Source organism: Noviherbaspirillum agri (assembly GCF_054780595.1).
Window position 1 is genome coordinate 1 of sequence record NZ_BAAGWA010000011.1, and the last position, 57,545, is coordinate 57,545.

Consider the following 57,545-nt stretch of genomic DNA (forward strand, 5'->3'; position numbering starts at 1 on the left):
CGCCAGCTTGACCGCGACCGCCTTGTTCTCCGCTCCGCCGGCACATTCCAGAACGATGCGCGAACGCAGGGCCAGCGCTTGCGCAGTCTTGCGCCGTCGCGCCCACCCATGCAATTGTTCTTGTTCCGTTGCGCTCAATACCAACTCGGCTTTCGGTCTGCCTGCCATGCCGTCCTCGCTATGAAAACCAATATGCATCGGACAACTGACACGCAGAATAATTCAATGAACTTCTAACTCGGGACACTAGGTGCCCTCCTTTGTCGTCTGCATGGCGGAATGCTTTTCCTCCCTGTCGATATCCAGCGCGAATGCAAGCGCCGTATCCATCGTGGACAAGTGAAAGGCGAACCATTGCGGCAACAGCACAACCGCCTCGCGTCCGAGCGCGATGTCCCCCTCCATCACGCGCGATGCCACCTGGTGCAAGGTGCCGAGGATGCGAGCGTGCTGCTCTTGATGGCCGGCGATTCCCGGATAATCAAGTTCTTCCATCAGGTCCTCTTCCTCACGGAAGTCGTGCTCCATGCGCGCAACCTGGGCCAGGAATGCAGGCCCGAACTGTTCGTCGGAGACGGTCAGCAATGTCGCCAACTTTTCGAGGAAGTCCTTGTGTGCCTGATCCATTTCGGGCACGCCAAGGGACATGTCCTGTGACCAATTACTCGTTTGCATGAACACGCTCCAAATAATCTAGCGAAACACCATGACCGGTATCGTCGAATTGGCCAATACCTTCTGCGTCTCGCTGCCTACAAATAACTTGCTCAGGCCCTTGCGCCCGTGCGACGCCATGAAAATCGCATCGCAGTTGTGCTCCCGGGCTGCAGTGATGATGTCTTCAAAGGGACTGAACGATTGGGTGACCACCGCTTCGCAGGGTACGTTCATCGCATTGGCTGCGGCCTGCACTTTTTGCACGTGCTGTTCGGCCACCTCGCGCGCCTTGTCCTCATAGACACGGCGCTCATCGGTAAAGGCGACTTCAGATAGCGGGGAGAAAGGATATGGTTCTGCGACCGACAGGACGACGATTCTGGCCTCCTGCGATTTCGCGAACTCCATTGCAGCATTGACGGCCTTGTCGGACAAGGGTGAACCGTCGGTCGGTACCAGGATGCACTTGAACATTTTTCGCCTCACCTTCTATGCGCCTCGCCGGCACATTTCAGATACGTTTTGCCTAGGCTTCAGGGCCGTGTCGGGCATGCAGCGCCCGGCGAAAACCTTGTCAACCACAAAATCATTGTAGGTAAAACCAATAACCGATCAAGCCTGTCCCGGCCATGGTGGTCGCATCGCGATGCGAACCGATTGACCTGAATCAATGAATCAGGAAATGAGCCGAAAGGCGCTGACAAGGCTGGATGCGAGCGACCTGCGGCCCCGACGATTTCATTGGATATACTTGGCCGATTCGCCCGGGGAAACCAGCGAAAACCCAGGCTGTACATCAAGATCAGGATCACACCAAGAAGAGCACCGGCTCCGGTAAATCATTGCGAGAGGAAATACCCATGTTCAAGAAAATACTAGTGGCAACAGACGGCTCCGCCCATTCCGAAAAGGCCGCGCAGGCAGCGGTGGAACTTGCAGGGCAGACAGGCGGCAAGCTCGTCGCCATCTCTGTCTCGGAGCCCTATCCCTTTCCTCCGATCTCGGAGAGCCCGTACAGCGGCGGTTCGGTGGCATACGAACGCCATTCGCTCGCACTCGCAGAAGAGCATGCGGAAAAGGTTGCCGCGCTTGCGGCTGCAGCCAACATACCGTGCGAAACCGCCGTCGTCAGCGGCATCAATCCGCATGACGAGATCCTCGGCGCATGCGAGCGCCTGCAATGCGACAGCATCGTGATGGCCACGCATGGCCGCAAGGGACTGAACAAGCTGTTTGCCGGCAGCGAGACGCAAAAGGTGATTGCAAGCTCGCACGTGCCGGTGCTGGTGATCCGATAGGAATCCAGGAGAGAATCCGATATCTGCGCTGCGGTCAGGGAGTGTGATCGAAATCCCTTATCCGGCGCGCAATGGATGCTGCCGACTCGTCATAACGCACCTTTTCCGTATCAACGGGAATTACCCGCACCAGTTCTTCATGCGCCAGCGGATCGTGATTCCCGAGCTGCCGCAACAAGACATCCATTCCGGCATCCGACGCGTCATGCTCCAGCTGCTGCCGCCGCGCAATACGCTCACGTAGTGTCGGTTCGCTCGCTTGCACGTCGATGATGAACAACGGCACCCCGAGTTCGTATGCCAGCTGCCGGAAATGTGCGCGTTCGTCGGCTTTCAGGAAGGTTGCGTCGACGATTACAGTCCACCCGGCCCGCACGATCTCCCCTGCCAGATCATGCAGCCGATGATAGGTGTCGCTGATCGCCGAAGCCGCGTACAGGCCGGTGTCGGCTGACGGATGTTCGGTAGCGGCGATGCCGCGCATACGCTTGCGTTCCACATCGGAGCGAATCCGTACCGCGTCGAGCGTTTCGGCCAGATGCGCGGACAGGCTCGATTTTCCGCACCCGGAGAACCCGTGCATCAACAATATCGAAGGACGGCTCCGTTGCGCGCGCCGTTGCGCAAAGTCGAGATAGGCATGCGCCTGCTGCCTGCATCGTTGTGCTTCGCCCCCTTGTTCCTGCTCCGCGCGCAGCAGTGCAACCTTGCAACGGATCAGCGCACGATGCACCTCGTAGTAATGCAGCACCTGCAGGCCCGCATAGTCGCCGGATGACTCAAGGTAATGGTTCAGGAACCGCGCTGCAAGTTCGGGGCGCTGCAGGAAGCGCAGATCCATGCAGGCAAAGGCGATGTCGTTCATCACATCGATCCAGCGCAAATTGTCATTGAACTCGATGCAATCGAAAGCTTCCACCTTGCCGTCGATGGTCAGGATATTGCCGCTATGCAGATCGCCATGGCATTCGCGGATCGCACCGCTTGCCTTGCGTTGCGCAAATACTGCGGCGAGCCTGCCCCGCTGTGCCGCCTCCCAGGCCTGCAGCGCCGCTGCCATCCGTCTGTCTTCTTCGCTGCGCGAGAGCGATGCAACCACGTTCATTGTTTCATCGGCGATGTCCTGAAGTGCGGACAGTGTGCACCAGGGACTGTCGGCAAAAGCAATCGCGGTCGTGCGATGAAAGCCTGCGATGGCATCTGCCAGTCGATCCACTTCGACCGGCTCCAGCAGCCCGTGCGCGAGGCGATACGACCACAGCGCCTGCTGCCTGAAGGAGCGCATCTTCACCGCGTATTCGATTGGCGCGCCTGTGCCTTCGAGAGTCGGCCCGTCGGGCGGGCCATAGAGCCCAACGACACCAAGATAGATGTCAGGCGCAAGCCGGCCATTGAGCCGCATTTCCTCCTCGCAGTAATGGCGACGTGCATCCAGTGTGGAGAAATCGACGAAGTCGAAATGCACCGGCTTCTTGAACTTGTACGCGTAGGCCTCGGCGACCACCACGCAAGAGATATGCGTCTCGAAGACCTGTACCGGCTGGCCATCGAGCGTGGCCGCAAAGGCATCGATGAGGCTGCGCTGCCGCAGAAGGAGGCGTTCCTGGTCCGCCATGACTGAGCTCATTGTCTTGACGCTATTCCAGCGCCGCGTACACGAGGTTGCGGAACAACTGGCGGTAATGGCTGCGCTGCTCCGGCGCCTGCATCAGGAAGATGCCTGCTAGATTCTCCTTCGGATCGATCCAGAAATAGGTGCCGGCCAGCCCGCTCCAGGTAAAGTCGCCCACCGAACCGGGCATCGGCGCGGCGCCTTCATCGGTGCGCACCGCGAATCCAAGGCCGAAGCCGTACCCGGGGCCCGGCAGGTAGCTCTGGCCGTCCCTGGCGTAGGGCATTCCGGCAAGGTGATCGCTCGTCATGAAACGCAGGGTCTTGCGGCCGAGGATGCGCACGCCGTCCAGCTCGCCCTCATTGGCCAGCATCTGCACGAAGCGCAGGTAGTCGTGCGCGGTGGACATGAGCCCGCTGCCGCCACCGAGGAAAGTCGGACGCCGGCGCGGCTGCAGCAGCTTTACTTCCGTTCCGGTGACTGGATCGACCGGATATGGCTCGGCGATGCGGTGCTGGTTCTGCGGTTCTACCCAGAACCCGGTCTCGTGCATGCCGAGCGGACGCAGGATGCGCTCCGCGAGGAATTCGTCGAGTGCCATGCCGGACAGCCGCTCCAGCAAGACGCCGAGCACGTCGGTTGACATGCCGTACTCCCATACCGTCCCCGGCTGATACATCAAGGGCAGCTGCGCCAATGTGCGGATGAACTCGTCGCTGCTGGCGCGATAGTTTCCCACGCCCGCCTTGCGGTATTCGGCCTTGACCAGCGAATCACCAAACAGGCCGTAGGTAAACCCGGAGGTGTGACGCAGCAAATCCTGCACCGTGATCGGCCGTTCTGTGTCCTCCAGTTCCAGCACATGGTCGCCACCCGATCCGACCGTTTCCACGCCCACCTTCAGGTGTCGCAACTCGGGAAAGAATTTCGACACCGGATCGCTCAGCAACAAACGGCCCTGCTCGACCAGCATCATGACGCCAACCGATACGACGGGCTTGGTCATCGAGTAGATGCGGAAAATGCTGTCCATTGCCATCGGCGCGCCGGTCGCCGGATCCTGCGCGCCGACCGCGCTTTCATAGGCAATCTTGCCCTCACGTGCGATGAGCATGACTGCGCCGGGAATCAGCCGGGCATCAGCATCCATCTGTATCCGCCGCGTCAGCGCCTGCAGCCGGTCGGCGGAAAATCCCTGTCCTGTCGTATGTCTGGTCATTGTTTGTGCACTCGTAGGTAATGTTGTCTCCGCCGGCAAGCTTACCCGATAAACACCAGCCGCGACGGTGACTCGCGCGTCCTTCAGCGGCGCGCGCGCATGAAATAAAGCTTCACCGCCTCAAACCAGAGTATTGCCATCCCCACCGCGAGTGCAACCGCCCCCAGGCTCCCGGCATGGACAGGCGCGAAGTGAAACATGTCCTGCAATATCGGCATGTACAGCACCGCCGCCAGTGCCGCCACGGCGCCGGCGAGCACCCACCACTGCGCGCGATTCGGAATGAGCAGCAGCTGGACGATGGCATGCCGGGCAGAACGGTTGGAGACAATCAGCACGAGGTTGCCGAGTACAACGCAGGCGAAGGCCGCCGCACGCGCCTCGGGCGCGGACAATCCGCCCCGCAGACCCAGGAAGAACACCGCCGCAACAGCAGCGAGCAAACCTGTTCCCTCGAGTAGTGCAAGCGCGACGCTGCGGGCGCCGAATAGCCGCTCATCCAACGCGCGTGGCGGGCGATGCATCACGTCATCCTCTGCCCGCTCCATCTCGAACACGATGGAGCATGCCGGGTTGATGATCATTTCCAGGAAGACGATGTGCACCGGCGCAAACGCCAGCGGCGTGCCGAAGAACAGCGGCAGGATCGTCATCCCTGCGATCGGCACGTGCACCGCCACCACGTAGGTCAGCGCCTTGCGCAGGTTGTCGTAGATGCGGCGGCCGAGGCGGATCGCCTGCACGATGGCGCTGAAATCGTCATTGAGCAGCACCAGCGAGGACGCTTCGCGCGCCACGTCGGTGCCGCGTTCTCCCATGCTGATGCCGATGTGCGCAGCCTTCAGTGCAGGCGCATCGTTGACGCCGTCGCCGGTCATCGCGACGATCTCGCCGTTGTCCTTCAGTGCATTCACCAGCCGCAGCTTCTGCTCGGGCCGGATGCGCGCAAACACGCGCAGGTCGCGCAGCGTTTCACGCAAGGCCGCGTCATTCAGGGCATCGAGTTCCGCACCGGTCATTACCTTGTCTGCACGCAGCCCTGCCTCACGGGCAATCGCCTGAGCCGTGGCCGGATAATCCCCGGTAATCATGATGACCTTCACGCCGGCATCGCGGCATTCGCGCACCGCCTGCGGCACCGCAGGCCGAATCGGATCGGCAAGGCCAACCAATCCCAGCCAGGTAAAGCCGAGTGCATGCGGCTCCGCCGGCCACGCGCCGGAATTCTCGGCACGGGCCACGGCCAGCACCCGCAACCCCTGCTCCGCCATGTGCTGCACACGACACAGCTCCGCAGCCATTTCCGCTGCAGACAGGCGGCACAGGCGCGCGATCGCTTCCGGCGCACCTTTGGTGGCGACAATCTTTGCGCCGTCCGGCGAGCACCATCCGTGCGTCATCGCCATCAGCGCGTCGCTGAGCGGATACTCCTGCACCAGTGACCAGTCGCGATACAGCGCTTCCTCTTCCGGCACGCGCTCGGCGAAGGCACGATGGAAGGCCTTGTCCATCGGGTCGAAGGGATTGATCTCGCTTGCCAGCACGGCATACTGCAGGATCTCCACGATGTCCTGCGGCAGCAAGGCGTTTCTTTCGTCAAAGAGATAGGGAGCACCGCCTGTATCGCTCGCGCAGGCGGCGCCGGCGATCACCGCTTTTACAGACATTCTGTTTTGCGTCAGCGTACCGGTCTTGTCCACGCACAGCACGGTCGCCGAGCCGAGTGTTTCGATGACGGGCGTGCGCCGCGTCAGCACCTGGCAGCGGGAAATGCGCCATGCACCGAGCGCCATGAAAATCGCGAGGATCAGGGTGAACTCCTCCGGCAGCACCGACATCGCAAGGCTGATGCCAACCAGAAGGCCCCGAAGCCATTCGCCGCGGGTCAGCCCGTGCAGTGCGACGACAAAGAGTGACATCGCTGCGCCAATGATGGAAAAGCGCGTCACCAGCTTCCCGATCTCGCGCTGCAGCGGGCTCCTCTCGCTCTCCAGCTCCTGCAGGGATTTCCCGATCTTGCCGAGTTCGGTTGCGGTGCCGGTCTGCGTCACCCGGGCCAGTCCGCCGCCCTGCACCACCATGGAGCCGGAAAAGACACGTTGCAGCTCCGGTTCGACATTCTTTTGACCGTCTGCTTTCGCCACCGGGGCCGATTCGCCGGTCAGCAGCGACTCGTCGACGAGAAGGTCATGGCATTCAAGCAGTACGCCATCTGCGGGAATCCGGTCGCCTTCCTCCAGCACAAGCAGGTCGCCGACGACGACTTCGCGTCCCGGGATGCGATCATGCTCGCCACCACGGATGACAAGTGCACGCGGACTCGACAGGTCCCGCAGCGCTTCCAGCACCCGCTCGGTCTTGCGTTCCTGATAGATGGTGATCGACATCGCCAGCAACACGAAGGCCAGCAGGAGCATTGCGTCGGTGTCGGAACCGAGAATGAAATACACGAGTCCGGCGGCAAGCAGCAGCAGGAACATCGGCTCGCGCACAACTTCCAGCACGATATGTCCGAGCGTTCGGCGCGGCCCGGACGGGAGCTCGTTGTAGCCGTCACGGCGCAGGCGCTCCGCTGCCTGTGCGGGAGACAAGCCTGCCGGAGACTGCCCCGAAGAAGCAAGCTGTGAAGCGTCGGACTTCATGTTCTGAACAGTATCTCGCTGGATACCCGCGAAGAGGACCGTACGGAAAATTGATGTGCGCGCATGAAGTCCATTTATTGTTGTTGGACGAATTTGGAACTAGGCCATGATATGGTACCCCGCGTCAATGTATTCCACATTCCCGGTCAGGGTGCGTGCGCCGTCACTTGCCAGGAAAACGGCGACGTTGCCGACATCTTCGATGCTGGCCAGCATTCGTTTCGGCGCTCGTTCGCGCGCCCGATCGAGCAATTCATCGAAACGGTCGATACCGGACGCGGCACGCGTTTTCAGCGGTCCCGGCGACAAGGCATGCACGCGTATGCCCTTCTCCCCCAGTTCCGCCGCCATGTAGCGCACGGTCGATTCCAGCGCCGCCTTTACCGGCCCCATCATGTTGTAGTGCTCGACCACCCGTTCCGAGCCATAAAACGTCACTGTCTGCAGGCAGCCGCCCTCCTTCATCAGCGGCTCGGCCAGGCGTGCCATCCGGATGAAGGAATGGCAGGACACATCCATCGCCATCGCGAAGCCTTCGCGCGAGCAATCGACAACACGGCCCTGCAGGTCCTCCTTCGGCGCAAAGGCGATCGAATGCAGCACAAAATCCAGTCGTCCCCACTCGTTTGCGATGCGCTCGAACACCGCCTCCAGCTGCCCCGCTTCGCGCACGTCGCAGGGGACGATGATCGGGCTGTCGACCGACTCTGCAAGCGGCCGCACATGCGGCTCGGCCTTGGCATTCAGGTAGGTGACAGCGAGCTCGGCACCGGCCGCATGGAAGGCTCGCGCACAGCCGTACGCAATGCTGTTGTCATTGGCAATACCGACAACCAGCCCTTTCTTATTTTGCAACATCATTAATTGATTCCTCCAGGACAAAGCAGCCGCCATGACGGCGGCTGCGGACAGATTTGCCTGCCGCATGGCGTGACGCGGTGCACATGCGGCGCGAGACAGTACGTCCTTTGACAGGATTTGGTTTGCATTGACCAGCCATCGGGGCTTCCTTTGATGCACAACAAACCATGCCTGACTTGTCGGAGAACACTCGTCCTGCAGAAGGCTGCGCGAAGCTGCAGAATCCGCGGAGAAGTGTGTCAAATTGGAACAATTCCGGCCCAGCCCCGGTGGTACACTGGCCTGCAGAATTCCTTACAAGACCACGGCAGCGTGGCCCCCACAGTACAGTCCGCAACGAGCGGCGGTGGAGACGACATGAACCGGTTTGCAGACGAACAGCGGCTGCAGGCGCAACGCACACCTGTGTTCGTTGCAACGCCAGGCTTGCCGCATAAGCAAGACTCACTGGATGGCACGGATCCTGCCTTGCGGGCTTCAGCGATGATTGAAAAATCGCACCAGCGTTCCGCCGCTTACGGTCTCGCAAGGAGCGAGACACCGGACTTCAGCAGGATCGCCCGCGCGGACATGGCACAACTCGTGGAACAGAACCGCGCGCTCTACACCCATGCGCTGCCGGTCATGGAAACGCTGTACGAGCAGATCGTCAACACACACAACATGGTGATCCTGACGGACGCCAGCGGCCTGATCGTGCACTCCGTCGGCGACGCCGACTTCCTCGAGAAAGCCGACCAGGTCGCACTGCAGCCCGGCGTCGCATGGTCCGAGCAAAGCAAGGGCACCAACGCCATCGGCACCGCCATCGCCGAGCGTGCGCCGGCACTGGTGCACGCGGACCAGCATTTCCTCGCCGCCAACCATTTCCTCACCTGCTCCGCCGCGCCGATCTTCGACCACGACGGCAAGGTGATCGGCGTGCTCGATGTCAGCGGCGACCGGCACAGCTTCCACAAGCATACGATGGCGCTGGTGCGCATGTCGGCGCAGATGATCGAGAACCAGCTCTTTGCCGCCGCCTTCCAGGATGCGATCACCCTGCATTTCCACAGCCGGCCGGAATTCATCGGCACGCTGATGGAAGGCATCGCCTCCTTCACCCCCGGCGGCCGATTTCTCTCGGCCAACCGCAGCGGCCTGTTCCAGCTCGGCGTGCCGCTGGCCGCCCTGAAGGCGCATACCTTCAGCTCGCTGTTCGGCCTGCCGGTGTCCGCATTGTTCGACCACTACCGCACCGCTGCGCCCGGCCTGCTCAACATGTGCCTGCACAGCGGCGTGCGCGTTTATGCCCGTGCCGAACTGCGCCTGTCCAACCGGGTATTCCAGAGCGCGGCCGAGACGCTGCAATCCGCGTCGGACGGCGCCCGTCCGCATACGCGCCGTGCAACCGACCAGCCGCCCGCGCGTCGGCTGTCCAGCCTGCGTTACCTGAACACTGGCGACCCGCAGATCGCCTCCGTCATCGACAAGGTCGGCAAGGTGATCGGCCGCGATATCCCCATCCTCATCATGGGAGAAACCGGCACCGGCAAAGAGCTGCTCGCGCAAGCCATCCACAACGACTCGCCGCGTGCCGCCGGTCCTTTCGTCGCCGTCAACTGCGCGTCGATTCCGGAGACGCTGATCGAATCAGAACTGTTCGGCTACGAAGACGGCGCCTTCACCGGCGCGCGCCGAAAAGGCAGCATCGGCAAGATCCTGCAGGCCAACGGCGGCTCGCTCTTCCTCGACGAGATCGGCGACATGCCGCTCAGCCTGCAGGCACGCCTGCTGCGCGTGCTGCAGGAACGCATGGTCACGCCGCTCGGCAGCACCAAGTCCATTCCTGTCAACGTCGCTCTGATCTGCGCCACCAACCGCAACCTGCGCGACATGATCGCCAAAGGCGCATTCCGCGAAGACCTCTACTACCGCCTCAACGGCCTCGTCATCAAACTGCCGCCGCTGCGCGACCGCACCGACCTCGAAGTCGTCATCCACAAGCTGCTTGCCGTGGAATCGCACGGAGAACAGTTCACCGTCGCACCCGACGTGATGGAACTCTTCACCCGCCATAACTGGCCGGGCAACTTCCGCCAACTCACCAACCTGCTGCGCACGGCCATCGTGATGGCCGGCGATGACAGGGAGATCCGGCTCGAGCACATGCCGGATGATTTTATGGACGATGTAGCGGAGATGCCTGCCGCTTCAACGGCAGAATCCCGTCACAGTTCTGCCGAACGCACACGCCTGGCCGATATGGAAGCTTCTGCGATCCGCAAGGCGCTGGAGCAGCATGGCGGCAACGTGTCCGCCGCAGCCCGGGTGCTTGGCGTGTCGCGCAATACGATTTATCGCAAGCTCAATCTCCGGCCAAGGGCTTGAAACAATCGCAGGCAAATGACTGCCAGCCTTGTTACGGTATCGAGTGGTCTGTGTTGAATGGCACGCTATCGCATATTGCAACAGCGTTTGCATTGCAATATGGACAAAAATAATGCCGATCAATACACTGCTCCGCTGAAAAACCGCATCAGTCAAAGCACGCGCATATAACTTCGTTTGCGCGAATTTTGCGCTGCATCCTTGCGCGATAAAGCCAACTGAATTCACGCGGCAATAAACCGAAAATAAGTTTCATGGAAATCATTCTGAGAAATCCGATCCCCGGGGATATCGGTTGGCTGATATCTCTGCACGGGAAGCTCTACGCGGAGCAGTTCCACTTTGATTCAAGCTTTGAAAGGGATATCGCCAAAAAGGTTGTTGAGTTTTTGGAAAAACAGAATCCGTTTAACAATATCTGGTTAGCCACAATAAACAACGAACCTATTGGTTCTATCGCGGTGTCGTTAAAACCCGACCAATCCGCATTCATTAATTTCTTGCTGGTCAAAGCCGAATACCGGGGCCGCGGCATCTCCCGAATCCTGATGGATAAGGTAATGGCGCATTGCAAAGCGCACGGCATTGGCTTATTGCGGCTTGAAACATATAGCTGCCTGGAGGCTGCGCGCAAACTGTACAAACAATACGGTTTTTCGCTCTCAACCAAAAACGAAGCCGTTCAAAAGTATGGCCAGTCGTTTGATCAAGAGTTTTGGGAAAGAAAACTATAAGAGTCCACGCAACCAGGACCAAGACTTCATAGACAATAAATAATGCGAAAAGAATACGGCCAGGCACTACGATCCCTGTTTGAAAAGGCGATGTCGCAGCATCTGCCGGACTTCATCCCGACCAAGGTCGCGTCGGACTATGTGTTTCCCGGCGAGCGGACTTTCCGCAAACGTGTCGAGGGCATTGCCGATTTATGGATTGTCTTGTCGCCGAGCCAGAGGATGGAAGAGTTTTCGATCGAGCTGGGATGGTCCCGTCTTGCGCGATTTCCGGAACTGGTCATGAGACCTTCATTACAGCAGCCGTACGAAGCGTTCGACGAAACGGAATACATGTGCCGGCTGGGTGAGCTGGCGTTCGGCAAGGACCATTGGTGGGTCGTCGAAAAATTCCAGGCGCCCAGCAACATGGAAGACCTTGCGGCGTCGCTGGAAAAGCTGAGCGGTCCCCTGGCTATAGAACGCGTAAAACCAAGGGTTGATGAAGCAGTCGGTACGCTTATCGAGAAAGGCATCCCTTATCTCGAGGGCGCAATAGCAAAACTATCCTCGGCCGACACCAATCGCGCGGCGTCTTCCTGACTCACCCGACGATTGATGCCAGCCAGTTCGGTAGGTTGGACTGTTAAGCCCAACATTCAGCGAGAAATGCGTCGTGGAAGAACAAAGACCGCGTCTGTGAAGGGAGCCGTTGGGCTTCCTTCGTCAACCCAACCTACGGATTAAACTTATCTAAGATCCATATGCTCGAGGCTGCGATCCAGATCATCGTCGAGTTCATTATTGAAGTCGTTTTTTACCGGGTCTTTTACTGGCCCGGATGGCTGGCCCTTCGGGTGGTGACTATTGGCCGCTATCCACCGGATCAATCGGTGGAACATCAGCGAATCGCAGTTGCGTGCCTGGGATTCAGTGTCGTAGTAATTGTTGTTTCCGCCCTCTTCTATTTGTAGTAACGCGATTACATTTCTTTACTTGAAAACTCGGTAGAAAACTTGCTGCATTCAGCAAAAAGCTGAAACAAAACGCCATGAACACAAAATCAGCCCATTACCAACCACCACAAAACGAGCGCGAACTGGTTCTCGCCTGGATCCGCCGCGCGCGCGAATCGCAGATGGCGCATTACGAGATGGCCAACATCTTTTCCGCGCGGGAGCGCTGGCTTGGCGTGCCAGTGATTCTGATCAGCACCATTATCGGCACGACGGTCTTTGCGTCCGTCAGCACGCAGGCGATCGCGCCGGAGACGAAAATCGCCGTGGGCATGCTCAGCGTGCTTGCGGCTGTCCTGTCCAGCCTTCAGACCTTCTTCAAGTATTCCGAACGTTCGGAAAAGCACCGGTCCGCTGGCGCACGGTACAGCGCCGCGCGCAGGAAGCTCGAAGTGATCTATGCAGAGAACACCGAGTCGCAGGAAAAGCACTACATCGCTACGCTGCGGGAAGAGCTTGACCGGTTAGGCGAGGAATCGCCGCATGTACCGGTTTCCGTATTCGAGAAGGTCCAAAAGAACATCTACTACGCCGGTGGCGCGAGTCATTCGTTACAGGGAACCTAGCATGTTGAAGGCACACTGCGTTGTCGGACTCAGGCGCCGATCTATTGTAGAGGGCCTCCGCACGCGTTATTAGCGCAAGCAACGACCCAATCTTCTCCCTCACACGAACCACCCGAACCGGACGCGAGTCAAATCTGCGCCCCTATCGCACCCAAAGATGATCCAGGCACTCGCTGTTACTTTTTCTTCCTTGCTGTTTATCGCAAGCTTCATTGCCCTTGTGCGCAAGCTGTCAGGATGGGCTCGGCTTGAGGGCCACTACGCTTGCTCCGAGAGCGAAGCCCGTGACGAGTCATCCGTCGCTGCATACCACGGCGTGTCAGCCTCCGCACGATTTGCGCGGATGTCGCTGTCTGTTGAACTCAACCGGTGCGGGATGCGGCTGGCGCCATCATTCCCGTTCAGCGACGCAATGAAAGCCGTCGATATTCCATGGAGTGCCGTTGATGAGGTTTGGGTCAGGCGTGGACTGTTTGGGGAACGCACCGTGATCAGGATCCGGCATGCCGACGTGCCGATATCGGTCAAAGGACGCGCCGGGAAACGCATCTTGGAGTTTTTATCGGCGCAACAAGGCATGGCGCACACAGCTTCCTCCCCGGAGTCACCGGCCGGCCACGCCAAGGACTGAGAGCCTGTTTGAATTCACACGGCATTGCTTCCCTGCGCCATCGCCTCGTTCTCTTCGTCGGTAAACAATCGCGACCGCGTCAGGAACCGCTTTCCCGTCCCGTTATCCAGCGAGAACATGCCGCCGTTGCCATCCACGACGTCGATGATCAGCTGCGTATGCTTCCAGTATTCGAACTGGTCGCTGTTCATGTAGAACGGCACGCCGTCGATATTGCCGAGATAGACGTCCTGGTCGCCAACCTGCAAATCGCCCTGCTTGTAGCACATCGGTGCGCTGCCGTCGCAGCAGCCGCCGGATTGGAAGAACATGAGCGGGCCGTGCTTTTCTCTCAGGGTTTTGATGAAGGTGGTGGCGGCTTGGGTGGCGATGACACGGGGGATGGGGGCCTGGTTCATATGGTTCTCGCGGGGCAAAGAGTGCGCCTGGTAGAGCTTGGGAGGTTTTCCAGGGTTGGGGCTCGCACATGCGCCCTCTCCCCTGTCCCTCTCCCGCCTGCGGGAGAGGGAATGCCGGCGTTCAGTGCAAGCTGATTCAGAAGAAGCCCAGCGCCTTCGGGCTGTAGCTCACCAGCAGGTTCTTGGTTTGCTGGTAGTGCTCCAGCATCATCTTGTGGTTTTCCCGCCCGATGCCGGACTGCTTGTAGCCGCCAAAGGCTGCATGTGCGGGATACAGGTGATAGCAGTTGGTCCACACGCGACCGGCCTGGATGCTTCGCCCCATGCGGAAGGCGCGCGTGCCGTCGCGGGTCCAGACGCCTGCGCCGAGGCCGTACAGAGTGTCGTTGGCGATCTCCAGCGCGTCTTCCTCGTCCTTGAACTTCGTCACCGATACGACCGGCCCGAAGATCTCTTCCTGGAAGATGCGCATCTTGTTGTGGCCTTCGAAGATCGTCGGCTTCACGTAGTAGCCGCCGGCGAGGTCTCCGGGCAGCTGGTTCTGCTCGCCGCCGATCAGCACTTTTGCGCCTTCCTGCTTGCCGATGTCGAGGTAGGACAGGATTTTCTCAAGCTGTTCCTGCGAGGCCTGCGCGCCGACCATGGTGCCGCTGTCGAGCGGATTACCCTGCCGGATGGCGGCAACGCGCTTGACGGCGCGCTCCATGAACTGGTCGTAGATCGACTCTTGCACCAGCACGCGCGACGGGCAGGTGCAAACTTCGCCCTGGTTCAGTGCAAACATTGCAAAGCCTTCGAGGCATTTGTCGAAGTAGTCGTCGTCGCGGTCCATCACGTCGGCGAAGAAGATGTTGGGCGACTTGCCGCCGAGTTCCAGCGTGACCGGGATGATGTTTTGCGCCGCATATTGCATGATCAGACGGCCGGTGGTGGTCTCGCCGGTGAAGGCGATCTTGGCGATGCGCTTGCTGGACGCGAGCGGCTTGCCGGCTTCCAGGCCGAAGCCGTTGACGACGTTGAGCACGCCGGGCGGCAGCAGGTCCTGGATCAGTTCGATCAGCACCATGATCGACGACGGCGTCTGCTCCGCCGGCTTGAGTACGACGCAGTTACCGGCAGCCAATGCAGGAGCGAGCTTCCATACCGCCATCAGCACCGGGAAGTTCCACGGGATGATCTGGCCGACGACGCCGAGCGGCTCATGGAAATGGTAGGCGTAGGTATCGGCATCGATCGGCGCAATGCTGCCTTCCTGCGCGCGGATGCAGCCGGCGAAGTAGCGGAAATGGTCGATCGCGAGCGGAATGTCGGCTGCCATGGTTTCGCGGATCGGCTTGCCGTTGTCGATGGTTTCCGCCAACGCCAGCGGCTCGAGGTTGGCTTCCATCCGGTCCGCGATCTTGTTCAGGATGTTGGCGCGCTCGGCCGGCGAGGTCTTGCCCCAGCTGGCCTTGGCGGCGTGGGCGGCGTCGAGCGCCAGCTCGACGTCTTCGGCGGTGGAGCGGGCGACTTCGCAGAACGGCTTGCCGATGACAGGGCTGATGTTTTCGAAGTAATTGCCGCCGACGGGAGGGACGAACTTGCCTCCGATGTAGTTGTCGTAGCGTTGCTTGAACGGGTTCTTGATACCGAGCTTGCTGATGTCTGCCAGATTCATGTCGTCCTCTATCGATTGGTGTGATTAGCGTTTTGTAGTAACTCGTGCTGCGCGCACCGTTCACATAGCGCAATCGCCATGCCATGCCATAAACAGGCGGATTTTCGTGTGTGCACGCCAGTAATGCCGCAAAACTGTCACCGAATGACACATTCCCCATCGTTGCAACTGCTCAAAAACGAGACACTGCTTCTCATGTAACCGGCCGCTTGGATATCGTTGACATGGATCAATCAAAATCTTTGTCATAAAAGCTACGGTGGGCGCTCTGACACCTTCCGTCTTACGCCATGGAATCGTCCTTCGACACCACGCGCGAGCTCATTGCAGCAGCCGACCGCCCGGCAGTGTTCACGCTGCGCGGCGTCGGCAAGACCTACACGATGGGCGAGGTGCAGGTTGTCGCATTACGGGACGTCGACCTGGAGCTGTACCAGGGCGAATTCGTGGTGCTGCTCGGCGCCTCCGGCAGCGGCAAGTCCACCCTGCTAAATATTCTTGGCGGCCTCGACACGCCCACCATGGGCACGCTCAATTACCTCGACCACGACCTGACCGATGCCGGCGATGCGGCGCTCACCTCCTTCCGCCGCGAGCATGTCGGCTTCGTTTTCCAGTTCTATAACCTGATCCCGAGCCTGACCGCGCTGGAAAACGTGCAGCTGGTCACCGAGATCAGCGACAACCCGATGGATCCGCTGGAAGCGCTGAAAATGGTCGGCCTCGGCGACCGTGTCAACCATTTCCCGGCGCAGCTCTCCGGCGGCGAACAGCAACGCGTCGCCATCGCGCGGGCGATTGCGAAGCAGCCGGATATGTTGCTATGTGACGAGCCGACCGGCGCGCTCGACTTCCGCACCGGCAAGCTGGTGCTGGAGGTGCTGGAGCGCATCAACCGCGAGCTTGGCACGACGACGGCGGTGATCACGCATAACGCGGCGATTGCCGGTATGGCGCACCGCGTGGTGTACATCAGCAGCGGACGCATCACCCATATCGATACAAACGCAAAGCGCCTGTCCCCGGAGGAAATCCAGTGGTAAGCCGGCTGCACCCGCTCGACCTGAAGCTGCTGCGCGACATGTGGCGCATGCGCGGGCAGGCGATTGCGGTGGCGCTGGTGGCGATGTGCGGCATTGCGACGCTGGTGACGATGCGCGCCTCCTACGAGGCACTCGTGATTTCTCAGGCGGCCTATTACGAGCAGTACCGCTTTGCCGACGTGTTTGCGCATTTCAAGACCGCACCGCTGGCGCTGCTGCCGCAGGTCCGCGAGATTCCCGGCGTGAATGAAGTCGACGGCCGCGTGGTGTTCGACGCGTCGCTCGACGTGCCCGGGCTGGAAGAACCGGCGAGCGGTCGGCTGGTATCGCTCCCGCTACAGCCCGGGACCGGCCTCAATCGCGTGCACCTGCGCACCGGCCGCCTGCCGGAGCCGGGCAACCGGATGGAGGCGCTGGCGAGCGAGGCGTTTTCTGCTGCGAACAACCTGCACCCGGGCGACAGCATCGGCGCCATCATCAATGGCCGGCTGGAGCGCCTGCACATCACCGGGATTGCGATCTCGCCGGAATATGTAAATGAAATGTCGGGCAGCACCTTTCCCGACAACCGGCGCTTCGCCGTGCTGTGGATGCCGCGCGAGGCGCTGGCCGCCGCACTAGACATGCGCGACGGCTTCAACGACCTGTCGGTGATCCTCGCGCCGCACGCGAGCGAATCGCTGGTCATCGAAAAACTTGACCGCCTGCTGGCGCCGTACGGCGGGCTGGGCGCTTACGGCCGCAAGGACCAGCTGTCGCATGCCTTCCTCGACAACGAGCTGGTGTCCAATAAGGTCAGCGGCACCATCATCCCCGCCATCTTCCTTGCCGTGGCAGCTTTCCTCATCCACAACGTGCTGCTGCGCATCACCTCGCTGCAGCGTGCGCAGATCGCGCTGCTCAAGAGCTTTGGCTACAGCAGCATTGCGGTGGGCCTGCACTACCTGAAGTTCGCGCTGCTGACGGTGATGGTCGGCGGCGTGCTGGGCATCGGCCTCGGCGCATGGCTGGGCAAGGGGCTGGCGGACCTGTATGCGGAGTTCTACCATTTTCCGTATCTCCGCTTCTCCCTGTCGCCGTTTGCCATCTCCGTATCGATCGTGGTCGCTGCGGCGTCGGCAGTGCTTGGCGCGGTGCTGGCCGTGGCGCGCGTTCTGCGGCTGGCGCCGGCGGAGGCGATGCGCCCCGAGTCGCCCGCGCATTTCAAGCCCGGCCCGATGGAACGGCTCGGGATGCAACGTTTCATGCCGCTGTCGCTGCGCATGATCATGCGCAGCCTGGAACGCAACCCAGCCAAGTCGCTGCTCTCCATCCTCGGCCTGGCGATGGCCGTATCGCTGATGATCACCGGACAATACACCTTCGATGCGCTCAACGAGATCATCCGCATCCAGTTCCGCACCGCCCAGCGCGATGACGTGACGGTCGGCTTCAACGAAGTGCGCGACATCTCGGTCGCGTACAACCTCGCGTCGCTGCCCGGCGTGTTGCGCGTCGAGCCTTTCCAGAACATTGCTGTCGAAATGCGGCACGGCCATCGCACGAAGAAAAGCGTCATCATCGGCCTCGGCCGGTCGCGCGAGTTGCGCAACGTGCTCGATGACAAGGAACGGCCGGTCGACCTGCCGCAAGACGGCATCGTGATGACGAAGATGCTGGCCGATCTGCTCGGCGTTCGCACCGGCGAACTGCTGCAGGTGGAACTGCTGGAAGGCGAGCGCAGGAAGGTGGCCATTCCGGTATCCATGATTGTCGACGAACCGATCGGCACCCTCTCCTACATGGACAGCGCCGCCCTGTCACGCGCGGTGCAGCGCAGCGAGACCGCCGCCGGCGCCTTCCTGCGCGTCGACCCGAAGCACGCGGCGGAGCTGTACCGCACGCTCAAGACCATCCCCGCCATCCGGAACGTCACCTTGCGCGAAGCCACGTTGCAGAGTTTTCTCTCCACCGTTGCGGAAAACATGCGCATCAACACCATCGTGATCGTGGCATTTGCCTGCGTGATCGCCGTCGGCGTGGTGTACAACTCGGCACGCATCGCGCTGTCCGAACACGCGGTGGAGCTGGCCAGCCTGCGCATACTCGGCTTTACCAGGGCGGAAGTCGGGCGCATGCTGCTGGGCGAACAAAGCATCCTCACGATAGCAGCCATCCCCCTCGGTTGCCTGCTAGGCTATGCGCTCGCGGCGCTGCTGTCGGAGCTGCTCAGCCAGGAACTGTTCCGCATCCCGCTCGTCGTCAGCGCCCGCACCTTCTTGATGTCGATTGCGGTCGTAGCGCTGTCGGCGGCTGCGTCCGGCTTCCTGGTCTGGCGCAAGGTGCAGCGGCTGGATTTGATCGAAGTACTGAAGACACGTGAATAACAAGAGCTTGATGGATACCCGTACAGAAACGACGACACCCCGGACTTCCGGCGCAACCAAGCCGGCGGCCTCCCCTTCCGCTTCCTCGCGCCGCCCGAAATCGCGGCGAAGCTGGATCATCACGGCCCTTGCCGTCCTGGCTGTCATCCTGCTCGGCTGGTTCATGTTCGCGCCCGAGCCGATCCGGGTCGAACTGACCGAGGTGACGCAGGGGCCGCTGCAGGTCACCGTCAACAACCAGGGCCAGGTCCGGCTGCATGACAAGTATGTCGTCGCCGCCCCGGTCGCCGCGGGACTCGAGCGCATCACGCTGCGCGACGGCGACCCGATCCGGCGCGGCCAGCTGGTCGCCGTGCTCGATCCCTTGCCGATGGATACCCGCCAGCGGGACGAAGCACGCGCCCGCCTCGATGCGGCCCAAGCCCTCGCGCGCGAGGCGGCGTTGCGCACCGAGCGCGCCTATACCGACTTGCAGTTCGCCATCAATGAACGTGCGCGCGTCGAGCGGCTGATCAGGAACAACTTTGTCTCGCCACAAGCGGCCGAAAAGGCATTGACCGCAGAGAAGACCGCCCGGGCGGAGTGGGATGCGGCAAAGTCGCGCCAACAGGCGGCGCTGGCCGATGTCCGGGCTGCCGAAGCGGCGTTGAGCACAGGGCTCGGGAGCACTGGCAATAACGACAATGGCACGAGGCGCCAGATCATCCTGACCGCGCCGGTGGACGGCTATGTGCTGAAAATAAACGAGAAAAGCGAGCGCACCGTCACCGCAGGCACGCCGCTGGCCATCATCGGCGACCCCAATCGGTACGAAGTCGTGGTTGACGTACTGTCCAGCGATGCCGTCAAGATCCAGGCCGGTAACATCATGCTGCTGGAGGGCTGGGGCGGCGGCAAGACTCTGCGCGCGAAGGTGCGGCTGGTGGAGCCGGTGGCATTCACAAAAATTTCCCCGCTCGGCGTGGAAGAGCAGCGCGTCAATGTCATCGCAGACCCCGTCGATCCGCTCGGGCCGCTCGGCGACGGTTACCGGATCGAGGCAAAGATCATCATCTGGGCCGAGGACAAGGTGACCAAGGTCGCCGGCAGCAGCCTGTTCCGCGTCGGGGATGCCTGGCATGTCTTCGTTGTCGACAACGGCCGCGCGCGCGAGCGTGAAGTACAGGTCGGGCAACGCAACCAGGATGAGGCGCAGATCCTCGCCGGCCTCAATCCCGGTGCGACCGTGATTCGTTATCCGAGCAATGAGATTTCCGATGGTGCGCGCGTCGAGCCTTTGACGCGCTAGCAGGTTGTTGAAAAACGTAGCGAGCAGGACGAGATTGAGGCCGAGGAGCGCACGCGTACGAGTGGTACGCAGAGCACCGCGGGCCGCAAGATCGGTCCGCGCAGTAGTTTTTCAACAGCCGGCTAGGAAATTGGTCTGTCTTCCGGACGAAGAACTTACCTCGTACCGGAGTTAAGCGTCGTCATCGGCGCAGAACTGGTGTTCACCGCCTCCTCCTGAAGCTGGCGCCGAATGGCGTCAGCCTTCTCCTGCAGGATCTTCGCCGGTGTGCGGAAACCGAACAAGCCGGTGAAATGCAGCAGTATCCGGAAAAAGAATCCGAGGCTGTCGCGCCCCGTGCGCGGGATCAGGTGAAAGTGCACGTGCGGAATATGCTGGTTGGTCGCCGCGCCATCGTTCAGCAGGTAATGCGTGCCGTCGACGCCGAGCCCTGCGCGCCGCTGCGCCGCAACGATGCGGTTGCATACGGCAAAGAGATGCTGCTGCACATGCTCGTCCAGTTCTTCCAGCTTCTGGGCATGCTGTTTCGGAATCACGAGCACATGCCCTGCTCCTAACGGGTGGATATCCATGAACGACACGCAGAGCGCGTCTTCATGGACGAGTGCGGCGGGCTCGGCTTTTGCGGCGATCCTGCAGAACAGGCAGTCGGTGGCATTGGTTTTCAAACAGGTCTCCTCTCTTGTTATTGACCGGACAGGCGTGCTGATGGCCCGAACGGCGGCAACAGTATTGCACAAACAAGCAGTCGGGCTAGATGAGGTGCGGTGCGCCCTCCGCCATCCCGATGCGACCTGCGCGATCATGTCACGCCTGCGGCCCGGTGCGCCATTCGTTCCTGAGCAGGCCGTAGAGCAGGACATCCTCCAGCCGCCCTTGCCTCAAATGGTGCGCGCGCAGGCATCCTTCGAGCTGCATCCCGGCCTTTTCCATCACGCGTGCCGAGGCGGGGTTATCCTTGAAACAACGCCCGTAAACCCGCTGCAAGCCGAGCTCGAAGGCAAACGCGACAAGCCGGCGTGCTGCTTCGGTGGCGTAACCCTGGCCCCAGGCAGCGCAGCCGATCCAGTAGCCGATTTCGGCGCGCTGGTGGGCGCGGGATATGCTCATCAGGCTCATCGAGCCGAGCAACTCGCCGGACGCTGCCAGCGTCACGGCAAAGACCGCCTGTTCTCCGCTGACGTACGATTTGCGCTGGCTCTTGATCCACGATTCGGCCATGCCGTCGAGGTAAGGGTGCGGTATGGCGGACGTCGGTTCGGCGACCGCCTTGTCGCCGGCGAGGCGCTGCACGTCCTTTGCATCGGCAAGCACGAAAGGACGCAGCAGGAGTCGCGCGGTGTGCAGGTTGGGCTGGCTCATTGTTTTTCTCGGTGATCGGGCGAGCGCGGCTGACATCGAGCCGGATAGACCGTGCATCCGCCGCGCCGTGCGGTTACTTGGCAAACATCAAACACGATGCCTGCTGGCACCGTACGCAGCTGCCCCAGTGAAGGGGAATAGAAAAGAAAATGGGCCGCAAGCGACCCATTCTTTCCTCCCGTGACTACACGGATTACATCGCGCGGCGCTTCTTCTTGATGACTTTCGATGCGCCGCCCCTGGCCTTTACCAGCATGACGGAACCACGCGTGCTGCGGCTCTTGGCCGTGAAACGCGACTTGCGCTTGGCAGCCGCGTAGACGATGGGCTCCTCGCCCTTGACGAAGCGCTGCACGTTTTCCGCGTCGAGGATGCGTGCAGCGGATGCCTGGGCATTGAGCAGCACGACAATCACACGCTTGCCGGCGGTCTGCAGGCGCATCACGAGGCAGCGGCCTGCTTCACGCGTGAATCCGGTCTTGGACAACAGGATGTCCCAGCCATCGCGGCCGACGAGGCGATTGGTGTTGCGGTACTGGACCAGGCGGCCGTTCATGTCGATCTGTTCTTCCACGCCGGTCGAGAGGCGGCTAATCTCGGGATACTGCGACGCCGCCGAGACCATCTTGACCAGGTCGGATGCGGTGGAACGGTTGTTGGGCGACAGGCCGGTCGGCTCTTCGATGGCGGTATGGCGCATGTCGAGCGCAGCCAGTTTCTCGCGCACGGCGTGCACAAAAGCGTGCATTCCGCCCGGATAGGTGCGGGCAAGTGCGTGCGCAGCACGGTTATCCGACGACATCAGGGCCAGCTCCAGCACGGCCGCGCGCGACAGCACGGCACCAACGGGCACGCGCGACGAACTGAACTTGAAGGTGTCCACATCGCTTTCGTCGATAGTTATCAATTCATTCATGTCCAGATTTGCATCCAGCACCACCATCGCGGTCATGAGCTTGGTCACGGACGCGATCGGCACGACGGAATCGGCATTCTTTTCGAGCAGTACCTTGCCGGAGTCTTCTTCAAATACCAGCGCATGCTGGGAACTCAACGGCAGGGCAAATGCGGACGCTGCTGCGCTCAACAGCAGCGCCAGTATGGTTTTCTTGAACATACGAGCCGGGGAAATGAGAGGTTGCGTTGCAGGAACAATCTTAATGCAAGGCAACGTTTCCCAGACACAACTCGACTGAAAATATTTTGCGAGATGTTGCGATTTGATCTTGATGGCTTTTCAAGGGGCCGGCTTTCGAGTCGGCTTCCGGCATTGCGACGTGGCATCGCTAGCTAACATGCCCCATCACAAAAACCTACCGGCGGAACTCCGTGAGCCTCGCATTCAGCGGCTTGCCGGTAAATGCCGGCAAGGCATCCAGCCGGTCCTTCATCAGCGTGTCGAGCATTTCGATGCGGGCGGCAGGCGCCGGATGCGTCTTGAAGAGCAGGCTGAAACCATCATCGTTCGCGCTTTGTGCCTGCAGCATCTGCAACACCGCAGGCAGGCCGTACGGATCGAAGCCGCCGCGCGCGGCAATCACCACGCCGATGCGGTCAGCCTCGAACTCGTCGCCCTGGTCCAGCCCGCTCGCATACAGCTTGCGGCTGACATTCACCAGCGCGCCGCGCGCTTCCGGACTGCCGCGCCCGGCTGCGTTCAGCACATCGCCGACGATCGCAAAGCCGGCATTCTTCTGCACTGCGCGCAGGTGATGCTTCTTCAGCACATGCGCGATTTCATGCGCCAGCACGCCGGCCAGTTCCGCTTCGCTGCGCATGCGTTCGACGAGGCCGCGCGTGACAAAAACATAACCGCCGGGAGTGGCAAAGGCATTGAAGCCGCCATCGTCGAGCACGCCGAAAGTCCACGGCAGGTCCGGCCGCTCGGACTGCAGCGCCAGCCAGCGCCCCAGCGTATTGATATAGCGCTGCAGCGGCGGGTTGGCGACCAGCGGTTTCGCGCCGAGCAAGGTGGCGGCGAATTCCTGCCCGAGGCGGATTTCTTCCGGCTCGTCGGCCTCGCGCGTGGCGGTTGCCAGGTTGCCGAGCAGGCTGCCGAGGTTCAGGTTGCCGACCTTCCCCGCCGCCTTCTCCAGTCCGGGAAGCGAGAACGGCAGCTGCGCGGACGCCGTTGTTCCAGCGCCGGCGAGGAAGACTGCGATTGCGATCTTGCATACATTGCGTGTGAGCGTGTGCATGTCAGCCTCCGACCATGTTGTTGTCGCTCTGTACCGGTGCGGCGCCTGGCGGCGGCAGTTCTTCCACGCTTTGCGGCACCAGTCGGTTGCGCTGCGCGAAGCCCTCCGCCTTTCGGCGATCAACGGCAAACTGCTGCATCTTTGCCAGCTCCGCAGGGTTGGCCTGCGCATTGCGCAGGTCTTCCTCGTCCAGGCCGCGCACGCCGGTGGTGACCGTGGCGGTATTGGAGGTCCGCCCGGACGACAGCAGGTTTTGCAGTGCGCCGATCGGATTGGCGGATGAAGGCGCGGACGCGGCGTTGGCGGGCTTGAGCGTCGTCATGCGCAGCCAGCCGTTCTGCCCGGACGCCGTGCGCACTTCGCTCCACGCACCCTTGCGTCCCAGTACCTCGACCCGCGTGTTCTCTGGCAGGCTGGCGACGACGGCGGCGTCGGACTGCGCCTGCGCCATCAGCTCCGTGGTGCGGCCGGTGAGCGCGGGTTCCGCCTGTACGACGCCTGCGGCAAGCACGTTGGCAAGCAGGCTGGCAAACAGGCTAGCGGCGGCCAGCATTGTCTTTTTTCTCATGTTGTCGTTCTCTCCGGTTCATACAGGTCCACGGCAGCGGTGCGTCCCTTGACGTCGAATGCGCCCCGATGCCGGAACGCGAATTGCGGATCACCGTCGCAGGCAAGCATCGTTTCGCGCGTGACCAGCACCCGCCCCACGCCGCGCGTCAGTCCCTCGACACGACTGGCGAGGTTGACGGTGTCGCCGATGGCGGTGTAATCGAGCTTGCGCTGCGCGCCGATGAAGCCGACGACCGCCGGCCCGGTGTGCACGCCGATCCCCACGTCGAAATCGCCGACATCCGAGCCCTCTCCCTCCAGCAGGCGCCGGAAAGCGAGCAGTACCTGTTCCATTTCGAGCGCGGCGGCAACCGCACGCCGCGCGTGGTCGGGGTCATCCAGCGGCGCGCCCCAGAAGGCCATGATGGCGTCGCCGATGAACTTGTCGAGCGTGCCGCCGTGGCGGAACACCACTTCCACCTGCAGCTCGAAATAGCGATTGAGCAAGGCAACCACCTCATGCGGCGGCCGCGTCTCGGACAGGGTGGTAAAGCCCCGGATATCGGAAAACAGCACCGTGATATCCCGCGTGCGCCCGGACAGGCTCTCGACCGTCTCACCCTGTTCCACGATCTGCTGCACCACGTTCGGATTCAGGAAGCGGCGAAACAAGGCGACAGCCTGTTCCCGCGCACGGCGCTCGCGCAGGAATCCCGCAAGCGCAGCACACAGGAACCAGGCCCAGGCAAAGATCAACGGCGTGGCCACCGGCAACAGGTAGCCGCGCCCGAGCGCGACGTCCGCCAGCGCCAGCATCAGGAGACTCGCCAGCGCCAACCCGCCACCGACCAGCAAGGGATTGATATGCCGGGAAAAGGCAACGGCCAGCATCGCGATAAATCCGCTGCCGAGCAGGAATGGAATGGCCGGGTGCGCGAGGTGCACGCTGCGCCCGTTCTTCAGGTTATCTATCGCCAGCGCCAGCACGTCCACGCCCGGATAACCGGCGCCCAGCGGCGTCAGGTGATGGTCGAAGGCACCGGCTGCGGAGGAACCGATGACGACGACCTTGTCACGAAACAGGCTGTCGAGCGTGCGCAGGTCGTCCGCGCCGAGCGTCGGCCGCTGCTCGGTCAGCAGCCGGTACAGCTCGCTGTACGCATAGCGCTTGTGGCCGCCAGCCGGCCAGCGCATCACGAATTCTTCCGATGCGGGGAGGCTCACGCCGAGATCGCCGGCGACCCGCGCCGGCAGCGACGGCAAGCGCCAGCCGCCTACCTCGCTGAAGGTCCGGTAGCGGCGCAACACGCCATCCGTATCCGGAGAAGCGTTGATCAGGCCGAGGCGCCAGGCATCGCGCTCCACGGCGAGCGGGAGCTGGAGCGATGCTGACGCATCTGCTTTTCCGGTTGCCGCGATGTCGAATGCGCTGGCCAGCTCCCCGACCGGGGTGCCCGGTGTCTCGTGCGCAGGCGGCATCTGCACTGCCGCAAGATAGGCATGGGGATTGGCGCGCAAGGCGTCCGACAGGCGCGCGTCGCTTTTCGGCCGCTTCAGGTCGCGCTCGGCAAAAGTGATGTCGAAGACGATGGCGCGCGGCTGGAACTCCGCAAGCGCTTCGATCAGGTCGGCGTGGATCTCGCGCGGCCAGCTCCACAGCCCGGCGATTTCCTGCATGGCGATGATGCTGGCGTCGTCCACGTCGACGATCACGATGCCGGGGTCGGCCGCCATGTCGGTAGCATGCCTGCGCATGAAAACATCGCCGAGCCGGGATTCCATCGAGGCAAAGGCGCGCAGTCCGGACAGTTCGATGCCCAGCAGGGCAACGAAGAGGACGGCGAGCGCCGCATGCAGGCGCAGCGGCGAGCGTCGGAGCGAATCGGCAAGGGCGCGCAGCATCCGGCAGGCTGAAAAATTGATCTGCGGCAATCTTAGCCGGAAGTGTGTCTGTGCAGCAATAAAAACAACCCTCCCCCAGCCTTCCCTTCGCATCACTGATATGACGCAAGCTTCCAGTCCTTGAGGGTGTTATGCACTGAACAGCGCTTCCCGTTCCGGTTCATACACATACACGACATCTCCGCCGCGCAACTACGCTACTGCCATGGGCACACGGTTTCTCGCCATCTCGAAGAACATCGACAGGCCGTCCCTGCCCGGCCTGCTGCTCGCCGCCGTGCTGGCACTACTCACCATCGGAGCGCAGGCCGCACCTGCACCCGTTCTGGTGCTGACGCTGGAAGGCGCGATCGGCCCGGCATCGGCCGACTATGCACGCCGCGGGATCGAACGCGCCGCACGGGACAATGCGCAACTCGTCGTCATCAAGATGGACACGCCCGGCGGCCTCGACAGTTCGATGCGCACGATTATCAAGGCGATCCTGACGTCGCCGGTCCCGGTCGCGACCTATGTTTCCCCCGGCGGTGCACGCGCGGCCAGCGCAGGAACCTACATCCTGTATGCCAGCCATGTTGCGGCCATGGCGCCCGGCACGAATGTCGGCGCCGCCACGCCGGTGCAGATCGGCGCCTCTCCCACTGGGCAAGACAAACCGGGAAAACCGGATGAAGCGGAAACGGCGGACAAGCGCAAGGACGATACCAGGGGCAACAAGGGTGCAGCGTCTCCCTCCGCGATGGAACGCAAGGCGGTCAACGATGCTGCCGCCTACCTGCGCGGCCTGGCGCAGATGCGCGGGCGCAACATGGACTGGGCAGAGCGCGCCGTGCGCGAGGCGGCCAGCCTGTCAGCGGAAGACGCCCTGGCGCAGCGCGTGATCGACTACATCGCAACGGACGTCGATTCCCTGCTGAAGCAACTTCATCAGCGGAGAATCGTCGTGATGGGACAGGAGCGCGTGCTGCAGACAGCCGGCGCGCCGGTAACGCAGTATCAGGCGGACTGGCGCGTGAAACTGCTGGCCACCATTACGGATCCCAGTATTGCCCTGTTGCTGATGACCATCGGCCTGTATGGGCTGATCTTCGAGTTCACGAATCCGGGCGTAGGTGTCGCCGGCGTACTGGGCGGCATCTGCCTGCTGCTGGGGATGTACGCGCTGCAACTCCTGCCGGTGAATTATGCGGGGCTGGCGCTGATACTGCTTGGCATCGGTTTCATGGTGGCAGAGGTGTTCGTCAGCAGTTTCGGTGTGCTCGGCATCGGCGGTATCGCCGCCTTCATTGCCGGCGCACTGATCCTGATTGATACCGAGCTGCCCGGCTTCGGCATTCCGCTGGGATTGATCGCCACCGTCGCCGTTGTCAGCGCGTTGCTGATTGGCGGCATGGTGAGCATCGCCCTCAGGACGCGGCGGCGCGCGACCTATGGCGGACCGGAAGCGCTGGTCGGCAGCATGGCGGAAATCGTCACTGACGGCTGGGCACAGGTGCACGGCGAGAACTGGCGCATTGCCAGCGACCAGCCGCTGCGGCCGGGACAGAAGGTGCGCATCCTTGCGCGCAAGGGGCTGGTGCTGGATGTGGAACCGGCCGGCAATCACGACAAAGGAGAACGAACATGATCTTCGAATTCGGCTTCGGCACCCTGGCCGTCCTCATCATCGCGCTGCTGGTGGCTGCGTTTCGCATCCTGCGCGAGTACGAGCGCGGCGTCGTGTTCCAGCTCGGCCGCTTCTGGGCGGTCAAGGGGCCGGGTTTGGTGATCGTCATTCCCGGTCTGCAGCAGATGGTGCGGGTGGACCTGCGCACCGTCGTGCTCGACGTGCCGACGCAGGACGTCATCTCGCGCGACAACGTGTCGGTCAAGGTCAATGCCGTCCTCTACTTTCGCGTCGTGGATCCGGCCAAGGCGATCATTGAAGTGGAGAACTTCTACGAGGCGACAAGCCAGCTTGCGCAAACGACACTGCGTTCGGTGCTGGGCAAGCACGAGCTGGACGACATGCTGGCCGAGCGGGAGCGGCTGAACATCGACATCCAGCAGGTGCTGGACGCAGCAACCGATGCCTGGGGTATCAAGGTGGCCAACGTCGAGATCAAGCATGTCGACCTCGACGAATCGATGGTGCGCGCCATCGCACGCCAGGCAGAGGCGGAGCGCGAGCGGCGCGCCAAGGTCATCCACGCCGAAGGCGAGCTGCAGGCGTCAGAAAAGCTGATGCAGGCGGCGCATGTGCTGGCGCAGCAGCAAGGAGCGATGCAGCTGCGCTACATGCAGACGCTCAGCACGCTCGCCAGCGACAAGTCCTCGACCATCGTGTTTCCGCTTCCCATCGAGCTGCTGACCGGGCTGGCGGAATTGTCGGGCAAGAAGGGACAGCAATAGCGCTCTCGACGCGGCGCAGCAGTGGTCGGTACAGTGAACTGAGGTATCGGCACAACTTGTCTGCATGAAGGCGGATACGGTTGACTCAGATCAAGCAAATTCCGCCGCCATACCAGCAGCCTTCGCACTCTCCGGTCCCTGGGGCATAATCGTCGGCAACTGCCGCGCCCCGGCAATGGCACACACACATCGTTTTGGAGATTACTGGATGCAGAAAATATTGATGCCGGTCGACACCTCGGACAGCGCGCAGCGTGCAGTACGCCACGCCGCCGCCATGGCCCGTGGCAACCCTGCCCTGCAGCTATGCCTGCTGAACGTGCAGGAACCGATCGAGCCGCGCATGCACGCACAGCTCACGCATGACGAGATCACGGCCTTGCAGGCGAAAGATGCGGAACGCGCGCTCGAACCGCTGCGCCGGCTGTTGAGCGAAGCGGGCGTGCCGCATAGCGACGACTGGCGCACCGGACCGGTGGCACAGACCATCGCCGATTACGCGCGGGAAACCGGCTGCGATGCCATCGTGATGGGCACGCGCGGCATGAATGCGATCGGCAACCTGGTGATGGGCTCGACCGCCACCAAGGTGATCCACCTGGCCCATGTTCCCGTGACGCTCGTCAAATAGCGCAACGTCCGGCCCGAGCTCAGTCCCGATGCCGCGAGTCACACGCCCAACGCGCCTCACGCCGGCGGTTTGCCGTACGCTGTCATGATCAACCAGGAATAACATGCACACGGCGGGCAACGTTACCTGGGTGTGGTTGCAGTTTGGCGTGATCGCGCTGGTGATCGCGTTCGCCGGCTACCAGCTGTCCCGCTATGGCGACATCATTGCCGACAAGACCGGCCTGTCCCGCAACTGGATCGGCGTCGTCCTCCTGGCCACCGTCACCTCCCTGCCGGAGCTGGTCACGGGCATCAGCTCGGTAACGATAGCCGGCGTACCGGACATTGCGGTGGCCAACGTGCTGGGTGCGTGCATGGTCAACCTCGTCATGCTGGTCGCAGTGGACCTCCTGTACCGTGAAGAGTCCTTCTACCGGCGTGCAAGCCGCGGCCATATCCTGTCCGCCGGTTTCGGCATCGTGCTGCTTGGCGTTACCGGGCTCGGCATCCTGCTGGCCGACAAGACCGGCAGCCTTGCGGTCGGCCATGTCGGGATCCACGCTCCCCTGATCACGCTGCTGTACGTCCTCGCCATCCGCGCCGTGATGGTGTACGACAGATCAGAGATCAGCGAATTTGCCGAAGACGTGGCCGACCGCTATCCCGACGTCTCCCTGCGCGAGGCGATGACCGGCTACGGCCTCGCCGCCATTGCTGTCGTCGCGGCCGGATTGGCCCTTCCGTTCGTGGGAACACGCCTCGCCACGGTCATGGGCTGGCATGGCAGCTTTGTCGGAACGGCCTTCATTTCCGTTGCGACAGCGCTGCCGGAGTTCGCCGTCACGCTCTCCGCATTGCGCATCGGCGCGCTCGATATGGCAATCGGGAACCTGTTGGGGAGCAACCTGTTCAACGTGTTTATCCTCGCCGTGGACGACCTCTTCTTCCTGCCGGGACCGCTGTTGTCCTCCGTATCCCCGATCCATGCTGTCACGGCCGTGTCCGCGATGCTCATGTCGGCCATCGCGGTGATCGGCCTGCTGTCCCGGCCCGAAAAGCGCGTACTGAGCGTCGTGGGCTGGATCAGCCTTGGACTGTCCTCGGTGTATTTACTGACCATTTATGTTCTCTTCCGATATGGCGAATGAACCTGATCCGCGCGATGCGACGCAGGCCGCCGCGCACTGGCACACACTCGGTACCGAGGCCACGGCGGATGCGCTGGGCGTCGATCCGGCAACCGGCCTGACGCAACAGGAGGCCGGCGAGCGCCTTGCGCGTTACGGTACCAATACGATCCGCGAAAAACCTCCCCGCCCGATATGGCGCATGTTCGTCGACCAGTTCATCGACTTCATGATCGTGATCCTGATCGCGGCCGCCATCGTCTCCGGGGTCATCGGGGACGTGAAGGACACGATTGCGATCGTCGTGATCGTGCTGCTCAATGCGGTAATCGGCTTCGTGCAGGAAGTGCGCGCAGAACGGGCGATGGCGGCGCTGAAGAAGATGGCAGCGACCAGCGCCACGGTACTGCGCAGCGGCGAGCGAGCCTCCGTCCCGGCGCACGATCTCGTGCCCGGTGACATCGTGCTGCTGGAAGCGGGCAACGTCGTGCCGGCCGACTTGCGGCTGACGCAAGTACACCAGCTCAAGGTCGACGAAGCGCTGCTGACCGGCGAGGCGACTACCGTCGAGAAAATGTGCACCCCGCTCGCCGAGCACAACGCGCCGCTTGGCGACCGTCGCAACCTGGCCTACAAGGGCACGACCGCCACCTATGGCCGCGCCACCGGCATCGTCGTTGCGACCAGCATGGCGACCGAACTCGGCAAGATCGCCAAGCTCCTCGATTCCGGCGAAGCACTACGAACGCCATTGCAGAAACGGCTGGCCGCATTCGGCAAGCGCCTCGGCATCGCGGTCATCGCGATCTGCCTGATCGTGTTCACGGTGGGACTGATGCGCGGCGAGCCGGCGGTACTGATGTTCCTGACCGCCGTCAGCCTTGCCGTTGCGGCCATTCCCGAGGCGCTGCCGGCGGTGGTGACGATTTCACTGGCGCTCGGCGCGCGCAAGATGGTGCAGCAGAATGCGCTGATCCGGCGCCTGCCGGCAGTGGAAACGCTGGGATCGGTCACGTATATCTGCTCCGACAAGACCGGCACGCTGACCCAGAACCGGATGCATGTGGCCGAGCTGTGCACAGCAGTAACTTCCATCCAGCACAGCAGATCGGCACCTGCGCAGGAGCCGTGGAACAGCCTGTTTGCCGCGCTGGCGCTGTCGAACGACGCCACGCGCAACCAGGAAGAACAAACCACCGGCGACCCGACCGAGGTGGCGCTCTACCTCGCCGCGCTCGAGGCCGGCCATGACAAAGCCGCGCTCGAGGTGGACACGGTCCGCGTCTTCGAACTGCCGTTCGACTCGGACCGCAAGCGCATGACCACCGTGCATCGCCATCCCGACACCTTCATGGCATACACAAAAGGCGCCCCGGAGTCGGTCCTCCCGCTGTGCACGAGCGCGCTCGGTCCCGACGGCGAAGAGGAGCTGGAGCGCGACGCCGTCCTCGCAACCGCAGAACGCATGGCTGCGCAAGGCCTGCGCGTGCTGGCGATTGCACGCCGGCACTGGCCGCAACTGCCCGCCAATCAGCGTCATGACGAAATCGAGAGCAGCCTGGTCTTTATCGGGCTGGTGGGCCTGATCGACCCGCCGCGCCCGGAAGCGCGCGAATCGGTGGAGATGTGCAAGTCGGCCGGCATCACGCCGGTAATGATTACCGGCGACCATGCCGCCACGGCGCTCGCCATCGCACGCCAGCTCGGCATTGCCGGCGACGCCGACCGCGCGGTCACCGGTGCACAGCTCGCCGCGATGAGCGACGAGGAGTTTCGCCGTCAGGTCGAAAACATCCGCGTCTATGCCCGCGTCGACCCGGCCCAGAAGATCCGCATTGTCGAGGCGCTGCAGGCACGGGGCGAATTCGTTGCCATGACCGGCGACGGCGTCAACGACGCGCCGGCACTCAAGCGTGCCGATATCGGCGTGGCAATGGGCAAGGGCGGCACCGACGTCGCGCGAGAGGCATCGAGCATGATCCTGCTGGACGATAACTTTGCGACCATTGTCGGCGCGGTGCGCGAGGGTCGCCGCATCTTCGACAATATCCGCAAGTTCATCCGCTATACGATGACCTCCAACTCGGCCGAGATCTGGGTGATTTTCCTTGCACCTTTCCTCGGGCTGCCGATCCCGCTGCTGCCGATCCACATCCTGTGGATCAACCTGCTGACCGACGGCCTTCCGGGCCTGGCGCTTGCTGCCGAGCCCGCCGAAAAAGGCATCATGCAGCGCCCGCCACGCGCCCCGAACGAAAGCATCTTCGCGCATGGCATGTGGCAGCACATCGTATGGATAGGACTGACCATTGGTGCGGTGTCCCTGTTTGCACAGGCCTGGGCCATCCATACCGGCTCGCAGAACTGGCAGACCATGGTCTTTACCGTACTGACGCTGGCACAGATGGGACATGTGATGGTGATCCGCTCCGAGCGGCAGTCGCTGCTGACGCAAGGCTTCTTCAGCAACATGCCGCTTCTCGGTGCCGTGGCGCTGACCTTCGCGCTGCAGATGGCGACCATCTATGTGCCGTTCCTTAACACCATCTTCAGCACGGCACCGCTGACCATGCAGGAGCTCTGCTTCTGCCTGCTCCTGTCGGTGATCCCGATGCTTGCAGTGGAGCTGGAAAAACTGCTGGTACGGCGAGGCGTGCTCTACGCGCAAGCGGCGCGTTGAGCGTGTAGGGTGACGGGCAGGAATCGGCGCCCTTCCCCACCGTGGTACGGATCAGCCGGTGATGGCAAACGCTCCCAGATGGGCAATGACATGGGCAAGCATGGCCGCTTCCAGGCCGTGCCGCCAAAACAGGAAACCCGCAACGATCCCAAACGTGGCATTGGCAAGCACGATATACGCCGCCAGGAATACAGTTGGAGGCCCGATCATGGCCACGACGACAGGAAGATGCAATGCGCCAAAGGCCAGCGCGCTCAGGAGTACGGATAGCCAGACAACCAGAGCAGAAGGCAAGGAATCGCCCCCACGGAAAACACGGGAGACGCGCCAGCCGCTCCAGACCAGAACTGTCATCAGCCCCCAGCGCACGAGGATTTCCTCAGTAATGCCTCCATACAGTACACGCGCGATCAGCGGAAAGGAAAAACGATCCTGAAGCCGGGCCAGCGCTTCAGGCGCAAAACGGGCGAAAGCCACCAGCACGGTAATACCGAGAATCCCGCCGATCAAGCCCGGCAGTAATTGCGAGCGCAGCGCATCGACAGCGAGCTTTCCGTCAGCTGCCGCCCTCAGGACGGGAGCGTCCAACCCTGCCCGTGGAGCGAGCTTCGCTCCTGCCCAAGCCGCCAACGCCAGCAGGAGCGCACTCTGCACGGCACTCGCCATGCTGATCAGTGATGGTGGTGCGGGCAAAGCCTGCCCTTCCACCAGAAGCGGCAGGACAAGCCAGGAGACAGCGACCACGCCGGGCATGCCGGCAAGCCAGATGATGAAAGCATGTTTTGTCATCGCTGCAATTCTACTGATTCATCCTGGGGCACATATTGACCTGACCCTGCGCCGTCGCTACTCACTGCAAGCGGCCGCTTGACCATGACGTGATGTCAGGCTTTATGCTGTTCCCATAAGAGCCGTTTCAGCCTGACTGTACCGTTGATGCCGGCCGCCTTGCCCTTGTTCCGCAGGCAATCCGTCTCGGCCTCAATCGGCCAGTCAGGCCAAAACGGCTCTAGGAGAAGAAAAAATGCTACTCAAAATTGGCGAACTCGCTAAACGCACCGGACTCACCGTGCGCACCTTGCATCATTACGATGCGATCAAGCTGTTATGCCCATCCGGACGTTCGGCGTCGGGCTACCGGCTATACAACCGGAACGATATCGAACGCCTGCACCGGATCCAGGCGCTAAGGCGGCTCGATCTGTCGCTGGCGGACATTGCCGCTCTGCTCGAAGGCGGCAGCGCCGACCTGGAGACGGTCATTGCACAGCAAATCGTCGCGCTTGACGACCAGATCGTGCGTGCCAGCGAATTGCGCAATCGGCTCACGGCACTTCAGGCGCACATCCGCGCGAAAGAGGAGCCGGCGCTTGATGACTGGCTCTCTACGCTGGCAATGATGAACTTTTATGACCGCTACTTTACGCCGGAGGAGCATGACCGGTTGCGTCGGAAAGGCAGCGTTGACGAGGGCGAATTCCATCAATTGAAGGAGCGGCTGCGCGAATTGATGGAAACCGGCGTGCCCCCGGACGATGCACAGACGCTGTTGCTGACGAAGCGCTGGATCGAGCTCTCGCTGAAGCACATGGCCGGCGATGCTCGCCTCGTTCACAAGGCCGATGTATTGCACCGTACCGAACCGAATGTGCCTTTGCTCACGGGCATCGACCCGGCCCTGCTCGACTACATCACGCGGGCAACCGCGGAATATCGCCTGAGCCTGTATGCACGCCATCTTGATCCGGCTTACCTGGCGGCGGCACGAGAACGCTTTATCGAGCATTACCTGAAATGGCCGGCCCTCTTTGCAGAAGCGCGTGAACTGCAGGAGCGCGGCACCGACCCGCTCGCACCTGCGGCGCTGGATCTGGCCGCTCGCTGGATACAGCTGTTCGTTGCTGTCTGGGGCAGCGATACGCAACTGCATGCCCAGGTCCTCAAGGCCAACCAACTGGAACCCGATCTGTTCGGTGGCCTCGGCATGGAAGACGCAGCCATGCAGATGGTCCGCCGCAGCATCGAACATCTGAAGAAAAAGAAGACGGACAACACATGAATCAGGCTGTATCCCGCGCACGCGGCGCATTGTTCCGCAACCATAACTTCCGCTGGCTGTTTGCCGGATCACTGATTTCCCAGCTGGGCGACCAGTTCACCCTGATTGCGCTGCCATGGATGGTATTGCGAATGACCGGTGACACGCTGGCATTGGGGACCGTTCTGGCCACGATCAGCGTGCCGCGTGCGGTGCTCATTTTGCTCGGCGGCGCCATCGTCGACCGCTACTCGCCCAAGCTCGTGCTGCTGCTGTCAAAGTACGCCTGCGCGATGTTGCTCGGCATCCTTGCCGTACTGACCTTGACCGGCCAACCGGACTTGCGGCTCGTGTACGTCCTGGCTCTTGCCATCGGCATTGCGACTGCATTCAGCCTGCCTTCAGGCACATCCATCCTCCCTACCGTCGTGCCGCGGGAGCTGCTGCCGCAAGCCAACGGAGTAATGTTGGGAGTGCGGCAGATGTCGACCTTCATCGGCCCGTTGATTGCCGGCGTTCTGATCGCTGTATTTGGTGAAGGAACCGGAGCGAACGAGAGTCTCGTTGGCACCGGCATTGCCTTCGGTTTTGATGCCGCCAGTTTTGCTGTGTCGGCCTGGACGCTGGCGAAAGTAAGAACGGATAACGGACCGGCACCAGCCGTAATGCAGCAGTCGCAATCGCTGTGGGGATCGGTGGCGGATGGATTGCGCTACTGCTGGAATGACCGCAGCCTGCGGGTATGCTTTTGCTACTGGGGTGCGGTCGCGTTCTTTATCACCGGACCGATTCAGGTCGCAATGCCCGTGCTTGCCGATCATGTCGGAGGCAGCGCATCTGTCTATGGTCTTCTCACCGGAGCCTATGGCGCGGGCACGCTGGCCGGCATCGTGTTCTCCGGCATGCGGCCGGGGTTCCGCATCGGCAGCTTTGGCACCACCATTCTGGTGCTGGATGCCGCAGTGGGCTTGCTGTTTATCCCGCTGGGTTTGATTGAGACGACGTCGCAAGGCATTGGGTTTCTTTTGGCAGTCGGCGTGATCGGCGGCTTTTTGCAGGTCAACATCTTTACGTGGCTCCAGCATCACGTTGTACCAGTCATGCTCGGTCGCAGCATGGCGCTCTTCATGTTCATTTTCATGGGAGTTGCGCCGATGTCGTCTTCGGCCACAGGCTGGCTGATGCGCAGCATCAGCTTGCAGCAGTTGTTTGCGGTCAGCGGCGGGCTGCTGATAGCGATCGTCCTTGTGACATTCGGGCTGTCAGGGATGCGTTCAGTCGAGGATGCAAACAACTACGCGCCGCGTTGAATGCCGGTACGTTGACCAGGTCTCACCTGCAGTATAGGCAGGCTTTAGTCACCGGCATCATCGCTCTCGATGCTGCCGTCCACCAGCCTGATCGTACGGTCGCACTGCTCGGACAGGCGCGGATCGTGCGTGACCAGCAACACCGCGCAGCCGAACTCGCGGTTGAATTTGCGGAACAGCTGGAATACTTCAGCAGCGGACTTGCTGTCGAGGTTGCCTGTGGGCTCGTCGGCCAGCAGCAGCGCCGGGCGGGCGATCAGCGCGCGGGCGACGGCAACCCGCTGCTGCTGGCCACCGGAGAGCTGGTCGGGCTTGCGCTGTTCGAGTCCTTCCAGGCCCACCTCGGCAAGCAGGCCGCGGGCGCGATCAATCTGTTCACGCGTTGGTTTGCCGGTAGCCACCATCAGTGGCATCAGCACGTTCTCCAACGCGGTGAAGGCCTGGATCAGATGATGAAACTGGAACACGAAGCCGATGGCGCCACCGCGCAGCGCCGTGCGTTGCGCGTCGTCCATGTTCCGCGTGGGTTCGCCAAGCAGGAACAGCTCGCCGTCCGTAGGCCGGTCCAGCAGGCCAATCACATTGAGCAGCGTGCTCTTGCCCGAGCCGGACGCCCCCACGAGTGCGGCGAAGTCACTGCGTTGCAGGCGCAAGTCCAACCCGTGCAGCACTTCCACCTCGGTGGGCTTGCCGACGTTGTAGCTTTTTCGAAGGCCCTGCAGGCGCAGCACCTCCTGGCCGGCGTCGTGCTCAGACATGGCGAATCGCCTCCACCGGATCGAGGGACGCAGCACGTCGCGCCGGCACGGCTGCCGACAGGATGCCGGTGACCGTCGCCAGCCCCGTTGCGGCCACCAGCAGCCATGGATCGACCGGGATGTAAAACAATTTTGGCCCGAAGGTATTGAACGCCCCCACCAAGCCATACCCCGCCAGCCCACCCAGTAGCGAACCAACCAAACCAAACAGAGCACCCTGCACCAGGAACACGCGCAGCATCTGCTGGCGCGACGTGCCCATCGCACGCAGGATGCCGATCTCGCGCGTGCGCTGGACCACGCTCACCGACAGCACACTGGCGATGCCCAGTGCCACGCTCAGCGCCACGAAAACGCTGATCATCCGCGTGGACAGGCTCTGCGAACGCAAGGCGTTCATTAGCTGGCTATTGGTTTCCATCCAGCTTTCCGCCTTCAGCCCTGTGAGCCGTGCGATGCGCGCGGCGATTGCCTGCGCGTCGAAGATATCGTCCACCGTCACGTCAATGATCGTCGCGGCGCCCGGCAGGTTAAGCAGCGACTGCGCCTGCTTCATGTCCAGGTACACGTAACGCGCATCCAGCTCGCGCACACCCAGCTCGAAGATGCCAGCCACGTTCACCACGCTCTCCCGCCCCTGCCCGCCGTCGAGACGCAACTTGTCGCCCACGCGCATGCCGAGGTCGCTGGCCAGCTGCTTGCCGATCACGGCGTCGTCGGAGCCGATGCGGAACGCGCCGGCGACGATATCATCTTGAATCGGAATGATGCGCTCGTAGCGCGGCGCGTCGACGCCCATTAGCGCCACCGACTGCAGCGCCTCGCCTCGGCGCGCAAATGCCGGCCCCGAGATCGACGGCGACACAGCCATAATCCGTGGCAGCGTGTCGAGCACATCGCGCACCTGCTGCCAGTTGTTGATCGAGCGCAGGCGCTGGGCCCGTTTGCTCTCCAGCAGAAGCTGCGCGCTTCCGTCGGGCGGCGGCAGGATGCGGTTTTGCTCTTCCGTGGGTTGCACCTTGATGTGGGCCTGCGTGCCCAGGGTGCGATTGATGATGTTGCCCTGCAGTCCGGTGATCAGTGCCGTGATGAAGACAATCACGGCGACACCGACCGCGATACCAACCAGGATCAGCGTGCTCTGCATCTTGCCTTCACGCAGGAACTTGGTGGCGATGGTCCACTCGATCCACATCGGCGTCAGTCCAGCTTCATCGGCAATTCGTTGCGCACGGCAGAGTTGGCAGCCAGTCCGGTGGGTATCACGCGCACGCGATCGCCTTCTGACAGCGCTGCCTTCGCGTCCGCCAGAATCCAGTCGCCGGCCTGCAAACCAGACGTGACTTCTGTCTGGGTCAAGCCACGCAGGCCCAGCTGCACCTTGCGACGCGTGGCGCGTCCATCGGCGACCAGCCACAGCTCGGCGCGGTCGCCCTCCATCGCAGCCAGTGCATCGTTAGGCACGACGATGGCGCGGTCCCGTCGGCCTGTTTCCACGTTCACCGAGACGGTCATGCCCTGGCGCAGGAAATCGGGCACCGGGGTCACGGCAAGGCGCACATCCACCGTGCCGCGCTGCGGATCCACGCTGGGCGCGATGAAGCTGACCTTTGCCGGGAACGGCTGCGCAGGATAGGCGTCGGCGATGCACGTGGCCGCCTGGCCGATGGCGAGCACTTCGAGGTTTTTTTCATCCAGCGGCACCAGGATTTCCGTGTCGCCGCTGCGGGCAATTTCGAACAGCACGCGGCCGGGCTGCACCAGGTCGCCCGGCTCGGCATTGCGGGTGAGCACGGTGCCGGCGACTTCCGCGCGGATCGTGGTCTTGGCCAGCTGCGCCCTGGCGCTCGCTACGCGGGCGCGCGCCGCCGCTTCATTGGGATGGCCGGCCACCAGCGAACGGGCAGCCAGTTGCGCCTGCTCGGCGCCGGCGCGGGCGACGGTCTCGGCCTGTATCGCCTGTTCCATCGCTTCGCGGGTGATCATCTTTTGCTGGAACAGCTCACGACGACGCTGCGCTTCGCGGCTGGCCTGGGCCAATCTCGCTTCCGCCTCGCGCAATGCGGCCTGCGCCTGCGGCCTGGTCGACTGCCGCAACTGGGCCAAGGCGGCCTCCGCTTCGCGAACGGCTGCCTCGAGGTCGTCGGCACGCAGCACCGCCAGCACGTCGCCCGGCTTCACCACATCGCCCTCTTGCACGCGCCGCTCCACCACCACACCGGTCACCGGACTGCCGACCTGCGCACGCGATACCGCCGTCACGCGGCCGGTAGCCACAACCGTCTGCACCAGCGGCCGGGCTGCTACTTCATAACCGGCCAAGGCCGGCCCTCGCATTGCTTGCATTACCCCCCATGTCCCGACGCCGATAGCCAGACAGACGACGATGACAAGGAATAGGCGACGTTTCATAGGGTGACGTGAAGTTAGCATGACGGCCACTATGTTAACCCATTGATCCGCCTTGAGACTTGGGCCACCAAGGGGCTTGGGCAAGGTCCGCATGGGAATCCGCGAAACAGACATGAACACACGGGAGCAGGCAAGAAAACCAGCCGGATAAAGGGCTGGTCACCACGGTTGGTCGCACGGCGGCGTCTCGATCTGTAACGACGATTTATCGGCGGACCGGGAACCTGCGGGCGACGCAACCTCTGCTGGTGAACACCAAGCGTGAAGCAAGGGTGTTGTCTTGCGATAGAAGCCCACGGCGCGCTTGAGATTGCAGAACAGGCCGAGGCATAACTGCCGATCAGCGAGTTCACAACGGATTGATTCGTCGCAAAACAGTCATCATGGCAGCTTTGTGGGCACAATCGGACCAGAGTCGGATCGTGTACAGGGGCTACCTGCGGCCATAAACGGGCGTTCGATTCTCTCGGAAAGTTCAGATGCAATTCTTTTACATTTCACAAGATTTACCTGCTCTTGGAAGATTTTTTGTGAGATTTGGTCAGTCGATTAATGACATTAGGTCGCTGTTCCACTGAGTAGAGCCATTGTTATCTCAGCTGGCAAGCCCAAGACATATAAGCTCGGCAGCCTCAACCTAATAATTAACATTGGATGCGCAAGCCATGCAACACCGGGAAAGATGAGGAGCCTTGTTAGTCCCTATTCGACTGTGGCAATGAGCTTTACCCCTACAATCGCGAGTGTAGTCCTGATGAATTTGACAAAATCAGGAGAGAGGCAGCAATGCTCGTGTGGATATGAAGGGACGTAACACCGACTATTGCCACGAGAAAGAACCCCGTTGCAATAGAATGACGCCTTGAACGAGCAATTCAAAATATCGTGAAAATTCCCCTCACAATCCGATATCCCTTCTATAAATAGCACCGTTATAGTGACCACATGAATAATATCTTTCGCTCCATGCACAAGCAGGGACTGCGTTTATCGGCCTTACTCGTGATTTTCTTAATTGTCTTGCCGGCCAAGTCAGCAACCGAAAATCTGGAAGAAGAACGATGGGGTTTTTGGTTAAAAGTTCTGAATGAAGAGCGCATTCAAATTCCGGTCCAAAACAAAGACGTAGTGGTTCCGTATGCTCCACAGCCTTTGAAACGAACCTGGGACGTGGAAGGCAAAGTGATGCTAGTTGTGCAGGGCGACGGTAGCGGAGGTGTGCGCAAATGGACTCTTGCATTCGACGAAGAAGCGAAACATCTTGTTGAGTCGTTCGATGACAGCACGGCTCGTCTGATACCACAGTCAGACGGTTCATTTATCGCGCAGGATGGCGATGTGCGCGTAACTTTGCGCTATAAGCCCGATGAACATTCCATACATTCCGTCGTCGAAGTAAAACCGGAAAAAGATTGGATAGTGCATACCCATACAATAGAGCTTCCCGTTACACAGGAGAATAAAACAGCTGCACAGCAGGCAATAGCTGTTTTAGTGCAAATAAATCAGGTGAATCGGACGAATAAGAATCTTATGGCGCGAATGGGATATCAGTCCGAAGAGCAAATGATGGAGGCAACCAAGCGTTTGCAACAGGAACACCGGGAGTATGAGAGAAAAAAAGAAGAAGCATCCAGACGGCGCTGGGAAATGTTTGCTCAAGGGATGGGCGCAATAGCGCAAGCTGCAGCAGACACCTCAAGGGCATACGCGGTACAGCGCGCACAGACCCAAGCACTGAACCAGCGCATAGAAAATGCCAATGCTTTGGCCGCGGCGAATGAGAGAGAACGTGTTGTAGCCAACCAGGGTCAGCTCAAGCAACAGCAGCAAGCGCAGCCGCAGATGCGCTCGTTGGCGACTTCCACTCAAACTAATAGCGCAAACAACAGTGCTCGCACGGTCAATATGTCAAGTGCAAGCTCGTCATCGAGTCAGAAAGCATCTAACCTGCGTGCCACCCCTGAAGCCATCACGGTTTGCACCAATCCTGGCGGCGCCAACGGCAGCTTCGAGTGCCGCAGTCCCGTCACGGTTAAACGCGGGCACAAGAACGACATCAGCGGTCATCGCACGCCTGATGAAATGGTGATGAATATGGATGGTTGTCCGAGTCCACGAAGGCTAGCATCGACCACGCACCTGGTATGGGGCTGCGGCTTTGGTGCGACCAACAATAGCAACTCCATGGATCGTAGTGCGGGTGTGGATGTGAAGGGACGTAACACCTACTACTGCCACGAGAAAGAAACCAGCTGCCGGAGAACCACGCCATGAGAACGTTGCGTTCCATGGCCATACTGCTTGTTGCACTTTGCGTCACTAGTTATGCGATAGCCTCGACGGAACCAGTAGCTCGTCGGGCCGGCGAATGCGTAGCCATTAGTGTCGCAGGCAGCAACAGTACCCGCATCGTGAACAACTGCGATCAGCGTGTTCAGATCGGTTACTGCAGCACCCAGCGGCCGATCAGCGGCAAGCGCTGCGGCGAACGGGCCAATGCGGAAAATCCCTTTTACACTCACCTGACCTCTATTGAATCTGGCAGTTCTTCAGTCATCGGCCACCCACGGTCAGCGCTGAGATTGGCGATTTGTATTGGCTCGATGAGGAAGTTCACCAGTGGCCAAGATGGAAACTACTCTTGCAGTAACGAGAAGGCCGAGCAACTTGCTTGGGTTTCTGCTGTCCGTAGCACCAAAAACGAGGCGTGCGAAGCTGCCAGGAGCCGGGTGTCGCCGTCAGAAATGACAAGAGCGCCGTGCGAGTGCGAATCCTTGAATCAAGGTCAGGCCTTTCACTGCCGACAGGCACTTTCATTGCCTCTTGAGGAGGTGCGTGAAAGAGAAGGATTCGTCGACAATATTAAAGGCTGGGTAAGGAAGCAGGTTACCAAACCTAATCCAGACGATTGCAAATCAAGCACGTGCGGCACGGCTTTTTGTGTACGAGGGTAGTGAAACGCCTCGAATTACCTCCCTTATGGGTATGCAAGTCCCGCAGAGTCATGAACAAGGGCGTAATCCGCTGTCGTGACAATGTCCGCCTTGGAGCGACTCGAGCCTCTCTACTGAAATTGGGACTACGACTGCTTCGTCACGTTCACCTGACGGAAAAAACTGACACTTTGGCGCAGTTCTCAAGGCGAAGCTTGAGGTGGTTGACTTGCTGCCTTAGTCCCAAGGAAGAACGGCATTACATAAGTTTTACCAAAAGCGGGGTTTATGGTAACTTTTATGTTATGTCTAAATCCTCCCTCGCCCTCTCATCGGTCCCGCCCCAAGCGCTTGGCGCACTGCAGACGCTGGGCGAGCATCTCGCTTTGGCTCGTCTGCGGCGCAAGGAATCCCAGTGCAGCTGGGCCTCCCGTTTGGGCGTCTCGGTCCCGACGCTCATCCGTCTGGAGAAGGGCGACCCCTCCGTGAGCATGGGAGTGTACGCCTCGGCGCTCTGGCTTCTCGGACTGTCGGACGGGCTCGCTGAACTTGCCGATCCGGTCAAGGATATGCGGGCGCTGGAGTCCGATGTGCGGCAGGCCAGCCAACTGCGCGCCGCCCGGACAAGGGTTTCCGGGATGGCGCGGCTTGCCAAGAAAAAGGAGCGCTGATCGTGCACGCCGCCCCTCCTGACACGCTTTATCTCTGGTTTCTCGGCAGGCCCGACGCCCCTACGCTGGTGGGCGAGCTGAACCTCGTGATGAGCCGGCGCGGGGTCTCGCTGAAGTACGCTGAGTCCTGGATCAAGTCCGGCTTCCCGCTGAGCGAAGACCTGCCGCTCACCGACCTGGAGCACATCCCTTCTGAAAAGGATACGGCCGCAGGCGCCGTTGATGATGCGCGCCCCGACCGGTGGGGCGAGCGAGTCATCCGCCTGCTCGACCGTCCGCCCCGGCTCTCCCTGCTGGAGTACCTGTATTACGCGGGCGACGATCGTTTCGGTGCTCTGGGGGTGTCCCTTTCCGACACGGTCTATCAGCCCCGTGAAATCGGCCCGCTGCCCAAGCTCGTCGATGTTGACGCCGTGCACGAGGTGGTGCGCCGTGTGCTCGCCCAAGAGCCGGTCGATGCGCGTCAAAAGCGTCTGATCGCCCCCGGCGTCACCATGGGTGGCGCCCGGCCCAAGGCGCTGTTTCAGCTGGACGGCCAGGAGTGGGTGCTCAAATTCGCCGAGGAAGACCGACCCGCCGAGCCCCTGATGGAACACGCTGCGCTGACGCTCGCGGCACAAGCCGGCATTAACGTTGCCGAAACCCGGCCCATCCCCTTCAAGACTGGGGTTGCGCTGGCCATCCGCCGATTCGACCGGAGTGCCGGCCGGCGACTGCACGCGATCTCGGCCAATGTCGCGCTGCGGGCGGCAGGTGCCGAACTCTCCTACCCGAACCTGGCCTTACTGCTGCGACGACGCGGCCCAATCGAGCTGCACCGGGCTCAGATGCGGGAGATGTTCCGGCGGCTGGTATTCAACATCCTCATCGACAACACCGACGACCACGAGAAGAACCATGTGGTCCTGATGCGGGAGGATCAGCAGTATGTGTTGGCGCCTGCCTTCGATGTCCTGCCCATGGGCCAGTCCCTGGGCTACCAGTCGTTAGTGGTCGGGGAACGGGGGGCAGAGTCGACCATTGAGAATGCGCTTTCCGCAGCAACCCAGTATTGGCTCACGCCCCAGGACGCGCTGGCAGAGGCCCGGCAGGTCGCTCGTGTGGTCGAGGGCTGGCAGTCGCACTTCGCCGCCCAAGGATTGCCAGAGGCCACACTCGAAGAGCTGGCGCAGCATATCGACAGACCCTTCCTGAAAGACCAGCGCCTGGCCCTCCGATAGCGGGTGCCCGGACGTCCTATCGGTCGGCTTCGCCGGCCCACTCCTCTCCAACGTAGATTATTAGCTTTGGCGAAACGCGACCAACGGCTGAGGATCGACAGCACTGGTTCGTAGTCAGGTTTCAGGTGCCCGATGATGAGACCCAAACGGTCGTTCAGCAAGCGGCCTTGATTGCCGGCAGGCGGTCACAAACGCCAGAGGCGGAAACAACAATAAATTAGCAATCGATAATCTGTTGTCGTTGCTTAGCGATAACAACATTTGAGCAACTTTTGCGTAGCACCAATCTCGCGGACGAACAATTCCGGTCGCAGCCAGGGGCTGAGCCTCATTGCAGCAATGGCAGTTATGGCCAGGACTGCTGATCATAATCACTGAACTCTGTGCTCATGCCGTAGGACTGGCTGATCAAGAATGCTGGATTCCGCAACCTGCCCGCCGCGACGCGATGGCATAAAAATGGAAATGCTGGGCAGCAAAACAGGCGAGTGCTGGAAAATTGTTTTGGGCGAGAGATTGGTAGATAATTCCCGTCCATGAACGACATGACACAACTCCCCCCATTTCCTGACCGTCTCTCGGTCGATCCACGCAGCCCTTACTACAATGCGGCTGTCCTCGAGCACGATGTTGGCATCAAGCTCGATGACAAAGAACGCATCAATGTCGAGGAATACTGCATCAGCGAAGGCTGGATCAAGGTTGCGGCCGGTAAGGCGCGTGACCGCAAGGGCAATCCGATGACGATCAAGGTAAAAGGCAAGGTCGAGCCTTTTTACCGATAACGCCTTAGAGCCTATCCCAGTAGGAATCAGCCCCGCGTTGGGGGCAAAAAGGTGCACCGGCAAGGCGCGAGGATGCGCATAGTGATCTATGCAAAGACGAGCAACACCGCCGGTGTGCGTTTTTGCCCCCAACCCGAAGGGCCGGTACCCATTGAAGCCCATGGCGGTGTTGCGAACCCCTTGCGTGGATCACCACGCGGCGGGCCTCGCGCCTGGCCCTGGACCCCAATGGGTACCGGCGCGGGGCTGATTCCTACTGGGATAGGCTCTTAATGCCTTGCGCAACATAAGAAAGAATGGAAGATGCCGCCTGCGACATGGAAGCAGGCGGTCAATCAGTCCGCTTTCGAGGAAGCCAACTGCCTAGTTTGGGTCGATTGTTCCACCTCGCACGTTCCAGGTGAACGTCCTGAAGGCATCCAATAGCCGCCCGTGCCGTGAATAATGACTCGTATCCAGTGCGCGATAGTCGCCCCTTGAAAAAGGCGCGATTACCCTGCAGCGCAGCGCCGGCATCAAGCTTGCATGGCACCGGAAAGTAACACTTCCCTTCCCTGTGCCACCGGCACTCTCTCCAGCAATGCGTGGGCAACGTTGAGTGCGGCAATAGGTCGATAGTCCGCCGGAATGAATGGCTTCAGCAGCCTACCGGCATAGGTGGTGATTTTTTCCCCCACGCGTGTCGGTTGACCCAGTGTCTCGCGGTTACCGGTCAATAGCGACGGACGCGCGATCACGAGCGCGTCGAGGCCGAGTGTCGATAGTGATTCCTCCAACTCACCCTTGACTCGGTTATAGAAGATGTTCGAGTGTGCATCCGCCCCCATGGCGCTGACGACACCAACGCGGCGCACACCGGCCGCTAGTGCTGCGCGTGCCGCCGCCAGGTTGGCGTCAAAGTCCACGGCACGGAAGGCTGCCTGGCTGCCGGCCACTTTGATGGTCGTGCCGAGCGCCAGGTACGCTTCATCGAGTGCTGGAAATAATGGCAGCGCGGTGAAATCGACGACATGTGAAGTCAGCTTCGGATGCCGGATGGCCAAGGGGCGCCGCCCGATGGCATGGACTGCCGTGACCGAATCATCCGCCAGGAGCCCCTGAAGCAATGATTGACCTACGAGGCCCGTTGCCCCTGCCAGCATGACCCTTCGTTTTGCTACACGCGATGAATCTTTTGGCGCTGAGCTGGAAGGAATTGGTCTCTCGATCATGGTGTTTTTCGGTGAATGTGCAGCATCGTGGTTTGGAATGGACGCGGGCCGCTGCTTGGGATTTGGTTCAAATCGTTCAGTGCCGGCCTTCGAGAAGGCTGAGAGCCTGTTTGAAAACTGTCGCGAGCGGTCCGAGTTTGGTCTGAGAAGCGCAGTCGTACGTGAGGTACGACGAGCATCGCAAGGCCAAAACCGGACCGCGCAGTAGGTTTTCAAACAGGCTCTGAGCGTGATTTTAGTATCGATCTTGCTGCTATGTGACCATGGCCGTAACGCCAGGAACGCGGCAGAAAGCAGTCGATCCGAGCGCAGGACATTCCCGCCGAGTTCGCCCAGAATCGGCAACCCGGTATTCCTGCAGGCTTTGTCTTGTGGTACGTCAAGTCATATGCGAGCATGTTGCCCTTAAAAACTAAGGGAGTGACCTTGTTCACGCATGAAGTAAAAACAGAGATCGAGATTAATGCATCGGCACAACGCGTATGGTCGGTACTTATCGATTTCGCCGAACATCCGAATTGGAATCCCTTTATTCGGGAAATTACCGGTCTTCCACACGTGGGGGAAAAGTTGCGGGTCGCAATTCAACCGCCCGGCGGCAAAGGCATGACGTTCCGTCCCACCATTCTGGTCGCACAGCGTGAACAGGAACTTCGTTGGCTCGGGCGATTCCTCATTCCCGGATTATTCGACGGCGAGCACTATTTCCGTGTTATCCCGCTCAGTCCTGACAAGGTGCGCTTCATCCATGGCGAGCAATTCTCCGGTCTTCTCGTGGGACTAGCCAAGTCCAGCCTTGATTCCGGCACCAAAGCGGGATTCGAGGCCATGAATAAGGCGTTAAAAGCGAAGGCCGAGTCAACTCAACACTGACTGTTCGATTTAATGGAGAGGGAGAAGCCGCTTTGCTGCGCGATGGCTTTCCGCTTAGGGTCGCGTGGCGCAGTTTGCCGTGCATCTGCGCTCCCCGAGAACGCGACCTCTCGCCACCGTCCCGGCGAGCCTTGCGCCAGCTCATGCAGTCAATCGCATCCGTTTAGTTCGCCTTGAATCTTCCGCCGGGGTAACGACACGTTCCCTGCGCTGGCTGGTCTTGCCCAGCCGTTCGATTCTGGCGGCAGTAGCAAATTTCCTGTTCTTCAAAAGTAACGGCGGGCAAGCCGCGCGTCCAGAACTAATCGATCCGGGCCAAGTCAATAAAGCACTCGGCAGATGCGCCGATCCATCTGACGGAATACCACCTAACGGAACATCATGAACACCAGTTTCGAGTCCGTACTGCAATCGATCGACCAGGCGGCCGTGGCGGACGCGCTTGCGTCGGCTTTGACCGCTGTCGTTTCTGACGCTTCCGCACCGGACTCGGCGCTTGCGGGGTTGCGCAAGGCAAGGAATGAATCGGTTTCGCCAGAGGAAAAGGCTGCCGTCGCTGCCTTGCAGGCGTATGGCGTCGAATCCACCGCCGAAGTATTAACTGCGGGGCTGGAACAGGACGCGAGTGAACGTGCTGCACACCTGCGTGACGCGCTGGAGGCGGACTCGGAAAGTGATGCCCTTTCACTGCTACGAACCAGCGCCGATGCCGGTTCCGCGTTCAAGTCAAGGCTGTCTTTGCGGATCGCATCGAGATGCGCCCAGATGATCGCGGCGGAAATCGAGCGCGACAAGCAAGGTCACTTCACCATCCTCAATGAGCAAGACGCCGCGATATTCGAGTCGAGGCGCAACGCGCACCGCAAGATGCGCACCGACGCGGCGCGCGACTTCCTCGCCTCACTGCCGAGCCGCTATCCTTCTTTTGGCGCTGCCCTGTTTGCCGACATCAGGCGACATGTGGAGCAAGAGGTCGCGGAGCAGCACAAGCGACCTGATATACATGAAGCCGTGGCCTCGTTGTTTGATAGCGCGATCAACTGCATGCCGGAATCAATGCGTGACGCCGTAAAGCGTGCGGCGCAGTCGGGGCAATAACCGCCCAGTGCCGGTTTGTCAGGATCGTCGCAAGCGCGGTCGTTGATTCCGTGAGTTAGAGGAAGGTCGGGACAGTAAAGGTCCCGTGGCGGCGTGCTCATTACGTGACCGCGCCTCCCGGCCTCGCATTGTTCTGCTCGTCAGGCCCCGCCCGATCAAACGGTTCAAGTCGAGCCAAAGTTCAGCGCCAATAAATTATCCATCTACCTCATCGCAAACGACTTCGCCCTCCCCTTTCTCTTGCTTATGCCCTAGGCTGTGTTTGAAAAGCGTAGCGAGCGGTTCGGTTTGGTGTCGAGGAGCGCACGCGTACGACTGGTACGCCGAGCACCGCAGACATCAATCCGGGCCGCGCAGTAGCTTGTCAAACACGGCCCAATGGGGGCAGCGTGAGGAGGCCACTGTCAATCCGCTGCTCGATTTCTGCGGCGCTCATTGGCTTGCCATGCAAATAGCCTTGGATGACGTGACATCCGATCTCCGCAAGAAACTGTTCTTGCACCGTTTCTTCCACCCCTTCGGCGAGGATTTCCATATTCAGGTTGCGACCGAGCGCCACGACCGCCCGCGCGATGGCGACATCGCTCGCGTCGTGCGGCAGGTCGCGGATGAAAGCGCGATCAATCTTGAGCCTATCAAGCGGGAAGTGCTTCAAATATGCAAGAGACGAATAGCCCGTACCAAAGTCGTCGATCGCGGTCCTGACTCCCATCGCGCGCAGACCGTGCAGGATGTTGACGGCACTGGCCGGATCTTCAATCAGGGACCCTTCCGTGATTTCCAGCTCCAGGTCACCGGCACTGATCCCGCTTTCATCCAAGGCCTTTCGGATGTCTGCCATGAGGTTCTTATTGGTGAACTGGCGTGCAGAAAGATTCACTGCCACGGGTAGTGAGGCGCCATAACGCTGGCGCCATGCGCGAGCTTGCGCGCAGGCGGTATGAAGGACCCAGTTGCCGATTGGGATGATAAGGCCGGTTTCTTCGGCAATCGGGATGAACTGGACTGGCGAAATCGATCCGAGCTCCGGATTGGACCAGCGCAGCAAGGCCTCCACCCCAACCAGGCAGCCGCTCTCGAGATGAACCTGCGGCTGGTAAACGACGGAGAATTCGTTGCGGACCAGTGCCTGCCGCAGCATCGCTTCCAGCGTCAGCAACTGCGCGCCCCCGGTTTTCGTCCCGTCCGAGTAGAAGTGATAGGTTGCGCGTCCGTCCTCCTTGGCACGATACATCGCTGCCTCGGCTTGCCGCATCAGGGTTGCCACTCCGTCACCATCATCAGGAAACAGTGCCACGCCAATACTGACTGAAACATGCAGCCGATGTCCGTCGACATCGATCGGGGACACAAAAGCCGCCAGAATCTTTTCGCAGATCGCTGCCACGTTTTGCGTCGACTCGATGTCCTCCAACAGTACCGAGAAACGATCTCCGCCGGGGCGTGCCGCAACGTCATGGCGGCGAAGGACGCGACGAATCCGGTCAGCGGCTTCGGTCAGGACGTAATCGCCGACCGCATGCGTCAGCGAGTCGTTGATGAGCTTGAACCGGTCAAGACCGATTTCCAGTACTGCGAACCGGCGTGTCGAACCGCGGGTATTGGCAATCGCCAAGTCGAGAGCGGTCACCCAGGCGTCCCGGCTCAGCATGCCGGTCAGTGCATCAAAGGTGCGCAACTGTTCCAGCAATGCCTCGGTCTGTTTATGCTGGCTGAGGTCTGCGGTCATCGCAATATAGTTGATCACGGCGCCTGCAGGATTACGGACCGCGACGATGGAGAGCAGCGCCGGATAGATGTCGCCGTTCTTCCGGCGATTCCAGATTTCTCCCTTCCAGTTGCCGTCGCTGCGGATGCGCTGCCACATCGTCGTATAGAAATCAGGGTCATGCCGCCCCGAATTCATCAGGCGGACGTGCTGCCCCAACACCTCAGCCCGGGAATAGCCGCTGATATACGTAAATGCCGAGTTGACCTCGATGATCCTGCACTCAGGGTCGGTCACAAGGATGGACTCCACACTGTTGCTGAACACTTTGTCTGCCAGCCGCAGACGGTATTCAGCCTGCTCCTTGCCCCGATTGACAAACCAGAGCAGCATCCCGCCAAAGAGAAATGACATCAGCGCCGACAAACCATTGACCAGGAGCTGACGTTCCGCTTCAAGCTCGCGGGCGCGCGCCTGGTCGAACAGTGCTGCGCCAAGAACATCCTCCAGGGATTTCATGGCATCGATGCGCTGCGACGCGACATCGAACCACCGTTCTGCAGAAAACGATGGCGACGATGCACGCAGGGTGATGCGATCCTCGGCAAGCACATAGCGACGAAAAGCGTCCATCTCGCGCGCGTAATCGGATGCCTCGATTTCACGATATCCGGTATTGGCATCGGCTGTGGCCAGGCTGCGGAACTGCTCCAGTTGCGTGTCTTCGATGGCCCAAAGCTGATGCAGATAGGTCCTGCGGGACTGATCGCCGAATGTGCCGGACGACAGGACAGCGACAAGCAGCGCTCTCTCCAGCCCGGCAGTTTCCCGGGCCCGCAGCAGGGAGATAAACGCCATTTGCTGACCGACAAGATCGCCTGCTGTTGCGGCGCCATTGAGCATGACGGCGATGAGCTGGTTAATGAGCCCGCTATAGTGCGCCACGGCCTCGTCACGCGTGACATACAAATCTCGCACATGCTCGCGCATCCTGATGGTCCCGGTCGCGGTTGCCAGATCCGCAACCGACCAGTTGGGAATGGCAACCCCATGCGATGGCAGTGCCTTCGCCAGCCTCCGCAAGGCGGCATCGGTACGTGCCGTCTGTACTGCCAGTGGATCGGAAAAGCGCTGGCCGTCAGTCGACAGGAAGCTGCTTGAGAGGCCGCGCTCGCGCTGCAGTTCGTGTATTGCCTGGCTGATGATGCTGGTCAGTTCGGTCCAGTTACGTACCTGAACTGCCAACCGGCGCTGATCCAGACGTTCTTGCAGACTGTTGGCAGCAAAGAATGCCAGCAGCAAACTGAACGCACCAAGCAGCCAGATGACGCGCCGCCGGATTGTTCTGAATGGATAGGAGAGTTCGAGTTGTGCGGGTGGCGAGGTCATGGCACCCGCTATCTCTTCATGAAGCTTGAAAATCGCATTGCGCGAGTATACGTGTTGGCTTGCAGCAAAAGATTGATCTACGGCAATTTATTGCAACCAAGTTCCGTGCCACAATCCAACAACTCTTGTTTACCTCGACGCCCATGCCCATCGTTTGGTCATCTCAGTTGGAAACCGGCATTCGCCAGATCGATCTGCAGCATGAGGAACTGGTCGCGATGATCAATGCCGCCGAAGCGGCCCATGCGAAAGGTAACGACATTCTCGCGCTGGAGGAAATCCTTCCACGCCTGGCAGCATATGTCCTCTTTCATTTTGCAACAGAGGAATCCATGTTTGACAACGGTGTTGGTCTTCAGCATGCGATTGCTCATCGGAATGCGCATATGGAATTTCGGGCGCGTCTGGCGACCATGAAAGCGAATGCAGCAAACGGTACACCTGAAGCGCTTGCGCGGTTGATCGACTACCTGAGGAATTGGTTGCTTAACCACATTGCAATTACCGACAAAGAACTGGCTCGGGAGATACGGTCTGTCTCCACCGGCCAAATGCAGAAATCAAAATCGATCTGCTAATGGACATCGGCCGTCCGTTTCCGAGAAACATGAACAGCAGATCTGATCGCCCTACTCTTTTGATTAAATCGGACTGGCCACGTCGCGCGGTTAAGCGTTCCCACGCATACTTGAAATATCGAGAAGAGATGATGGCCGTATCCACGTGGTGATGATGGCGCCGAGAAAAGCACTCGCGATCCACCGGAATCGTAGTTTTCTTTGCATTAAATCGCGAACGACTCCGGTTTCCCTGACGACCTACCAGTGACGCTTTTGACAGGGTTAATGTCATGTAGCCACTGGGTTGGTTGAACGCCGCGACGGCATGTGTCATCGCGGCGTTTTTTGCGCACTCGCACTCAATTGCGCAGTGCGACCTTGGGAAAGTCCACCGGTACGTCCAGCGCGACATTGACATAGTTCGTGAACAGATTCAGTGCCACGTGCGCCATGATCTCGACGATGTGTTCGTCGTTAAATCCCGCTGCGCGCACTGCCGCGACGTCGTCCGCCGAAACATGCGCACGATCGTTGACCACCTTGAGCGCGAACGCAAGGGCGGCAGCCGTTTTCTGGTCCGCCGCGTGGCCAAGCTGTGCGCCGGCCATCTCTTCTGCAGTCGCTCCAGCTTTCTTGCCGAGCATGGTATGGGCCGCAAGACAGTACTCGCACTGATTGCGGTTGGCGATCGCCACGGCGATCTGCTCACCAAGCTTCGCGCCAAGGGAGCCCCCGGCAAGCGCGCTGAAGCCACCCCACATGCTCTTCAGCGCTGCCGGCGAGTTGGCCACAGCCCGGAACATGTTGGGCGTTGCGCTGAACGCCGTGTGGATTTGCTTTAACGTGTCCTGACTCGTGGCTGGGACGAGTTCAATATTCATATTGACGCGAGACATCAGGTTTTCCTTTCAAAGATCGGGTTCGATGAGAATGGAGCTTTCCTGCCGCCGCCGGGCTTGCGCTTCAGTGGCTGCAGTGAGAAGCAGTATGCGAAGCTTTGACGTACTATTGGATTCATTTCATTCAATATTCATATCTTTTCGTTCAAGTGAATACCCAACCTCCCATCGACAGGTTATCCGCGCTGCTGAAGCGCTTTCGAGTACGCGTCAATTTCTTTCACTCGGGCAGGTTATGCGGACTGCAGAAGTACGACAGCAGCAGCGGTCTTGGTTTCCTGCATGTGCTTCGCCGCGGCACGATGGAAGTGACGCATCACGGCGCCGCAGGTGTCCCGACAAAGCTGGTTCTGGATGAACCGACCCTATTGTTCTATCCGCGCCCGCTTACCCACCATTTCCACAACCCGCCCCACGACGGTTCGGATTTCACCTGCGCGGCAGTTGAGTTTGAAGGTGGCGCAGCCAACCCGCTCGCGTGCAGCCTGCCGCCGTTCATCCGGTTGCGCCTGGCCGATGTGGACGGGCTCGAACCTGCGCTCGGACTGCTGTTTGCCGAGACGGATCGCATGCGTTGCGGACAAGGTCTGCTGGCAGATCGGCTTTTTGAAATCGTGCTGATCCAGTTGCTGCGCTGGTTGCTGGATCATCCGGAAGAAGCTGGCGTGCAGCCGGGACTGATCACAGGCCTTTCGGACCCGCGCATTGCGCGTGCGCTGGTGGCGATCCATGAAGTGCCCGGCGATTCCTGGACACTGGAACGACTCGCAGAACGCGCCGGCATGTCGCGCACGAGCTTTGCGACGGTATTTAAAAAGGTGGTGGGGCAGACGCCGGCCGACTATCTGGCAAGCTGCCGCATCGCGCTCGCTCAGGCCGGGTTGCGTGAAGGACGGCCGATCAAATTATTGGCAGACCAGCTTGGCTATGCGAACCCGCCAGCGCTGTCGCGAGCGTTCGCGGCGAAGGTAGGGCTTTCGCCAAGGGAGTGGTTGAAAAACGGCTAGGAGCCGTCCACGAGGTGCGTGCCGAACGAAGGCGTTTATTGCTCGGCCTCCAACCTTGGGCCGAGCAGGTAAATGACTGGTAAAGATTGCTGCGGAACTCTTACGGTCTGATGGACCGTGATACCAGGATCGACAATCACGGAACGCGGTGCCGGAGCATACACTGGTGCTCGCTCCTGGAGCGGTTTCGTCCTGACTGGTGCGGGGCTCTGTATTTCCGCTCCTCTTTATACTCGCCGCTTTTTTCCGCCTCCGTTCAACTTTGCAGTTACCGTAGCAGCGTTTCGACTTCATTCCCCTGCACTGGCAGGTGTCGGCAGCAAATTTCATACATGGCAAAGAACGAAATTTGCATTTCGCTATCCAATTTGCATTAAAGAAGCCCGCCACCCATACATATTTCCCATATACGATTCAATGAATGAAAACGTGAAAAGTGTCCTGCGCTATATGCAGGAACACGACCTCAAGCTTGTGACCGCGGAATCCTGCACTGCTGGCCTGATTGCGTCGATGCTGGCCGAAGCGCCGGGGTCTGCCAGCTGGCTGGAATGTGCGTTCGTTACCTACTCGCCGCAGGCGAAGATCAGTTGTCTTGGTGTGCAGCGGGAAACAATTGACCGATTCAACTTAACCAGCGAGGAAGTGGCCCGTGAAATGGCGGAAGGTGCGTTGCGTGCCAGCCGTGCCAATGTCGCACTGGCCGATACCGGCCTTGCCGGCCCTGGTGGCGACGGTTCTATTCCAGTTGGTACCGTTTGCTTTGCATGGTCCTTTCAGGAAGACGACGACGCGGTTACCTTTTCGGAGACGCGCAAGTTCAATGGTGACAGGAACGAGGTGCGAGAACGCGCGGCGGAGTACGCGGTCAGTCGCATTTGGCACTATCACAACGCATTCATCACCAACAGGACCTCACCGGCACAAACTGCATGATTAATGAGCAGCCATGGATAAACGAGTGATTGACAAGGAACAGCAACAGCTCATTGCCGAACTGAACGTAGCTGCAACATTTAATGCGCGTACCGAGCTTGACCAGCGCATCGCATTTTTGTGTGATCTGCTGATCAGCACGCGGCGCCGCACCTTCGTCTTGGGCATCAGCGGTGGTGTTGATTCTTTGGCGGCAGGCTGTCTGGCACAAGCAGCTGTCGATAAAGCACGCGCACAGGGATATGACGCACGCTTCATCGCCATGCGCCTTCCTTACGGCGTGCAACGCGACGAGGAAGACGCACAACGCTCGCTCGCAGTCATCAAGCCTGATGAAATCTTGACGGTCGACATCAAGCCGGCAAGCGATGCGATGCTCGCTGCGGTCAAGGCAAGCAGCCAGTCATTCAAGGACGCAGCGCACGAAGACTTCATACTCGGCAACATCAAGGCACGACAACGGATGATCGCCCAGTACGCGGTCGCCGGCGCGACCGATGGTTTGGTCATCGGCACCGATCAGGCAGCCGAAGCGCTGATGGGTTTTTTTACCAAGCACGGCGATGGCGCCGCGGACGTCACGCCGTTGACTGGCTTAACCAAGCGGCGCGTCCGTGCAATCGCGGCTGAATTCGGCGCACCGCAGGACCTTGTGTATAAGGTCCCCACTGCCGACCTCGAAAACCTCGCACCACTCAAGCCGGATGAAGATGCATTCGGCGTCAGCTACGAGCTCATCGACGATTTCCTGGAAGGTAAACAGATCAGCGAGGAAGCACGCGCCATCATCCTGCGGCAATTCCAGCAAACTGCGCACAAGCGCACCTTGCCAGTCACGCCACCACAAGGCGACGGTTAGAGCATTTTTTCCTAACCGCACGCACCTCGCCGGCCGCACCTCGCCGGCCGCAACCAATCTCGAGCCTGCGATGCTCACCGTACCTCATGTACGGCTGCGCTTCTCGGACTCGGCATCCCCGCCCGGCCTTGGCGCGCAGCTTCACACCTGTTGACTGCCGCTCGGAGTACCGGCACAGACTACTGACGGAGAGTGCAGCACCTTGCAAGACGACGCGAATCAATCCTTGTCTGGGTGATTTTGCCCCGCCACGCTTTCCTCTTCGGCCAGCACCAGTGCGACAACTTCGCGCTTCTGAACTGGAGAGAGTTGCTTGAACTGATACTCCAGCCTGGAGGCCTCCGACCTGTCCGCTGCGGGGATGGTGCAGAGTAAGCGCCGGGGTGGCCTGGATCGCGTGTACTTCGCTCCCTTGCCGGCGGCATGGGCTGCGTATCGCGCTGCCACATCGGTCGCAATCCCCGTGTAGATAGCGTTGCCCTCGCATTCGATCAGATACACATACCAATTCGCCACCATGCCCCTCCCTATTCCGCTCCAGGAAGCATACCGTATTGGCAGCGTGTGATCGCGACGAGCCTTACGGGGATTGATGTGCGCGAGACACATCAGCAAGCTGTCGGGCGAATGGTCGCGTCAGTGCCCGCGATAGCTGCGCAACGCGGGCATGAACGCCGCATTGCCGAGCGCTGCCAACGCCAACGCCGCGCCGATGACGAAGACTGCACGTTGTGCGTCCAGCACATGCGTCAGTGCACCGGCCGCAAGACCCGATATCGCCGGCATGACCTGCGAAATGATCGTGTACATGCTGAGTACGCGACCGCGCACCGCCTCCTCAACGTTCTCCTGGATCGCCGCGACAATCAGGCTGATGGCCATGCCGCCCAGCAGGCCGACGCAAGCCAGCAGCATGAAGGCGACGGCCGGGTTCGTGGTGCGTCCCATGCCCGCAAACAGTAATCCGGAGAGTGCGCATGCGGTAAACACCGTCTTCCCGTGCGGGAGGCGTCGCGCTGCCAGCATGCAAACCAGACCACCGGCGATGAGCGCAGGCGCGAGCGTGCCGAGGAAGGCGCCCCGCCCCAGTTCACCGAGTCCCAGCGCAGTGCGAGTGAGCTTGGGAAGGATGACCTGCATCGGACCCATCAGCATGTAGCCGAACATGGCCGTCACGAGCAGTTGCGCAAGCAAGGGGTCGCCGCGCACCGCACCGAGGCCATCGAGAATATCGCGCATGACGGGCCGAGGCGGTTTGCCGGTGACATGTGTCGACACACGAAACAGCAGCGCCGATCCGATGATGAACAGCGCAACAGCAAGTGCAAAAACCCCCTGCCAGCCAACATACAAACGACATACCGAAATCGCCAGCGGCCCGAGGCCGAACCCGAGCATGACTAGCAGGTTAAAGACCAGCGAGGCACGGCGCAACGTAGCCGCGTCCACGATCTGACTGAGCGCCGTCATGCGCGCCGGTGCGACGAAAGACCAGCCGATTCCGGCGCACAGGGCAGCGGCAAGAAAGACCGGCGCCCGCAGCGCCGGCTCGGCGATAAAACGATCGCCGTACGCCATCAGCACTGCCGCCAGAACGAACAAGGCTTGTGCTGCATGAATGATGCGCGTCGGCGCAAGACGGTCGCACAGCACGCCGGCATACCAGCCGAGAATCAGCGGTGGACCGAAACACAGTCCGAACCCTACCCCGGCCAAT

50 protein-coding genes (1 of these 50 running past the window's edge) are annotated in these 57,545 nt (G+C 60.8%); 27 read left to right on the plus strand and 23 right to left on the minus strand.

From position 1 onward, the window contains the following. Positions 1-246: 246 nt before the first annotated feature. Positions 247-675, minus strand: a complete 429-nt coding sequence (locus ACYVIA_RS16805; protein ID WP_460842797.1) for a bacteriohemerythrin — start codon at positions 673-675, stop codon at positions 247-249. Between the two features lie 18 nt (positions 676-693). Next, positions 694-1,131: a universal stress protein gene (locus ACYVIA_RS16810; protein ID WP_460842799.1), complete on the minus strand. Its 438-nt coding sequence runs from the start codon at positions 1,129-1,131 to the stop codon at positions 694-696. A 386-nt stretch (positions 1,132-1,517) separates the two neighbouring features. Here ACYVIA_RS16810 and ACYVIA_RS16815 point away from each other — a divergent pair, with 386 nt between their 5' ends. Continuing rightward, positions 1,518-1,955: a universal stress protein gene (locus tag ACYVIA_RS16815; protein ID WP_460842801.1), complete on the plus strand. Its 438-nt coding sequence runs from the start codon at positions 1,518-1,520 to the stop codon at positions 1,953-1,955. A gap of 34 nt (positions 1,956-1,989) precedes the next feature. Here the strand turns inward: ACYVIA_RS16815 and ACYVIA_RS16820 are convergent, their stop codons facing one another. The 4 genes from ACYVIA_RS16820 to fabI all read right to left on the minus strand — a co-directional run bounded on the left by ACYVIA_RS16820 (position 1,990) and on the right by fabI (position 8,289). Further along, positions 1,990-3,570: a bifunctional aminoglycoside phosphotransferase/ATP-binding protein gene (locus ACYVIA_RS16820; RefSeq protein WP_460842803.1), complete on the minus strand. Its 1,581-nt coding sequence runs from the start codon at positions 3,568-3,570 to the stop codon at positions 1,990-1,992. A gap of 22 nt (positions 3,571-3,592) precedes the next feature. Beyond that, positions 3,593-4,786 (minus strand): serine hydrolase domain-containing protein, encoded by a 1,194-nt coding sequence (locus ACYVIA_RS16825; RefSeq protein WP_460842805.1) that lies wholly within the window; start codon positions 4,784-4,786, stop codon positions 3,593-3,595. An 83-nt stretch (positions 4,787-4,869) separates the two neighbouring features. Next, entirely contained in the window at positions 4,870-7,428 is a 2,559-nt protein-coding gene (locus ACYVIA_RS16830; protein ID WP_460842807.1) for a cation-translocating P-type ATPase, read from the minus strand. A gap of 99 nt (positions 7,429-7,527) precedes the next feature. After that, complete coding sequence (fabI, locus tag ACYVIA_RS16835) at positions 7,528-8,289, minus strand: enoyl-ACP reductase FabI (RefSeq protein WP_460842808.1); 762 nt, start codon at positions 8,287-8,289, stop codon at positions 7,528-7,530. A gap of 483 nt (positions 8,290-8,772) precedes the next feature. Between fabI and ACYVIA_RS16840 the strand changes: the two genes are divergently transcribed. The 5 genes from ACYVIA_RS16840 to ACYVIA_RS16860 all read left to right on the plus strand — a co-directional run bounded on the left by ACYVIA_RS16840 (position 8,773) and on the right by ACYVIA_RS16860 (position 13,585). Beyond that, positions 8,773-10,659, plus strand: a complete 1,887-nt coding sequence (locus ACYVIA_RS16840; protein ID WP_460843019.1) for a sigma-54-dependent Fis family transcriptional regulator — start codon at positions 8,773-8,775, stop codon at positions 10,657-10,659. Between the two features lie 254 nt (positions 10,660-10,913). Beyond that, a complete protein-coding gene (locus tag ACYVIA_RS16845) occupies positions 10,914-11,393 on the plus strand; it encodes a GNAT family N-acetyltransferase (RefSeq protein WP_460842811.1) in 480 nt (159 codons plus the stop codon). A gap of 42 nt (positions 11,394-11,435) precedes the next feature. After that, complete coding sequence (locus ACYVIA_RS16850; protein WP_460842812.1) at positions 11,436-11,975, plus strand: hypothetical protein; 540 nt, start codon at positions 11,436-11,438, stop codon at positions 11,973-11,975. A 448-nt stretch (positions 11,976-12,423) separates the two neighbouring features. Continuing rightward, positions 12,424-12,954, plus strand: coding sequence for an SLATT domain-containing protein (locus ACYVIA_RS16855; protein WP_460842814.1), 531 nt, complete (start codon positions 12,424-12,426; stop codon positions 12,952-12,954). Positions 12,955-13,297: 343 nt separating this feature from the next. Next, on the plus strand, positions 13,298-13,585 hold the full coding sequence (locus tag ACYVIA_RS16860) for a hypothetical protein (protein WP_460842816.1): 288 nt from the start codon (positions 13,298-13,300) through the stop codon (positions 13,583-13,585). A 14-nt stretch (positions 13,586-13,599) separates the two neighbouring features. Here the strand turns inward: ACYVIA_RS16860 and ACYVIA_RS16865 are convergent, their stop codons facing one another. Beyond that, a complete protein-coding gene (locus ACYVIA_RS16865; RefSeq protein ID WP_460842818.1) occupies positions 13,600-13,983 on the minus strand; it encodes a DUF779 domain-containing protein in 384 nt (127 codons plus the stop codon). Positions 13,984-14,119: 136 nt separating this feature from the next. Next, complete coding sequence (gene adh, locus ACYVIA_RS16870) at positions 14,120-15,640, minus strand: aldehyde dehydrogenase (RefSeq protein WP_460842819.1); 1,521 nt, start codon at positions 15,638-15,640, stop codon at positions 14,120-14,122. 290 nt (positions 15,641-15,930) lie between these two features. Between adh and ACYVIA_RS16875 the strand changes: the two genes are divergently transcribed. From ACYVIA_RS16875 to ACYVIA_RS16885, 3 genes are read left to right on the plus strand one after another with little or no spacing between them, the layout of a single operon-like run. Next, complete coding sequence (locus tag ACYVIA_RS16875; RefSeq protein WP_460842821.1) at positions 15,931-16,683, plus strand: ABC transporter ATP-binding protein; 753 nt, start codon at positions 15,931-15,933, stop codon at positions 16,681-16,683. Further along, positions 16,677-19,049 carry an ABC transporter permease gene (locus ACYVIA_RS16880; RefSeq protein WP_460842823.1) on the plus strand — a complete coding sequence of 791 codons (2,373 nt, stop codon included), beginning with the start codon at positions 16,677-16,679 and terminating at the stop codon, positions 19,047-19,049. Before ACYVIA_RS16875 ends, ACYVIA_RS16880 begins: the two co-directional genes overlap by 7 nt. 10 nt (positions 19,050-19,059) lie before the next feature. Next, positions 19,060-20,337 (plus strand): efflux RND transporter periplasmic adaptor subunit, encoded by a 1,278-nt coding sequence (locus tag ACYVIA_RS16885; RefSeq protein ID WP_460842825.1) that lies wholly within the window; start codon positions 19,060-19,062, stop codon positions 20,335-20,337. A gap of 155 nt (positions 20,338-20,492) precedes the next feature. On the opposite strand, the gene ACYVIA_RS16890 is transcribed toward ACYVIA_RS16885, so the two are convergent. The 6 genes from ACYVIA_RS16890 to ACYVIA_RS16915 all read right to left on the minus strand — a co-directional run bounded on the left by ACYVIA_RS16890 (position 20,493) and on the right by ACYVIA_RS16915 (position 26,348). Continuing rightward, positions 20,493-21,005: an HIT family protein gene (locus ACYVIA_RS16890; protein WP_460842827.1), complete on the minus strand. Its 513-nt coding sequence runs from the start codon at positions 21,003-21,005 to the stop codon at positions 20,493-20,495. 139 nt (positions 21,006-21,144) lie between these two features. Further along, positions 21,145-21,699, minus strand: coding sequence for a GNAT family N-acetyltransferase (locus ACYVIA_RS16895; protein ID WP_460842829.1), 555 nt, complete (start codon positions 21,697-21,699; stop codon positions 21,145-21,147). A 193-nt stretch (positions 21,700-21,892) separates the two neighbouring features. Beyond that, the gene (locus ACYVIA_RS16900) at positions 21,893-22,816 is read right to left on the minus strand and encodes a serine hydrolase (RefSeq protein ID WP_460842832.1); all 924 of its coding nucleotides are present in this window, start codon (positions 22,814-22,816) and stop codon (positions 21,893-21,895) included. A gap of 196 nt (positions 22,817-23,012) precedes the next feature. Continuing rightward, positions 23,013-23,897 (minus strand): M48 family metallopeptidase, encoded by an 885-nt coding sequence (locus tag ACYVIA_RS16905; RefSeq protein WP_460842834.1) that lies wholly within the window; start codon positions 23,895-23,897, stop codon positions 23,013-23,015. Position 23,898: 1 nt separating this feature from the next. Beyond that, positions 23,899-24,465 carry an SH3 domain-containing protein gene (locus tag ACYVIA_RS16910; protein WP_460842835.1) on the minus strand — a complete coding sequence of 189 codons (567 nt, stop codon included), beginning with the start codon at positions 24,463-24,465 and terminating at the stop codon, positions 23,899-23,901. Beyond that, on the minus strand, positions 24,462-26,348 hold the full coding sequence (locus ACYVIA_RS16915) for a CHASE2 domain-containing protein (RefSeq protein WP_460842837.1): 1,887 nt from the start codon (positions 26,346-26,348) through the stop codon (positions 24,462-24,464). Before ACYVIA_RS16915 ends, ACYVIA_RS16910 begins: the two co-directional genes overlap by 4 nt. A 205-nt stretch (positions 26,349-26,553) precedes the next feature. Here ACYVIA_RS16915 and ACYVIA_RS16920 point away from each other — a divergent pair, with 205 nt between their 5' ends. From ACYVIA_RS16920 to ACYVIA_RS16940, 5 genes are all read left to right on the plus strand, one after another. After that, entirely contained in the window at positions 26,554-27,975 is a 1,422-nt protein-coding gene (locus ACYVIA_RS16920; protein WP_460842839.1) for an NfeD family protein, read from the plus strand. Next, positions 27,972-28,739, plus strand: coding sequence for a slipin family protein (locus tag ACYVIA_RS16925; protein WP_460842841.1), 768 nt, complete (start codon positions 27,972-27,974; stop codon positions 28,737-28,739). Before ACYVIA_RS16920 ends, ACYVIA_RS16925 begins: the two co-directional genes overlap by 4 nt. A gap of 208 nt (positions 28,740-28,947) precedes the next feature. Continuing rightward, entirely contained in the window at positions 28,948-29,370 is a 423-nt protein-coding gene (locus ACYVIA_RS16930; protein WP_460842843.1) for a universal stress protein, read from the plus strand. Positions 29,371-29,473: 103 nt separating this feature from the next. Continuing rightward, a complete protein-coding gene (locus ACYVIA_RS16935) occupies positions 29,474-30,499 on the plus strand; it encodes a sodium:calcium antiporter (protein WP_460842844.1) in 1,026 nt (341 codons plus the stop codon). Further along, positions 30,474-33,158: a calcium-translocating P-type ATPase, PMCA-type gene (locus tag ACYVIA_RS16940; RefSeq protein WP_460842846.1), complete on the plus strand. Its 2,685-nt coding sequence runs from the start codon at positions 30,474-30,476 to the stop codon at positions 33,156-33,158. The genes ACYVIA_RS16935 and ACYVIA_RS16940 overlap by 26 nt, the downstream gene beginning before the upstream one ends. Before the next feature lie 51 nt (positions 33,159-33,209). On the opposite strand, the gene ACYVIA_RS16945 is transcribed toward ACYVIA_RS16940, so the two are convergent. Further along, positions 33,210-33,947 (minus strand): CPBP family glutamic-type intramembrane protease, encoded by a 738-nt coding sequence (locus ACYVIA_RS16945; RefSeq protein ID WP_460842848.1) that lies wholly within the window; start codon positions 33,945-33,947, stop codon positions 33,210-33,212. Positions 33,948-34,182: 235 nt separating this feature from the next. Here ACYVIA_RS16945 and ACYVIA_RS16950 point away from each other — a divergent pair, with 235 nt between their 5' ends. After that, positions 34,183-35,217, plus strand: a complete 1,035-nt coding sequence (locus ACYVIA_RS16950) for a MerR family transcriptional regulator (RefSeq protein WP_460842850.1) — start codon at positions 34,183-34,185, stop codon at positions 35,215-35,217. Then, positions 35,214-36,506 carry an MFS transporter gene (locus ACYVIA_RS16955; RefSeq protein ID WP_460842852.1) on the plus strand — a complete coding sequence of 431 codons (1,293 nt, stop codon included), beginning with the start codon at positions 35,214-35,216 and terminating at the stop codon, positions 36,504-36,506. The genes ACYVIA_RS16950 and ACYVIA_RS16955 overlap by 4 nt, the downstream gene beginning before the upstream one ends. A gap of 44 nt (positions 36,507-36,550) precedes the next feature. Here ACYVIA_RS16955 and ACYVIA_RS16960 read toward each other — a convergent pair whose 3' ends face one another. From ACYVIA_RS16960 to ACYVIA_RS16970, 3 genes are read right to left on the minus strand one after another with little or no spacing between them, the layout of a single operon-like run. Next, entirely contained in the window at positions 36,551-37,264 is a 714-nt protein-coding gene (locus ACYVIA_RS16960) for an ABC transporter ATP-binding protein (RefSeq protein ID WP_460842854.1), read from the minus strand. Beyond that, positions 37,257-38,459: an ABC transporter permease gene (locus tag ACYVIA_RS16965; RefSeq protein WP_460842856.1), complete on the minus strand. Its 1,203-nt coding sequence runs from the start codon at positions 38,457-38,459 to the stop codon at positions 37,257-37,259. Before ACYVIA_RS16965 ends, ACYVIA_RS16960 begins: the two co-directional genes overlap by 8 nt. A gap of 5 nt (positions 38,460-38,464) precedes the next feature. Beyond that, a complete protein-coding gene (locus ACYVIA_RS16970; protein ID WP_460842858.1) occupies positions 38,465-39,676 on the minus strand; it encodes an efflux RND transporter periplasmic adaptor subunit in 1,212 nt (403 codons plus the stop codon). Positions 39,677-40,621: 945 nt separating this feature from the next. Here ACYVIA_RS16970 and ACYVIA_RS16975 point away from each other — a divergent pair. The 5 genes from ACYVIA_RS16975 to ACYVIA_RS16995 all read left to right on the plus strand — a co-directional run bounded on the left by ACYVIA_RS16975 (position 40,622) and on the right by ACYVIA_RS16995 (position 45,288). Further along, a complete protein-coding gene (locus ACYVIA_RS16975; protein ID WP_460842860.1) occupies positions 40,622-41,953 on the plus strand; it encodes a hypothetical protein in 1,332 nt (443 codons plus the stop codon). A 14-nt stretch (positions 41,954-41,967) separates the two neighbouring features. Then, positions 41,968-42,633 carry a hypothetical protein gene (locus ACYVIA_RS16980; protein WP_460842862.1) on the plus strand — a complete coding sequence of 222 codons (666 nt, stop codon included), beginning with the start codon at positions 41,968-41,970 and terminating at the stop codon, positions 42,631-42,633. Positions 42,634-42,917: 284 nt separating this feature from the next. Beyond that, positions 42,918-43,283 carry an XRE family transcriptional regulator gene (locus tag ACYVIA_RS16985; protein WP_460842864.1) on the plus strand — a complete coding sequence of 122 codons (366 nt, stop codon included), beginning with the start codon at positions 42,918-42,920 and terminating at the stop codon, positions 43,281-43,283. 2 nt (positions 43,284-43,285) lie between these two features. Continuing rightward, positions 43,286-44,503: a type II toxin-antitoxin system HipA family toxin gene (locus ACYVIA_RS16990; RefSeq protein WP_460842866.1), complete on the plus strand. Its 1,218-nt coding sequence runs from the start codon at positions 43,286-43,288 to the stop codon at positions 44,501-44,503. A 536-nt stretch (positions 44,504-45,039) separates the two neighbouring features. Further along, a complete protein-coding gene (locus ACYVIA_RS16995; protein ID WP_146331769.1) occupies positions 45,040-45,288 on the plus strand; it encodes a DUF3297 family protein in 249 nt (82 codons plus the stop codon). A gap of 515 nt (positions 45,289-45,803) precedes the next feature. On the opposite strand, the gene ACYVIA_RS17000 is transcribed toward ACYVIA_RS16995, so the two are convergent. Continuing rightward, complete coding sequence (locus ACYVIA_RS17000; protein ID WP_460842869.1) at positions 45,804-46,499, minus strand: NAD(P)H-binding protein; 696 nt, start codon at positions 46,497-46,499, stop codon at positions 45,804-45,806. 426 nt (positions 46,500-46,925) lie between these two features. On the opposite strand from ACYVIA_RS17000, the gene ACYVIA_RS17005 reads away from it, so the two are divergent. Together ACYVIA_RS17005 and ACYVIA_RS17010 are read left to right on the plus strand one after the other, a co-directional pair. After that, entirely contained in the window at positions 46,926-47,372 is a 447-nt protein-coding gene (locus ACYVIA_RS17005) for an SRPBCC family protein (RefSeq protein WP_460842871.1), read from the plus strand. 381 nt (positions 47,373-47,753) lie between these two features. Beyond that, positions 47,754-48,470 carry a hypothetical protein gene (locus ACYVIA_RS17010; protein WP_460842873.1) on the plus strand — a complete coding sequence of 239 codons (717 nt, stop codon included), beginning with the start codon at positions 47,754-47,756 and terminating at the stop codon, positions 48,468-48,470. A 364-nt stretch (positions 48,471-48,834) separates the two neighbouring features. Here ACYVIA_RS17010 and ACYVIA_RS17015 read toward each other — a convergent pair whose 3' ends face one another. Beyond that, a complete protein-coding gene (locus ACYVIA_RS17015) occupies positions 48,835-51,567 on the minus strand; it encodes an EAL domain-containing protein (RefSeq protein ID WP_460842875.1) in 2,733 nt (910 codons plus the stop codon). Between the two features lie 59 nt (positions 51,568-51,626). Here ACYVIA_RS17015 and ACYVIA_RS17020 point away from each other — a divergent pair, with 59 nt between their 5' ends. Next, positions 51,627-52,145 carry a bacteriohemerythrin gene (locus ACYVIA_RS17020; RefSeq protein ID WP_460842877.1) on the plus strand — a complete coding sequence of 173 codons (519 nt, stop codon included), beginning with the start codon at positions 51,627-51,629 and terminating at the stop codon, positions 52,143-52,145. A 341-nt stretch (positions 52,146-52,486) separates the two neighbouring features. Here the strand turns inward: ACYVIA_RS17020 and ACYVIA_RS17025 are convergent, their stop codons facing one another. Then, complete coding sequence (locus ACYVIA_RS17025; RefSeq protein ID WP_460842878.1) at positions 52,487-53,023, minus strand: carboxymuconolactone decarboxylase family protein; 537 nt, start codon at positions 53,021-53,023, stop codon at positions 52,487-52,489. A 152-nt stretch (positions 53,024-53,175) separates the two neighbouring features. On the opposite strand from ACYVIA_RS17025, the gene ACYVIA_RS17030 reads away from it, so the two are divergent. From ACYVIA_RS17030 to nadE, 3 genes are all read left to right on the plus strand, one after another. After that, positions 53,176-54,033 (plus strand): cupin domain-containing protein, encoded by an 858-nt coding sequence (locus tag ACYVIA_RS17030; RefSeq protein WP_460842880.1) that lies wholly within the window; start codon positions 53,176-53,178, stop codon positions 54,031-54,033. Positions 54,034-54,450: 417 nt separating this feature from the next. Beyond that, positions 54,451-54,969 carry a CinA family protein gene (locus tag ACYVIA_RS17035; RefSeq protein ID WP_460842882.1) on the plus strand — a complete coding sequence of 173 codons (519 nt, stop codon included), beginning with the start codon at positions 54,451-54,453 and terminating at the stop codon, positions 54,967-54,969. Positions 54,970-54,982: 13 nt separating this feature from the next. After that, complete coding sequence (gene nadE, locus ACYVIA_RS17040; protein WP_460842884.1) at positions 54,983-55,828, plus strand: ammonia-dependent NAD(+) synthetase; 846 nt, start codon at positions 54,983-54,985, stop codon at positions 55,826-55,828. A 219-nt stretch (positions 55,829-56,047) separates the two neighbouring features. On the opposite strand, the gene ACYVIA_RS17045 is transcribed toward nadE, so the two are convergent. Both ACYVIA_RS17045 and ACYVIA_RS17050 read right to left on the minus strand, forming a co-directional pair. Further along, positions 56,048-56,347 carry a GIY-YIG nuclease family protein gene (locus ACYVIA_RS17045; RefSeq protein WP_460842886.1) on the minus strand — a complete coding sequence of 100 codons (300 nt, stop codon included), beginning with the start codon at positions 56,345-56,347 and terminating at the stop codon, positions 56,048-56,050. A 117-nt stretch (positions 56,348-56,464) separates the two neighbouring features. Continuing rightward, positions 56,465-57,545: the 3' portion of an MFS transporter gene (locus ACYVIA_RS17050; protein WP_460842888.1), read on the minus strand. 113 nt of this gene lie beyond the right edge of the window; 1,081 of the gene's 1,194 nt are visible here — the last part of the coding sequence; its start codon lies beyond the right edge, outside the window; the stop codon is at positions 56,465-56,467.

Excerpts from the sequence above, each read along its gene's own strand:
- ACYVIA_RS16805 (WP_460842797.1), bottom strand. The coding sequence starts at position 675 with ATGCAAACGAGTAATTGGTCACAGGACATGTCCCTTGGCGTGCCCGAA.
- ACYVIA_RS16810 (WP_460842799.1), bottom strand. The coding sequence starts at position 1,131 with ATGTTCAAGTGCATCCTGGTACCGACCGACGGTTCACCCTTGTCCGAC.
- ACYVIA_RS16815 (WP_460842801.1), top strand. The coding sequence starts at position 1,518 with ATGTTCAAGAAAATACTAGTGGCAACAGACGGCTCCGCCCATTCCGAA.
- ACYVIA_RS16820 (WP_460842803.1), bottom strand. The coding sequence starts at position 3,570 with ATGGCGGACCAGGAACGCCTCCTTCTGCGGCAGCGCAGCCTCATCGAT.
- ACYVIA_RS16825 (WP_460842805.1), bottom strand. The coding sequence starts at position 4,786 with ATGACCAGACATACGACAGGACAGGGATTTTCCGCCGACCGGCTGCAG.
- ACYVIA_RS16830 (WP_460842807.1), bottom strand. The coding sequence starts at position 7,428 with ATGAAGTCCGACGCTTCACAGCTTGCTTCTTCGGGGCAGTCTCCGGCA.
- fabI (WP_460842808.1), bottom strand. The coding sequence starts at position 8,289 with ATGATGTTGCAAAATAAGAAAGGGCTGGTTGTCGGTATTGCCAATGAC.
- ACYVIA_RS16840 (WP_460843019.1), top strand. The coding sequence starts at position 8,773 with ATGATTGAAAAATCGCACCAGCGTTCCGCCGCTTACGGTCTCGCAAGG.
- ACYVIA_RS16845 (WP_460842811.1), top strand. The coding sequence starts at position 10,914 with ATGGAAATCATTCTGAGAAATCCGATCCCCGGGGATATCGGTTGGCTG.
- ACYVIA_RS16850 (WP_460842812.1), top strand. The coding sequence starts at position 11,436 with ATGCGAAAAGAATACGGCCAGGCACTACGATCCCTGTTTGAAAAGGCG.
- ACYVIA_RS16855 (WP_460842814.1), top strand. The coding sequence starts at position 12,424 with ATGAACACAAAATCAGCCCATTACCAACCACCACAAAACGAGCGCGAA.
- ACYVIA_RS16860 (WP_460842816.1), top strand. The coding sequence starts at position 13,298 with ATGTCGCTGTCTGTTGAACTCAACCGGTGCGGGATGCGGCTGGCGCCA.
- ACYVIA_RS16865 (WP_460842818.1), bottom strand. The coding sequence starts at position 13,983 with ATGAACCAGGCCCCCATCCCCCGTGTCATCGCCACCCAAGCCGCCACC.
- adh (WP_460842819.1), bottom strand. The coding sequence starts at position 15,640 with ATGAATCTGGCAGACATCAGCAAGCTCGGTATCAAGAACCCGTTCAAG.
- ACYVIA_RS16875 (WP_460842821.1), top strand. The coding sequence starts at position 15,931 with ATGGAATCGTCCTTCGACACCACGCGCGAGCTCATTGCAGCAGCCGAC.
- ACYVIA_RS16885 (WP_460842825.1), top strand. The coding sequence starts at position 19,060 with ATGGATACCCGTACAGAAACGACGACACCCCGGACTTCCGGCGCAACC.
- ACYVIA_RS16895 (WP_460842829.1), bottom strand. The coding sequence starts at position 21,699 with ATGAGCCAGCCCAACCTGCACACCGCGCGACTCCTGCTGCGTCCTTTC.
- ACYVIA_RS16900 (WP_460842832.1), bottom strand. The coding sequence starts at position 22,816 with ATGTTCAAGAAAACCATACTGGCGCTGCTGTTGAGCGCAGCAGCGTCC.
- ACYVIA_RS16905 (WP_460842834.1), bottom strand. The coding sequence starts at position 23,897 with ATGCACACGCTCACACGCAATGTATGCAAGATCGCAATCGCAGTCTTC.
- ACYVIA_RS16910 (WP_460842835.1), bottom strand. The coding sequence starts at position 24,465 with ATGAGAAAAAAGACAATGCTGGCCGCCGCTAGCCTGTTTGCCAGCCTG.
- ACYVIA_RS16915 (WP_460842837.1), bottom strand. The coding sequence starts at position 26,348 with ATGCTGCGCGCCCTTGCCGATTCGCTCCGACGCTCGCCGCTGCGCCTG.
- ACYVIA_RS16920 (WP_460842839.1), top strand. The coding sequence starts at position 26,554 with ATGGGCACACGGTTTCTCGCCATCTCGAAGAACATCGACAGGCCGTCC.
- ACYVIA_RS16925 (WP_460842841.1), top strand. The coding sequence starts at position 27,972 with ATGATCTTCGAATTCGGCTTCGGCACCCTGGCCGTCCTCATCATCGCG.
- ACYVIA_RS16930 (WP_460842843.1), top strand. The coding sequence starts at position 28,948 with ATGCAGAAAATATTGATGCCGGTCGACACCTCGGACAGCGCGCAGCGT.
- ACYVIA_RS16935 (WP_460842844.1), top strand. The coding sequence starts at position 29,474 with ATGCACACGGCGGGCAACGTTACCTGGGTGTGGTTGCAGTTTGGCGTG.
- ACYVIA_RS16940 (WP_460842846.1), top strand. The coding sequence starts at position 30,474 with ATGTTCTCTTCCGATATGGCGAATGAACCTGATCCGCGCGATGCGACG.
- ACYVIA_RS16945 (WP_460842848.1), bottom strand. The coding sequence starts at position 33,947 with ATGACAAAACATGCTTTCATCATCTGGCTTGCCGGCATGCCCGGCGTG.
- ACYVIA_RS16950 (WP_460842850.1), top strand. The coding sequence starts at position 34,183 with ATGCTACTCAAAATTGGCGAACTCGCTAAACGCACCGGACTCACCGTG.
- ACYVIA_RS16955 (WP_460842852.1), top strand. The coding sequence starts at position 35,214 with ATGAATCAGGCTGTATCCCGCGCACGCGGCGCATTGTTCCGCAACCAT.
- ACYVIA_RS16960 (WP_460842854.1), bottom strand. The coding sequence starts at position 37,264 with ATGTCTGAGCACGACGCCGGCCAGGAGGTGCTGCGCCTGCAGGGCCTT.
- ACYVIA_RS16965 (WP_460842856.1), bottom strand. The coding sequence starts at position 38,459 with ATGTGGATCGAGTGGACCATCGCCACCAAGTTCCTGCGTGAAGGCAAG.
- ACYVIA_RS16970 (WP_460842858.1), bottom strand. The coding sequence starts at position 39,676 with ATGAAACGTCGCCTATTCCTTGTCATCGTCGTCTGTCTGGCTATCGGC.
- ACYVIA_RS16975 (WP_460842860.1), top strand. The coding sequence starts at position 40,622 with ATGAATAATATCTTTCGCTCCATGCACAAGCAGGGACTGCGTTTATCG.
- ACYVIA_RS16980 (WP_460842862.1), top strand. The coding sequence starts at position 41,968 with ATGGCCATACTGCTTGTTGCACTTTGCGTCACTAGTTATGCGATAGCC.
- ACYVIA_RS16985 (WP_460842864.1), top strand. The coding sequence starts at position 42,918 with ATGTCTAAATCCTCCCTCGCCCTCTCATCGGTCCCGCCCCAAGCGCTT.
- ACYVIA_RS16995 (WP_146331769.1), top strand. The coding sequence starts at position 45,040 with ATGAACGACATGACACAACTCCCCCCATTTCCTGACCGTCTCTCGGTC.
- ACYVIA_RS17000 (WP_460842869.1), bottom strand. The coding sequence starts at position 46,499 with ATGATCGAGAGACCAATTCCTTCCAGCTCAGCGCCAAAAGATTCATCG.
- ACYVIA_RS17010 (WP_460842873.1), top strand. The coding sequence starts at position 47,754 with ATGAACACCAGTTTCGAGTCCGTACTGCAATCGATCGACCAGGCGGCC.
- ACYVIA_RS17015 (WP_460842875.1), bottom strand. The coding sequence starts at position 51,567 with ATGACCTCGCCACCCGCACAACTCGAACTCTCCTATCCATTCAGAACA.
- ACYVIA_RS17025 (WP_460842878.1), bottom strand. The coding sequence starts at position 53,023 with ATGTCTCGCGTCAATATGAATATTGAACTCGTCCCAGCCACGAGTCAG.
- ACYVIA_RS17035 (WP_460842882.1), top strand. The coding sequence starts at position 54,451 with ATGAATGAAAACGTGAAAAGTGTCCTGCGCTATATGCAGGAACACGAC.
- nadE (WP_460842884.1), top strand. The coding sequence starts at position 54,983 with ATGGATAAACGAGTGATTGACAAGGAACAGCAACAGCTCATTGCCGAA.
- ACYVIA_RS17045 (WP_460842886.1), bottom strand. The coding sequence starts at position 56,347 with ATGGTGGCGAATTGGTATGTGTATCTGATCGAATGCGAGGGCAACGCT.